General features: G+C 67.7%; 54 protein-coding genes. 34 read left to right on the plus strand and 20 right to left on the minus strand.

Annotation, left to right across the window (positions count from 1 at the left end):
- From ACQKLX_RS13790 to ACQKLX_RS13800, 3 genes are all read left to right on the plus strand, one after another.
- The coding region (locus ACQKLX_RS13790; RefSeq protein WP_427362139.1) for an acyl-CoA dehydrogenase C-terminal domain-containing protein at positions 1-302 on the plus strand (302 nt) is incomplete at its 5' end.
- A gap of 147 nt (positions 303-449) precedes the next feature.
- The gene (locus ACQKLX_RS13795) at positions 450-1,658 is read left to right on the plus strand and encodes an acetyl-CoA C-acetyltransferase (protein WP_427362140.1); all 1,209 of its coding nucleotides are present in this window, start codon (positions 450-452) and stop codon (positions 1,656-1,658) included.
- Positions 1,659-1,669: 11 nt separating this feature from the next.
- Positions 1,670-3,874, plus strand: coding sequence for a 3-hydroxyacyl-CoA dehydrogenase NAD-binding domain-containing protein (locus tag ACQKLX_RS13800; protein WP_427362141.1), 2,205 nt, complete (start codon positions 1,670-1,672; stop codon positions 3,872-3,874).
- Here the strand turns inward: ACQKLX_RS13800 and ACQKLX_RS13805 are convergent, their stop codons facing one another.
- On the minus strand, positions 3,875-4,777 hold the full coding sequence (locus ACQKLX_RS13805; RefSeq protein WP_427362339.1) for a LysR family transcriptional regulator: 903 nt from the start codon (positions 4,775-4,777) through the stop codon (positions 3,875-3,877).
- A 129-nt stretch (positions 4,778-4,906) separates the two neighbouring features.
- Between ACQKLX_RS13805 and ACQKLX_RS13810 the strand changes: the two genes are divergently transcribed.
- The 3 genes from ACQKLX_RS13810 (at position 4,907) to ACQKLX_RS13820 (ending at position 6,688) form a co-directional block, all read left to right on the plus strand.
- Positions 4,907-5,680, plus strand: coding sequence for an SDR family oxidoreductase (locus ACQKLX_RS13810; protein WP_427362142.1), 774 nt, complete (start codon positions 4,907-4,909; stop codon positions 5,678-5,680).
- Between the two features lie 134 nt (positions 5,681-5,814).
- Complete coding sequence (locus ACQKLX_RS13815) at positions 5,815-6,081, plus strand: hypothetical protein (protein ID WP_427362143.1); 267 nt, start codon at positions 5,815-5,817, stop codon at positions 6,079-6,081.
- Between the two features lie 112 nt (positions 6,082-6,193).
- Positions 6,194-6,688, plus strand: coding sequence for a peptide deformylase (locus tag ACQKLX_RS13820; protein ID WP_427362144.1), 495 nt, complete (start codon positions 6,194-6,196; stop codon positions 6,686-6,688).
- A gap of 150 nt (positions 6,689-6,838) precedes the next feature.
- Here ACQKLX_RS13820 and aptA read toward each other — a convergent pair whose 3' ends face one another.
- Positions 6,839-8,179, minus strand: a complete 1,341-nt coding sequence (aptA, locus tag ACQKLX_RS13825; RefSeq protein WP_427362145.1) for an omega-aminotransferase AptA — start codon at positions 8,177-8,179, stop codon at positions 6,839-6,841.
- 181 nt (positions 8,180-8,360) lie between these two features.
- Between aptA and ACQKLX_RS13830 the strand changes: the two genes are divergently transcribed.
- The 3 genes from ACQKLX_RS13830 (at position 8,361) to ACQKLX_RS13840 (ending at position 12,683) form a co-directional block, all read left to right on the plus strand.
- Positions 8,361-10,148 (plus strand): hypothetical protein, encoded by a 1,788-nt coding sequence (locus ACQKLX_RS13830; protein WP_427362146.1) that lies wholly within the window; start codon positions 8,361-8,363, stop codon positions 10,146-10,148.
- Positions 10,149-10,292: 144 nt separating this feature from the next.
- Positions 10,293-11,744, plus strand: a complete 1,452-nt coding sequence (locus ACQKLX_RS13835) for an EAL domain-containing protein (RefSeq protein WP_427362147.1) — start codon at positions 10,293-10,295, stop codon at positions 11,742-11,744.
- Between the two features lie 81 nt (positions 11,745-11,825).
- Entirely contained in the window at positions 11,826-12,683 is an 858-nt protein-coding gene (locus ACQKLX_RS13840; protein WP_427362148.1) for a TIGR01459 family HAD-type hydrolase, read from the plus strand.
- An 8-nt stretch (positions 12,684-12,691) separates the two neighbouring features.
- Here ACQKLX_RS13840 and ACQKLX_RS13845 read toward each other — a convergent pair whose 3' ends face one another.
- Entirely contained in the window at positions 12,692-13,075 is a 384-nt protein-coding gene (locus ACQKLX_RS13845) for a response regulator (protein ID WP_427362149.1), read from the minus strand.
- Positions 13,076-13,357: 282 nt separating this feature from the next.
- Between ACQKLX_RS13845 and ACQKLX_RS13850 the strand changes: the two genes are divergently transcribed.
- The 8 genes from ACQKLX_RS13850 (at position 13,358) to mutL (ending at position 23,993) form a co-directional block, all read left to right on the plus strand.
- On the plus strand, positions 13,358-13,795 hold the full coding sequence (locus ACQKLX_RS13850) for a MaoC family dehydratase (protein ID WP_427362150.1): 438 nt from the start codon (positions 13,358-13,360) through the stop codon (positions 13,793-13,795).
- Positions 13,796-13,878: 83 nt separating this feature from the next.
- Positions 13,879-14,862, plus strand: coding sequence for a bifunctional riboflavin kinase/FAD synthetase (locus ACQKLX_RS13855; protein WP_427362151.1), 984 nt, complete (start codon positions 13,879-13,881; stop codon positions 14,860-14,862).
- A 194-nt stretch (positions 14,863-15,056) separates the two neighbouring features.
- The gene (gene ileS, locus ACQKLX_RS13860) at positions 15,057-18,050 is read left to right on the plus strand and encodes an isoleucine--tRNA ligase (protein ID WP_427362152.1); all 2,994 of its coding nucleotides are present in this window, start codon (positions 15,057-15,059) and stop codon (positions 18,048-18,050) included.
- 8 nt (positions 18,051-18,058) lie between these two features.
- Entirely contained in the window at positions 18,059-18,547 is a 489-nt protein-coding gene (gene lspA, locus ACQKLX_RS13865) for a signal peptidase II (protein ID WP_427362153.1), read from the plus strand.
- Between the two features lie 159 nt (positions 18,548-18,706).
- A complete protein-coding gene (locus ACQKLX_RS13870; protein ID WP_427362154.1) occupies positions 18,707-19,363 on the plus strand; it encodes a hypothetical protein in 657 nt (218 codons plus the stop codon).
- Between the two features lie 142 nt (positions 19,364-19,505).
- Complete coding sequence (locus ACQKLX_RS13875) at positions 19,506-20,801, plus strand: M16 family metallopeptidase (RefSeq protein ID WP_427362155.1); 1,296 nt, start codon at positions 19,506-19,508, stop codon at positions 20,799-20,801.
- Between the two features lie 56 nt (positions 20,802-20,857).
- Positions 20,858-22,150 (plus strand): M16 family metallopeptidase, encoded by a 1,293-nt coding sequence (locus tag ACQKLX_RS13880; RefSeq protein ID WP_427362156.1) that lies wholly within the window; start codon positions 20,858-20,860, stop codon positions 22,148-22,150.
- Between the two features lie 22 nt (positions 22,151-22,172).
- Positions 22,173-23,993 (plus strand): DNA mismatch repair endonuclease MutL, encoded by a 1,821-nt coding sequence (gene mutL, locus ACQKLX_RS13885; protein WP_427362157.1) that lies wholly within the window; start codon positions 22,173-22,175, stop codon positions 23,991-23,993.
- 10 nt (positions 23,994-24,003) lie between these two features.
- On the opposite strand, the gene ACQKLX_RS13890 is transcribed toward mutL, so the two are convergent.
- Positions 24,004-24,666: a DUF2306 domain-containing protein gene (locus tag ACQKLX_RS13890; RefSeq protein WP_427362158.1), complete on the minus strand. Its 663-nt coding sequence runs from the start codon at positions 24,664-24,666 to the stop codon at positions 24,004-24,006.
- On the opposite strand from ACQKLX_RS13890, the gene ACQKLX_RS13895 reads away from it, so the two are divergent.
- Entirely contained in the window at positions 24,650-25,114 is a 465-nt protein-coding gene (locus ACQKLX_RS13895; protein WP_427362159.1) for a hypothetical protein, read from the plus strand. The two genes, ACQKLX_RS13890 and ACQKLX_RS13895, sit on opposite strands and share 17 nt — an antisense overlap.
- Before the next feature lie 38 nt (positions 25,115-25,152).
- Here the strand turns inward: ACQKLX_RS13895 and rsmD are convergent, their stop codons facing one another.
- Together rsmD and ACQKLX_RS13905 are read right to left on the minus strand one after the other, a co-directional pair.
- On the minus strand, positions 25,153-25,713 hold the full coding sequence (gene rsmD / locus ACQKLX_RS13900; protein ID WP_427362160.1) for a 16S rRNA (guanine(966)-N(2))-methyltransferase RsmD: 561 nt from the start codon (positions 25,711-25,713) through the stop codon (positions 25,153-25,155).
- Positions 25,714-25,723: 10 nt separating this feature from the next.
- Positions 25,724-27,898: a pseudouridine synthase gene (locus tag ACQKLX_RS13905; protein WP_427362161.1), complete on the minus strand. Its 2,175-nt coding sequence runs from the start codon at positions 27,896-27,898 to the stop codon at positions 25,724-25,726.
- Between the two features lie 173 nt (positions 27,899-28,071).
- Here ACQKLX_RS13905 and ACQKLX_RS13910 point away from each other — a divergent pair, with 173 nt between their 5' ends.
- The 3 genes from ACQKLX_RS13910 (at position 28,072) to ACQKLX_RS13920 (ending at position 29,777) form a co-directional block, all read left to right on the plus strand.
- Complete coding sequence (locus ACQKLX_RS13910; protein WP_427362340.1) at positions 28,072-28,500, plus strand: nucleoside deaminase; 429 nt, start codon at positions 28,072-28,074, stop codon at positions 28,498-28,500.
- Entirely contained in the window at positions 28,500-29,003 is a 504-nt protein-coding gene (locus ACQKLX_RS13915) for a GNAT family N-acetyltransferase (protein ID WP_427362162.1), read from the plus strand. The genes ACQKLX_RS13910 and ACQKLX_RS13915 overlap by 1 nt, the downstream gene beginning before the upstream one ends.
- A gap of 489 nt (positions 29,004-29,492) precedes the next feature.
- Positions 29,493-29,777, plus strand: coding sequence for a peptidoglycan L,D-endopeptidase MepK (locus ACQKLX_RS13920; RefSeq protein ID WP_427362163.1), 285 nt, complete (start codon positions 29,493-29,495; stop codon positions 29,775-29,777).
- 6 nt (positions 29,778-29,783) lie between these two features.
- Here ACQKLX_RS13920 and ACQKLX_RS13925 read toward each other — a convergent pair whose 3' ends face one another.
- Complete coding sequence (locus tag ACQKLX_RS13925; RefSeq protein WP_427362164.1) at positions 29,784-30,524, minus strand: sulfite exporter TauE/SafE family protein; 741 nt, start codon at positions 30,522-30,524, stop codon at positions 29,784-29,786.
- A 156-nt stretch (positions 30,525-30,680) separates the two neighbouring features.
- Between ACQKLX_RS13925 and ACQKLX_RS13930 the strand changes: the two genes are divergently transcribed.
- Positions 30,681-31,427, plus strand: coding sequence for an ArsR/SmtB family transcription factor (locus tag ACQKLX_RS13930; protein WP_427362165.1), 747 nt, complete (start codon positions 30,681-30,683; stop codon positions 31,425-31,427).
- On the opposite strand, the gene ACQKLX_RS13935 is transcribed toward ACQKLX_RS13930, so the two are convergent.
- Genes ACQKLX_RS13935 through purD form a run of 3 tightly spaced genes read right to left on the minus strand, consistent with a single transcriptional unit; the run spans position 31,387 to position 34,544 of the window.
- The gene (locus ACQKLX_RS13935) at positions 31,387-32,262 is read right to left on the minus strand and encodes a patatin-like phospholipase family protein (protein WP_427362166.1); all 876 of its coding nucleotides are present in this window, start codon (positions 32,260-32,262) and stop codon (positions 31,387-31,389) included. The genes ACQKLX_RS13930 and ACQKLX_RS13935 overlap by 41 nt on opposite strands.
- Before the next feature lie 27 nt (positions 32,263-32,289).
- Positions 32,290-33,204 carry an alpha/beta fold hydrolase gene (locus ACQKLX_RS13940; protein WP_427362167.1) on the minus strand — a complete coding sequence of 305 codons (915 nt, stop codon included), beginning with the start codon at positions 33,202-33,204 and terminating at the stop codon, positions 32,290-32,292.
- Positions 33,205-33,263: 59 nt separating this feature from the next.
- Positions 33,264-34,544 carry a phosphoribosylamine--glycine ligase gene (purD, locus tag ACQKLX_RS13945; protein WP_427362168.1) on the minus strand — a complete coding sequence of 427 codons (1,281 nt, stop codon included), beginning with the start codon at positions 34,542-34,544 and terminating at the stop codon, positions 33,264-33,266.
- Between the two features lie 91 nt (positions 34,545-34,635).
- Here purD and xseA point away from each other — a divergent pair, with 91 nt between their 5' ends.
- Positions 34,636-36,159: an exodeoxyribonuclease VII large subunit gene (gene xseA / locus ACQKLX_RS13950; RefSeq protein WP_427362169.1), complete on the plus strand. Its 1,524-nt coding sequence runs from the start codon at positions 34,636-34,638 to the stop codon at positions 36,157-36,159.
- Positions 36,160-36,315: 156 nt separating this feature from the next.
- The gene (locus tag ACQKLX_RS13955; protein ID WP_427362170.1) at positions 36,316-37,044 is read left to right on the plus strand and encodes an SGNH/GDSL hydrolase family protein; all 729 of its coding nucleotides are present in this window, start codon (positions 36,316-36,318) and stop codon (positions 37,042-37,044) included.
- Between the two features lie 14 nt (positions 37,045-37,058).
- On the opposite strand, the gene ACQKLX_RS13960 is transcribed toward ACQKLX_RS13955, so the two are convergent.
- Entirely contained in the window at positions 37,059-38,033 is a 975-nt protein-coding gene (locus tag ACQKLX_RS13960; protein ID WP_427362171.1) for a dienelactone hydrolase family protein, read from the minus strand.
- A gap of 109 nt (positions 38,034-38,142) precedes the next feature.
- Positions 38,143-38,988 carry a dienelactone hydrolase family protein gene (locus ACQKLX_RS13965; RefSeq protein WP_427362172.1) on the minus strand — a complete coding sequence of 282 codons (846 nt, stop codon included), beginning with the start codon at positions 38,986-38,988 and terminating at the stop codon, positions 38,143-38,145.
- 119 nt (positions 38,989-39,107) lie between these two features.
- On the opposite strand from ACQKLX_RS13965, the gene ACQKLX_RS13970 reads away from it, so the two are divergent.
- Positions 39,108-39,329, plus strand: coding sequence for a DUF2093 domain-containing protein (locus ACQKLX_RS13970; protein ID WP_427362173.1), 222 nt, complete (start codon positions 39,108-39,110; stop codon positions 39,327-39,329).
- Here ACQKLX_RS13970 and lpxK read toward each other — a convergent pair.
- The 5 genes from lpxK to ACQKLX_RS13995 form a co-directional block, all read right to left on the minus strand.
- Positions 39,297-40,331, minus strand: a complete 1,035-nt coding sequence (gene lpxK / locus ACQKLX_RS13975) for a tetraacyldisaccharide 4'-kinase (protein ID WP_427362174.1) — start codon at positions 40,329-40,331, stop codon at positions 39,297-39,299. The genes ACQKLX_RS13970 and lpxK overlap by 33 nt on opposite strands.
- Positions 40,331-41,632 carry a 3-deoxy-D-manno-octulosonic acid transferase gene (locus tag ACQKLX_RS13980; protein ID WP_427362175.1) on the minus strand — a complete coding sequence of 434 codons (1,302 nt, stop codon included), beginning with the start codon at positions 41,630-41,632 and terminating at the stop codon, positions 40,331-40,333. Before ACQKLX_RS13980 ends, lpxK begins: the two co-directional genes overlap by 1 nt.
- Positions 41,629-42,378: a lysophospholipid acyltransferase family protein gene (locus tag ACQKLX_RS13985; protein WP_427362176.1), complete on the minus strand. Its 750-nt coding sequence runs from the start codon at positions 42,376-42,378 to the stop codon at positions 41,629-41,631. The genes ACQKLX_RS13980 and ACQKLX_RS13985 overlap by 4 nt, the downstream gene beginning before the upstream one ends.
- Positions 42,379-42,404: 26 nt before the next feature.
- Positions 42,405-42,647, minus strand: coding sequence for a DUF4170 domain-containing protein (locus ACQKLX_RS13990; protein WP_427362177.1), 243 nt, complete (start codon positions 42,645-42,647; stop codon positions 42,405-42,407).
- A gap of 206 nt (positions 42,648-42,853) precedes the next feature.
- Positions 42,854-43,681 (minus strand): 3'(2'),5'-bisphosphate nucleotidase CysQ, encoded by an 828-nt coding sequence (locus tag ACQKLX_RS13995; protein ID WP_427362178.1) that lies wholly within the window; start codon positions 43,679-43,681, stop codon positions 42,854-42,856.
- A 249-nt stretch (positions 43,682-43,930) separates the two neighbouring features.
- Between ACQKLX_RS13995 and ACQKLX_RS14000 the strand changes: the two genes are divergently transcribed.
- Positions 43,931-44,458, plus strand: coding sequence for a DUF6101 family protein (locus tag ACQKLX_RS14000; RefSeq protein ID WP_427362179.1), 528 nt, complete (start codon positions 43,931-43,933; stop codon positions 44,456-44,458).
- A gap of 12 nt (positions 44,459-44,470) precedes the next feature.
- Here the strand turns inward: ACQKLX_RS14000 and ubiA are convergent, their stop codons facing one another.
- Both ubiA and ACQKLX_RS14010 read right to left on the minus strand, forming a co-directional pair.
- Entirely contained in the window at positions 44,471-45,421 is a 951-nt protein-coding gene (gene ubiA, locus ACQKLX_RS14005) for a 4-hydroxybenzoate octaprenyltransferase (RefSeq protein ID WP_427362180.1), read from the minus strand.
- A 14-nt stretch (positions 45,422-45,435) separates the two neighbouring features.
- Positions 45,436-45,906 carry a hypothetical protein gene (locus tag ACQKLX_RS14010; RefSeq protein WP_427362181.1) on the minus strand — a complete coding sequence of 157 codons (471 nt, stop codon included), beginning with the start codon at positions 45,904-45,906 and terminating at the stop codon, positions 45,436-45,438.
- A 314-nt stretch (positions 45,907-46,220) separates the two neighbouring features.
- Here ACQKLX_RS14010 and ACQKLX_RS14015 point away from each other — a divergent pair, with 314 nt between their 5' ends.
- The 7 genes from ACQKLX_RS14015 to ACQKLX_RS14045 all read left to right on the plus strand — a co-directional run bounded on the left by ACQKLX_RS14015 (position 46,221) and on the right by ACQKLX_RS14045 (position 52,686).
- A complete protein-coding gene (locus tag ACQKLX_RS14015; protein WP_427362182.1) occupies positions 46,221-46,961 on the plus strand; it encodes a 16S rRNA (uracil(1498)-N(3))-methyltransferase in 741 nt (246 codons plus the stop codon).
- A 167-nt stretch (positions 46,962-47,128) separates the two neighbouring features.
- Positions 47,129-48,304, plus strand: coding sequence for a carboxylate-amine ligase (locus tag ACQKLX_RS14020; protein WP_427362183.1), 1,176 nt, complete (start codon positions 47,129-47,131; stop codon positions 48,302-48,304).
- Positions 48,305-48,521: 217 nt separating this feature from the next.
- Entirely contained in the window at positions 48,522-49,907 is a 1,386-nt protein-coding gene (locus ACQKLX_RS14025; RefSeq protein WP_427362184.1) for a glutamate--cysteine ligase, read from the plus strand.
- Positions 49,908-49,997: 90 nt separating this feature from the next.
- On the plus strand, positions 49,998-50,171 hold the full coding sequence (locus ACQKLX_RS14030) for a Flp family type IVb pilin (RefSeq protein WP_427362185.1): 174 nt from the start codon (positions 49,998-50,000) through the stop codon (positions 50,169-50,171).
- A 229-nt stretch (positions 50,172-50,400) separates the two neighbouring features.
- Entirely contained in the window at positions 50,401-51,474 is a 1,074-nt protein-coding gene (locus ACQKLX_RS14035; protein WP_427362186.1) for a TadE/TadG family type IV pilus assembly protein, read from the plus strand.
- 13 nt (positions 51,475-51,487) lie between these two features.
- Entirely contained in the window at positions 51,488-52,039 is a 552-nt protein-coding gene (locus tag ACQKLX_RS14040; protein WP_427362187.1) for a TadE family protein, read from the plus strand.
- The gene (locus ACQKLX_RS14045) at positions 52,036-52,686 is read left to right on the plus strand and encodes a TadE/TadG family type IV pilus assembly protein (RefSeq protein ID WP_427362188.1); all 651 of its coding nucleotides are present in this window, start codon (positions 52,036-52,038) and stop codon (positions 52,684-52,686) included. The genes ACQKLX_RS14040 and ACQKLX_RS14045 overlap by 4 nt, the downstream gene beginning before the upstream one ends.
- Before the next feature lie 19 nt (positions 52,687-52,705).
- Here ACQKLX_RS14045 and ACQKLX_RS14050 read toward each other — a convergent pair whose 3' ends face one another.
- The gene (locus tag ACQKLX_RS14050) at positions 52,706-53,587 is read right to left on the minus strand and encodes a LysR substrate-binding domain-containing protein (RefSeq protein WP_427362341.1); all 882 of its coding nucleotides are present in this window, start codon (positions 53,585-53,587) and stop codon (positions 52,706-52,708) included.
- A gap of 166 nt (positions 53,588-53,753) precedes the next feature.
- Between ACQKLX_RS14050 and ACQKLX_RS14055 the strand changes: the two genes are divergently transcribed.
- Positions 53,754-54,119 (plus strand): DUF1127 domain-containing protein, encoded by a 366-nt coding sequence (locus ACQKLX_RS14055; protein WP_427362189.1) that lies wholly within the window; start codon positions 53,754-53,756, stop codon positions 54,117-54,119.
- The last annotated feature ends 64 nt before the right edge of the window (positions 54,120-54,183 follow it).

The following is a 54,183-nucleotide window of genomic DNA, read 5'->3' on the forward strand; positions in this document are numbered from 1 at the left end:
AGCAGGCGACGATGTGGTTCATGCAGAACGCCCTCGCCAAGCCGGACAACGCCGGCGCCGGCGCACATGACTACATGCACCTGCTCGGTCTGGTCTGCCTCGGCTATATGTGGGCGAAGATGGCCAAGGTCGCGCAGGACAAGCTCAAGGCCGGCGCCAACGGCGCGACCGAGCGCATGAACGCCAAGCTCGTCACTGCCCGCTTCTTCATGGAGCGCTCGCTGCCCGAGACCGCCGCGCATCTGGCGCGGATCACCTCCGGCTCCGACGCCACCATGGCGCTGAGCGCCGAGCAGTTCTGAGGGCGCATAGCACGCACGTCATGCTCGGGCTTGACCCGAGCATCTCTTGATGAGTTCGCTGGATGACGAGATGGTCGGGTCAAGCCCGACCATGACGTCCGGCAGGAAAACGAGCCGCAGCCGCGGCCAGACCGGAGGCCTTCACCCATGGCAGACGCCTTCATCTACGATCACGTCCGGACGCCGCGCGGCAAGGGCAAGGCCGATGGCTCCTTGCACGAGGTCACCGCGATCGAATTGGGCACGCAGACCCTGCGCGCCATCAAGGAGCGCAACAATCTCGATCCCAAGCTGGTAGAGGACGTGGTCTATGGCTGCGTCGACCCGGTCGGCGAGGCCGGCGCCGACATCGCCCGCACGGTTGCGCTCAAGGCCGGCTACGGCAAGGAAGTGCCGGGCGTGCAGATCAACCGCTTCTGCGCCTCGGGTCTCGACGCGGTGAATCTCGCCGCGGCGCAGGTCATGTCCGGCCAGAAGGAGATGACGATCGGCGGCGGCGTCGAGAGCATGTCCCGCATCGGCATGGGCGCCTCGGGCTTCGGCATCGCGGTCGATCCGTCCGTCGCGATCGACACCTATTTCATGCCGCAGGGCGTTTCGGCCGACCTGATTGCGACGAAGTACGGCTTCTCGCGCGACGATGTCGACGCCTATGCCGTGCGCTCGCACAAGCGCGCCGCCAAGGCCTGGGAGGAAGGCCGCTTCAGGAACTCGGTGATCCCGGTCACCGACGTCAACGGCCTGATCATCCTCGACCGCGACGAGACCATCCGCCCGGCGACCGACATGCAGGCGCTGGCCGCGCTCAAGGCCTCCTTCGTCCAGATGGGCGAGATGGGTGGCTTCGATGCGGTCGCGACCGCGGCGCATCCGGACGTCGAGTTCGTCAACCACGTCCACCATGCCGGCAATTCCTCCGGCATCGTCGACGGCGCGGCCGCCGTGCTCGTCGGCTCGAAGAAGGCCGGCAAGGCCGCGGGCCTGAAGCCCCGCGCCCGCATCAAGGCCTTCGCCACCACCGGCTCCGACCTCGCGCTGATGCTGACCGGCCCGGTCGACGTCACCGAGCTCGTGCTTAAGAAGGCCGGCATGACCGCGAAAGACATCGACCTGTTCGAGCTGAACGAGGCCTTCTCCTCGGTCGTGCTGCGCTACCAGCAGGCCTTCGACATCGATGACGCCGTGCTCAACGTCAATGGCGGCGCCATCGCCATGGGCCACCCGCTCGGCGCCACCGGCGCGATGATCCTCGGCACCGTGCTCGACGAGTTGGAGCGGACGAACAAGCAGACCGCTCTGGTCACGCTCTGCGTCGCCGTCGGCATGGGCGTCGCCACCATCATCGAACGGGTTTGAGGAGAGAGTCGATGAACCTCGTCAATTTCCGCTTCGAGACCGACGCCGACGGCATCGCCACCCTGACCTGGGACATGCCCGAGCGCTCGATGAACGTCATCACCCCGCAGGTGATGGAAGAGCTGAATCAGGTCGTCGACAAGGTCGCCTCGGATGAGACGATCAAGGGCTGCGTCATCGTCTCCGGCAAGGACTCGTTCTCCGGCGGCGCCGACCTCACCATGCTGCAGGGCCTGCGCGACCTCTATGTCAAGCTCGCCAAGGAGCAGGGCGAGCAGGTCGCGATGCAGCGCTTCTTCGACGAGAGCCGCAAGCTCAGCCAACTCTACCGCAAGCTCGAAACCTGCGGGAAGCCGTTCGCGGCGGCGATCCATGGCGTCTGCCTCGGCGGCGCCTTCGAGCTCGCGCTGTCCTGCCAGCTGCGTGTCGTCTCGGACGATGCCTCGACCCGCGTCGGCCTGCCCGAGATCAAGGTCGGCCTGTTCCCCGGCGCCGGCGGCACACAGCGCGTCTCGCGCCTGATGCAGACCGGCGACGCGCTGCAGATGATGTTCAAGGGCGACCAGATCAAGGCGCTGCCGGCCCGCAATTCCGGCCTCGTCCACGCCGTCCTGCCGCGTGACCAGATCGTCGCCGCCGCCAAGGAGTGGCTGAAAGCCAACCCGCAGGCCAAGCAGCCCTGGGAGGACCCCAAGTTTAAGCTGCCCTCGAACAAGGTCCATTCGCCGGCCGGCATGCAGATCTGGCCGCCGGCTAACGCGATCTATCGCCGCGAGACAAACGACAACTACCCGGCGGCCCGTGCCATCCTGAGCGCGGTCTATGAGGGCCTGCAGCTGCCGATGGACCTCGCCCTCAAGGTCGAGAGCCGCTACTTCGCCAAGATCCTGCGGACGAAGGAGGCGGCTTCGATGATCCGCTCGCTCTTCGTCTCGATGCAGGAACTCAACAAGGGCGCTCGCCGCCCGGCTGACGTCCCGGCCTCGAAGCTGAAGAAGGTCGGCGTCATCGGCGCCGGCTTCATGGGCGCCGGCATCGCCTATGTCACTGCCAATGCCGGCATCGAGGTCGTGCTCGTCGACCGCGACATCGAGGCGGCCGAGAAGGGCAAGGCCTATTCGCACAAGCTGGTCACCGACCAGATCACCAAAGGCCGCGCTAAGACCGCCGATCGCGACGCGCTGCTCGGCCGCATCAAGGCTTCGGCCGACTATGCCGACCTCAAGGGCTGCGACCTGATCGTCGAGGCGGTATTCGAGGATCCCAAGGTCAAGGCCGAGGTCATCGCCAAGGTCGAGGCCGTGGTCGGCCCCAAGACCATCTTCGGCTCCAACACCTCGACGCTGCCGATCACCGGCCTCGCCGAGCACAGCGAGCGCCCGAAGAATTTCATCGGCATCCATTTCTTCTCGCCGGTCGAGAAGATGCTGCTGGTCGAGATCATCATGGCCAAGAAAACCGGCAAGAAGGCGCTCGCCATGGCGCTCGACTTCGTCCGCGCCATCAAGAAAACGCCGATCGTCGTCAACGACGTCAGAGGCTTCTACGCCAATCGCTGCGTCGGCAACTACATCCGCGAGGGTCACCTCATGCTGATGGAAGGCGTGCCGCCGGCGATGATCGAGGCCGCCGGCAAGCAAGCCGGCATGCCGGTCGGCCCGCTCTCGCTCAATGACGAGGTCGCGGTCGATCTCGCCTACAAGGTGCTGAAGGCGACCAAGGCCCAGCTCGGCGAAGCCTCCGTCGACCCGGCGCAGGAAAAGCTGCTCAACGAGATGGTCGAGAAGCATGGCCGCCTCGGCCGCAAGAACCGGAAGGGCTTCTACGACTATCCGGAAGCCGGTCCCAAACGGCTCTGGCCCGGCCTCGCCGAGCTTACGAGGAACAAGCTCGAGCCCGAGCTGATCGACATGGAGGAGCTGAAGCACCGCCTGCTCGTCACGCAGGCGCTCGAAGCGGCCAAGACCTATGAGGAAGGCGTCGTCACCGATCCGCGCGAGGCCGATGTCGGCTCGATCATCGGCTTCGGCTTCGCGCCCTATTCGGGGGGCACGCTGAGCTATATCGACAATATGGGCGCGGCCGCCTTCGTGAAGCTCTGCGAGGGGCTGGCGAAGAAGCATGGCGAGCGCTTCAAGCCGAACCGCTTGCTGAAGCGCATGGCCAAGACCGGCGACACCTTCTATGGCGCTGCCGAGAAGAAGGCCGCGGCCTGATCAGGCGAAGAGCCGCTCCCTCAGGAGCGGCTCCAGCCAGTCGGCGAAGACCTTGAGGCGGCGCGACAAGTGCTGCCGGTGCGGATAGAGCAGGGCGACCGGCATCGGCTCGGCCCTGTGCTCCGGCATCACCTCGATGAGCTCGCCAGCCCTGATATGCGCGGCAACGTCATAGGCTGGGATCTGGATCAGCCCGAGCCCGGCGAGGCAGCAGGCGATATAGGCCTCGGCGCTGTTGACGGTGACGCGGCCCGCCATGGCCCAGCTGTGCAGCCGCTCACCCTCCAGCCATTGCCAGTCCTCGACCGCGCCGGTCGACGGCGAGGCGTAATGCACCGCTTCATGCGCTGAGAGATCGTCTGGGCTTTCCGGAACCCCGTGCCGCGTGAGATAGGCCGGGCTCGCAACATTGATCAGCCTGAGCTCGCCGAGATTGCGGGCGATCAGGCTGGAATCGCTGAGCGGGCCGACCCGCAGAACGCAGTCGACGCTGTCCTCGACCAGATTGATGGCCCTGTCGGTGACGCCGAGCGTGACGGAGATATCCGGATAGCGCGCCAGGAAGTCGGGCAGGGCTGGCGCGATGATCAACCGGCCGATCCGGCCGGGCACATCGATCCTGAGCTTGCCGGCCGGCCCGTCGCTGGCGCTGCGGAACAGCGTCTCGGCTTCCTCGACCTCGGCGATCAGCCTGAGGCAACGCTCATAGAAGGCGAGCCCGTCCTGTGTCGGTGCGACATGGCGGGTCGTGCGATGCAGCAGCCGTGTCCCGAGCCGGTCCTCCAGCAGCCGGATCGCGGCCGAGACCGAGGAGCGCGGCTGGCCGAGCGTCGCCGCGGCCCGGGTGAAGCTGGCGCATTCGACGACGCGGGCGAAGGTGGCGAAGAGTTCGATCCGGTCCATGGCCGGGACGATGCGATTGTTCGCTGTTGCTGACAAGTCATGTCAGCTTATCCAGCTTTATCGGGACAATCGGTCGACTACCCTGCTGGCAGGGCGAAACGAGTTCGCAATGCAGCAGGAGACAGGGCCATGGCCGACCACAGCATCAAGGGCAAGACCGTCATCATCGCCGGCGGCGCCAAGAACCTCGGCGGGCTGCTGGCCCGCGATCTCGCGGCCCACGGCGCCAAGGCCGTGGCCATCCATTATAACAGCGCCGCGACCAGGGCTGAGGCCGATGCGACCGTCGCAGCCGTCAAGGCTGCTGGTGCCCAGGCCGGCGCCTTCCAGGCTGACCTGACCACCGCTGGCGCCAACGCAAAGCTCTTCGCCGACGTCGTGGCCGCCGTCGGCAAGCCGGATATCGCGATCAACACCGTCGGCAAGGTGCTGAAGAAGCCGATGGCCGAGATCAGCGAGGCTGAATACGACGAGATGGCTGCGGTGAATTCCAAGTCGGCTTTCTTCTTCCTGAAGGAAGCCGGCAAGGCGCTGAACGACAACGGCAAGATCACCACGGTGGTGACCTCGCTGCTCGGCGCCTTCACGCCGTTCTATGCGGCTTATGCCGGCATGAAGGCTCCGGTCGAGCACTTCACCCGCGCCGCCTCCAAGGAATTCGGCGAGCGCGGCATCTCGGTCACCGCGATCGGGCCGGGCCCGATGGACACGCCCTTCTTCTATCCGGCTGAGGGGGCGGATGCGGTCGCCTATCACAAGACCGCGGCTGCCTTGTCGAAGTTCTCGAAGACCGGCCTCACCGATATCGAGGACATCGTCCCCTTCATCCGCTTCCTCGTCTCGGACGGCTGGTGGATGACCGGGCAGACCATCCTGGTCAATGGCGGCTACACCACGAAGTGATCTACCGGCCGGCCGTTCTTCCCGAAGCGGCCGGCGGCTTTCCTTGCTGGGAGCTGACGCGTTCATTCAGCTCCCGTCTATCCTGGCAAGGGTAACAAGACCGTACGGAACGGGTTTCCGAGTGGGGGCGGCCCATGCATATGGCAATGGTGATCGGCGGCGGCGTGGTGCTGCTCGGCCTGTTCCTGCTGTTCGGCAAGCTCTGGGGCGGGGCCGAGCCGGCCTTCGCAATGGCGGCGAAGCTGTTCGTGCCGGCCTGGCTCGCGATCGCGTTGGTCAATATGTGGGTCGGCGTCACCAGGGCCGGCTATTCGGTGCGCGAGGAACTGCCGATCCTGGCCGTGGTCTTCGCCGTGCCGGCGGCTCTCGCCCTGCTCGTCGCCTGGCGTGTCGCACGCTGACGTGCTGGCGTCATGGTGACTCAATCAGACAACTCAGGTCTTTCCCCGATGGTCGCTCCGAGCGGCGCGTGGCTAGACTCAGCTGGCTTTGGACCGGGGAAGACTTGAATTCATGCCTGCGCGGCCGATTTTGAATTTTCCCGACCCGCGTTTGCGTCTGCCTGCCGTACCGGTCACGCGCTTCGATGCGGATCTGCGTGCACTGGCCGAAGACCTGGTCGACACGGTGCGGGCAGCGCCCGGCATCGGCATCACCGCACCACATATCGGCGTATTGTTGCGGCTCGTCGTGCTGGAGCTGACGCCGGGAGAGGTTCGCGTCTACGTCAATCCGGTGCTGGACCAGGTTTCGCGCGAAACCATCCGCCATACCGAGGGCAGCATCTCGATGCCGGGTGTCACGGACGAGTTGGAGCGCCATGCCCATGTCCGGGTGCGCTATCGCGATCTCGACGGGAAGGAGCAGAGCGAGGACGCGGACGGCCTGCTCGCCATCTGCCATCAGCACGAGATCGACCAGCTCGACGGCGTCTTCTGGATCGACCGCCTGTCGCGGCTCAAACGCGACAGGCTGATCGCCCGCTACAACAAGCTACGGCGGGGGTAGAGTCCGCTTTTCTCGATCAGGGAACACACGTCATGCTCGCCCTTGCGGCGAGCATCCACGTCTTGAACACTGCACTCGACCAGCGAGGCGAAGACGTGGATGGTCGGGACAGGCCCGACCATGACGAGACAGGCTGCGTCCGAGCTTCCGTCAGTGCGCCACAGCCCTGATCACGCGCCTCAGCTTGCCGATCAGCTCCTCGACCTGGGATTCGCTGATGATCAGCGGCGGCGAGAAGGCGATCGTGTCGGCGGCGGTGCGGATCATCAGCCCTTCGTCGTGGAAGGCGCGCTCGATCACCTCGTAGCCGCGCTTGCCGGCGCCTTCCGCCCGCGGCGCGAGATCGACGGCGCCGACCAGCCCGAGCGTGCGGATGTCGACCACGTTCGGCTCGCCCTTCAGGCTCATCACCGCATCGGCCCAGCTATTCTCCATCGCCCGGGCGCGCTCGAACAGGCCCTCCTCGCGATAGATGTCGAGCGCCGCCAGCGAGGCCGCCGCCGCCAGCGGGTGGCCGGAATAGGTGTAGCCGTGGAACAGCTCGATGACGTTGTCGGGGCCGTTCATGAAGGCATCGTAGATGTGCTTGCGCACGATCACGCCGCCCATCGGCACCGTGCCGGAGGTGACGCCCTTGGCGAAGGTGATCATGTCGGGAATGACGCCGTAGCGCTCGGCCGCGAAGGCGAAGCCCAGGCGGCCGAAGCCGGTGATGACCTCGTCGAAGATCAGCAGGATGCCGTGCTTGTCGCAGAGCTCGCGCAGCCGCTTGAGGTAGCCCTTCGGCGGCGGCAGCGCCCCGGTCGAGCCCGCCATCGGCTCGACGATCACGGCGGCGATGGTCGAGGCGTCGTGCAGCGCGACGACGCGCTCGAGATCATCGGCGAAATGCGCGCCGTACTCAGGCTCGCCCTTGCTGAAGGCCTGCTTCTCGCGATCGTAAGTATGGGCGATATGATCGGTGCCGGTCAGGAGCCCGCCGAAGAACTTGCGGTTGTTGACCATGCCGCCGACCGAGATGCCGCCGAAGCCGACGCCGTGATAGCCGCGCTCGCGGCCGATCAGACGGGTCTTCGAACCCTTGCCCGAGACGTTCCAGTAGGCGAGGGCTATCTTCAGCGCTGAATCCGCCGCTTCCGAGCCCGAGCCGGCGAAGAAGACATGGTCGAGATCGCCCGGCGCCAGGGCCGCGATGCGGGCAGCCGCGGCGAAGACCTTGGGATGGCCGTACTGGAAGGAGGGGGCGTAGTCGAGCTCACGGGCCTGCGCCTGGATCGCCTGGATGATCGGCTCGCGGGCATGGCCGGCATTGCAGCACCAGAGGCCGGCGGTGCCGTCCATCACCGGCTTGCCCTCCGGGGTGTAGTAGAACATGCCCTCGGCGCGGGCCACCATGCGCGGATTCTGCTTGAACGACCGGTTCGCCGTGAACGGCATCCAGTAGGCTTCGAGATCGTTCGGCGAGCTGATCGCGCGCGGCGCAGAGGTCATGGTCCGGTCCCATTTAGTTTTTTAAAGCTTCCTCAACCTAGCAGCGCGGTCGGGGCTGTAAATCCGTGTTGGCTCGGGGCATGCCTGCGTCCGGCGCGTCGCAGCGTGCCGTCCGGGGCAGGTGACGTAACGTCGTTTCTGGCGTAGTCTGAACAAGGGGGTAACACTGGACTACGCCCCAATGACTGAAGGCGTCGCCGGTCGGGACGGGAGCGAGTCGATCGCGCCGGAGGACATCCGTGCGCAGCTCGATCGCGTCCTCGCTTCCGACATCTTCCGCAGCGCGCCGCAGCTGACCTCCTTCCTGAGCTATGTCGTCGAGCAGGCCCTGGCCGGCCGCGCGGGCGAGCTGAAGGGCTATACCATCGCTGTCGAGGCGTTCGGACGCCCGGCCGATTTCGATCCGCAATCGGACCCGATCGTTCGCGTCGAGGCCGGCCGCCTGCGCAAGGCTCTCAATCTCTATTTCGCCGCCGATGGCGTTCGCGATCCTGTACGGATCGCAATTCCCGTCGGCGCCTATGTCCCGAGCTTCACGCGGCTCGGCTTCCCGGAGTCCGAGGCGGCAGCCGCGGCCGCTGCTGTCGAGCCGGCGCAGCCTGCTCCAGTCGCTGCAAAGCCATGGCGCATCTGGGCTTATGCAGCCGCCGCGTTGATACTGACCGCCGCGATAGCGCTCGTCGCGCGGCATCAGATCGGGACCGGGCCGGAACCGGGGGGCACCATGTCGAGCGGGGACGCGCAGGCGCCGCGGCCCGCAACGACCGTCGCGCCCGATCAATCCGCTTCGCCGCAAGCGGCCGAGCCGGTCGCCGCGCCTGCGAGCCTGCCCGTCATCGCCGTCGTGATCGCCGGGGACATCGTGGATCCCGCAGTCGAGGACGCCGCCCGGCTGTTCATGCGCCATCTCGTCGACACCATGGCTCGGTTCGACGATCTGCTCGTGGTCAAGACGCCGGGTACCGCGCTGCGGCCGGAGGAGGGGGCCGATTATGTCCTGAGCCTCAACACCTCGCGGGCGGGCGACAAGGTCGAGGGCTTCGTGCGGCTGAGCGCTGCGAGGGACGGGCGCGTCGTCTGGACCACCTCCGGCGAACGGACGCTCGAGGCGATGAGCGACGGCATGGAGTTGCGCGAGCTGGCGCAACGGCTGGCGATCCGGCTGGCCCAACCCTTCGGCATCCTGCACGCCGATCTCCGGCTTGCGACGCTTCCGCCCGGGATCGGCTGCATCTACCAGGCACTCAATTTCCGCCGGCATATGAAGGCGGACGACCATCTCGCCGCGCGCAATTGCCTCGATGCGCTGGTCGCGCGCGATCCGGACTTCCATCCGGCCTGGTCGCATCTGGCGCTGCTGACCGCCGATGAATACGCCTCCGGCCTGAACGCGCGGTCCGGCTCGCCGCTCGACCGGGCTCTCGCAGCTGCGATCACGGCGGTCAGGCTGGCGCCGGCGAGCGCGCGGGCGCATCAGGCATTGATGGAGGCGCAGTTCCTGCGCGGCATGACCGAGGAAGCGCTCAAATCCGGCCGGGAAGCTCTGACGCGCAACCCCTTCGACCCTGACATCATGGCCGATCTGGGCGCGCGCTACGTCCAGCTCGACCGGGCGGCGGAAGGGCTGCCTCTGCTCGAACGTGCCGCTGCCCTCAGCGGTGGCCGGCCGTCATGGTACGATACCTTCCTGTATTTCGCGGCCTATCTGACTGGTACGACCAAGCTCGCCGAGAACCAGGCCGCCCTGCTCAAGGCGGAGGAGACTCCGCTCGCCCTGGTCGCGCGCGCCGTCGCGAGCGCTGCTGCCGGTGATCGTGTCGAGCTGGAGGAAACCTGGCGGATGCTCGGTCAGGCCGAGCCGCTCTTCGCCCTCGATCCGCGGCTTTACCTGGCGCGCAAGGGTTTCTCCTCGGCTGCCAGCGAGCGCATCCTGGCTGCGATCGGGCAGGCTGGGCTGCCGCCGCGATAGCGCGATCCTGTGAGCCCGCGCCTTGCTCGATGGCGAGAATTGCCGATAGGCCTCGCGGCCGCTGAGTCAGGCGGCTATTCTGCATTCGTCGCAGCTGATTCGTAGCGTCGCGTTCCCTTTCAACCTCTTGCGCGATTTCAGCCCTTGGCTCGCATCCGCCTCAGCGCTCTCTCTCCGGCCGCCAGCGGCGTCGCCGGCTTTTCGCTGGGCGCTGCCGCCATCCTGCTTCTGCCGGTGCCGGGCAATCTCGCCAACGCATTGGGGCTTCTGAGCGCCGGGCTCGGCCTTGCCGGGGCGGCGGCTCTGGCGCACCGCAATGCGACCCGCGAGCGCGAGCAGTTGCTGGCGGCGATCGGCGAGGTCAAGGTCCGCCTCGCTACCAATGCCATCCGCGTCGACGCCATGGCCAAGCGCCTCGACCAGTCGCCGATGGGCGAGGCCGAGGCCGCTCCGGCCAAGGCGATGCTCAACGAGCTGACCGCCGAGGTCGGCCTGCTCGGCGACCTGCTGCAGCAGGTCGCGACGACGCTGGGCGAGCATGACGACCAGCTCAGCCGGATCGAAGGGCGGCTCGCCAATCCGCCGCCGCAGCCGGCGCGCATCGCGGCGCTGGTCCCCGAGCGCATCGAGCCCCGGGCCCCGGAGCCTCTGGTCGCGACCCGGCACGATCCGGCCGAGGCCGCGCAGCGCCGCGCCGCCGAGGAACGCGCCGCGCTGATCAGCGAGGCGCTGGCGAAAGGGCAGGTCGAGGTCCATCTCCAGCCGATCGTCAGCCTGCCGCAGCGCCGCACGCGCGGCTATGAAGCGCTCGTCAGGCTGAGGCTCGACGAGAAGACTCTGCTGCTCCCATCCGAATTCCTGACCACGGTCGAGGAGCGCGGCTTCGGCCCGACGCTCGATGCGCTCGTCCTGACGCGGGCGCTGGCCATCGCCCGCCATCTCGGCAGCAAGCCGGGCGAGCTCTTCGTATCCTGCAATTTCAGTGCAGCGACCTGGGGCTCGTCGCGCGCCCTGGCAGCGCTGTCGCGCATCCTGGAAAAATACCACGACCACATCGGCAATCTCGTCATCGAGGTGCCGCAGCGCGTCTTCCGGGCGCTGGAGCCGGCGAGCCTCGGCCTGCTCGGCGCCATGTCGGCCAATGGCGTACGCTTCGCGCTCGATCACGTCTCCGATCTGCGCTTCGATCCGATCTCGCTGCACGATCGCGGCGTGCGCTTCGTCAAGGTCTCGGCGGCGCTGCTGCTGGCCGAGGCACGCGGCAGCACGCTTGCCGACATTGCGGCGGGCGACATTGCGGTCCAGCTCGCGCGCGGCTCGATCCAGCTCGTCGCCGAGGAAGTCGAGGACGACCCTATGGTCGCCGACATGCTCGATCTCGGCATCGGCCTCGGCCAGGGCATCATCTTCTCGCCGCCGCGGCCGGTGCGCCCCGAAGTCTTCGCCGAGCCGCAGCCGGGAACCGTTTCGGCTACGGTGCCCGCCGCCAGCGTACCGCCCGCCTCGGCAGAGGTGGTCGAGCACCCCGCCATGGCGCCGCCGCCGGCCGTGAAGCGCGTGCCTTTCCGCGACATCCTGCGCCGCGCCACCGCCTGAAAACCTCGATGGAACGGAAGCGCTGGCCTGCGCCGGCGAAGGCGCGTAGACAGGCCGCGCCTGTTCGCTGGAGTTAAGCTCGTGCCGTTCTCGACCCGTCTTCTGTCCGGCGTTTCCGCCGTCATCGACCAGTACGAGCTCTGCCTCTGCGACATCTGGGGTGTGGTCCACAATGGCGTTGCGCCCTTCGCGGCGGCCTGCGATGCACTGGCCCGGATGCGTGCAGGGGGCGTCACCGTCGTGCTGGTCTCGAATGCGCCGCGCCCGCGCTCGGAGATCGCGGTCCAGCTCGGCAAGCTCGGCGTGCCTGGCGATGCCTTCGACGCGATCGTCACCTCCGGCGACGTCGCGCGCGACCTGATCGCCCACCGCGCCGGCCAGCCGCTCTATCATCTCGGCCCGCCGCGTGACTTGCCGCTCATGGCCGGGCTCGATGCACCGCGTGTCGGAGCGGCGCAGGCGCATTACGTTCTCTGCACCGGCCTATTCGACGACGAGACCGAAACGGCCGAGAGCTATGCCGAGCCGCTGGCCGATTTCGCTCGCCGAGGCCTGACCTTGATCTGCGCCAATCCGGATCTGGTCGTCGACCGCGGCGGACGCATCGTGCCTTGCGCCGGCTCGCTCGCGGTGGCCTATGAGAAGCTCGGCGGCGAGGCGATCTATGCCGGCAAGCCGCATGCGCCGATCTATGATCTTGCCATTCGCCTGGGCCAGGAGCTGCGCGGCGAGACGATTGCGAAGCAACGCATCCTGGCGATCGGCGACGCGATCCGCACCGATATCGCCGGCGCGGCGCAATATGGCCTGGCCTCGCTGATGTGCGTCGCCGGCATCCATGCCGAGGAGATGGCGGGATTGTCAGAGGAGGCGCTGCAGGGCTGGTTCGGCCGGCAGAGCCATCGGCCGAATTATGCCATGCCGCATCTGTCCTGGTGAGCGAGGGATCAGGCGGCGCAGGCCGCCTCGATCTTCGACTTCAGCGTCTGCGCGCTGAACGGCTTGACGATATAGTTGTTCACGCCGGCCTTCTTGGCGGCGATGACGTTCTCGGTCTTCGATTCCGCCGTCACCATGATGAACGGCGTCTCGGCGATCTCGGTCTCGTTGCGGACTTGGCGCAGCAGCTCGTAGCCGGTCATCGGCTCCATGTTCCAGTCGGAGATCACGAGTCCGTATTTCTTGTCGCGCATCTTGGCGATGGCGGCATTCCCGTCGGAGGCGTCGTCGACATTCTCGAAGCCGAGTTGCTTCAAGAGGTTGCGGATGATCCGGACCATCGTCTGATAGTCGTCCACCACCAGGATCGGCATTGACGGGTCGACAGCCATGACGGCGCTCCAAGCAAGTAGTCAGCAGGGCCCAACGGCGCCGGCGCGGGGCCGCTCTCGCAGAGCAGCGACCTTGGGTCAATTGTGATAGGCGCTCGGCGTTTCAAAGCCGTTAATCCGGTCCTGAAGTGACCTAGCGGCATACGACCTTTGGCTGAAGGGGGAACCGGGCAACAGGCACCAAAGTTCAATGGTGCGATGCAGCGAACTATGGGACGCTCACGTTCGTTTCCGGATGCGGGCGGTCTTCCACCGCGCTGCAGTTGCGAGAGCTGACCGATGATGGCGAGCACGCTCTATCAAGTCCATGCCTTCGAGGACCTGGTCGTCGGTCAGCGCGAGAGCCTGATGCGCACGGTGATGGAGCGCGACATCTCCCTCTTCGCGGATCTCTCGGGCGACGCCAACCCGATCCATCTCTGCGACCGCTATGCGGCCAATACCAAGTTTGGCCAGCGCATCGCCCATGGCATGCTGACAGCGAGCCTGGTCTCGGCCCTGCTCGGCACGCGCCTGCCGGGGCCGGGTGCGGTCTATCTCTCGCAGACCCTCAATTTTCTCGCGCCGGTGAAGATCGGCGATGTCGTCACCGCCCGCGTCGAGGTGGTCGAGCTCGTGGCGGAGCGCCGCCGAGCCCGGCTGTTCTGCGAATGTCTGGTCGACGGCAAGGCCGTGCTGGAAGGCGAGGCCTGGGTGGCACTGCCGCGCGCAGCGGCATAGGCCCGGGGTGGCCTTGACGCTCCCTGCCGCTTGGGGCCAAACACGGCGGTAGCCGGGGCTTCCCGGCGCCAACCCTGCGTTCCATGACCTCATCCCCCGAGGCGGCGCGTTTCCGTGCGCCGCCCGCCTTCGTCCTCGAACCCGGCCAACCGGTGCCGGCCGATCTGCGCGGCCGGGTGCTGGCGCTCGGCAATTTCGACGGCGTCCATCGCGGCCATGCCGAGCTGGCCCGGGTCGCCGGCGAGATGGCTGCTGCCCGGGGGACGCAGGCTGCGGCACTGACCTTCGAGCCGCATCCCCGAACCGTCTTCAGGCCGGAGCAGCCGGTCTTCCGGCTGACGCCCGAGCCGATCAAGGTGGCGCTCCTCGCGGGCCTCGGGCTCGCGCCGAGCTTCGTCATATCCTTCGACCGCGCCGTCGCCGGCATCCCGGCCGAGGCGTTCGTCGACGAACTCCTGCTCGGCCAGCTCGGCGCTGCCGGTCTGGTCTGCGGCTATGATTTCCATTTCGGCAAGGGCCGTACCGGCTCGCCGGAAATGCTGCAGGCCCGCGCCGGCCATGCCGGCATCCCCGTCGCCGTCGTGCCGCCCTTCACTTTCCAGGGTGAGCCGGTCTCCTCGACGCTGGTGCGCACGGCGCTCGAATCCGGCGATGTCGGCCACGCAGAGGCTCTGCTCGGCCGGCCCTGGTTCGTGCGTGGGCAGGTCGCCCATGGCGACAAGCGCGGCCGCGATCTCGGCTATCCCACGGCGAACATGCATCTTGCCCGCGACTGCCGCCTGCGCTTCGGCATCTATGCGGTTCGCATGAAGATCGACGGTGCCTGGCACGACGGCGTCGCCAGCTTCGGCAGCCGCCCGACCTTCGACGATGGCGCGCCAAAGCTTGAGACCTTCGTCTTCGATTTCTCCGGCGACCTCTATGGCAAGACGGTCGACGTCGCCTTCGTCGCCTTTCTGCGCGGCGAGGCGAAGTTCGATATGCTCGACGCGCTGATCGCCCAGATGGATGCCGACAGCGCAAGGGCGCGCGGCATCCTGGCGGCGACGCCGGCCTTCCTTCCGTGACGACGCTTTGCTAGAAGCCGCTCATGTCCGCTCCGCACCCCGTTCCGCTTCGGCGAATTACCGGCCCGGCTGCCGCCCTGCGCTGATTGCGCGGGCGCTTGCGCAGGCCGGGACGACGATCGCTTCCCCGTGACATCTCAAGGATGGGCGCCGCACCGATTGCTGAGCCGCCATCCGCACCGCCGAGCCGGATCATGACCGACAAGACCGCCGAAAAGCCCGAGACCACCGACTATTCGCAGACCCTGTTTCTGCCGCAGACGGAATTCCCGATGCGTGCCGGTCTGCCGCAGCGCGAGCCCGAATTGCTCGCCCGCTGGGCCAGGATGGACCTCTACCGCAAGCTGCGCGAGGCCGGGCAGGGTCGCGACCGCTTCGTCCTGCATGACGGCCCGCCCTATGCCAACGGCAACATCCATATCGGCCATGCGCTCAACAAGGTGCTGAAGGACCTGGTGACGCGCTCGCAGCAGATGCTCGGCTACGACTCCAACTATGTGCCGGGCTGGGACTGCCACGGCCTGCCGATCGAATGGAAGATCGAGGAGCAGTACCGCGCCAAGGGCCTGAACAAGGACGACGTCGATGTCGTCGAGTTCCGCAAGGAATGTCGCGTCTTCGCCGAGAAGTGGGTCGATATCCAGCGTAACGAGTTCAAGCGCCTCGGCGTCGAGGGCGACTGGGACGATCCCTACCTGACCATGGCCTTCGGCGCCGAGGCGCAGATCGCCCGCGAGATCATGAAGTTCGCTGAGAACGGCCAGCTCTATCGCGGCTCCAAGCCGGTGATGTGGTCGGTGGTCGAGAAGACCGCCCTGGCCGAGGCCGAGGTCGAATACGAGGAGCATACCAGCGATTGGATCTTCGCCGCGTTCCCGGCGCTCGGCTCCGGTCCGCTCGCCGGCGCGTCGGTGCTGATCTGGACGACGACGCCCTGGACGATCCCCGGCAACCGCGCGATCTCGTTTCACAACAAGATCGCCTATGGCCTCTATCGGGTGACGGCGGCTCCGGAAGGCAACTGGGCCAAGGTCGGCGCACGCTATGTGCTGGCCAAGAACCTCGCTGAAGCGCTGTTCAAGACCGCCAAGGTCGAAGCCTACGAGCTGGAGCGCGACGTCACGGCTGCCGACCTGGCCGCCCTCTCGACGGCCCATCCGCTGCGCGGCCAGGGCTACGATTTCGACGTGCCGCTGCTCGACGGCGACCACGTCACCGACGATGCCGGTACCGGCTTCGTCCACACCGCGCCGGGCCATGGCCGCGAGGACTTCGACGTCTGGATGGCCAATGGCCGCATGCTGGCCGAGCGCGGTATCGAGACACGTATCCCCTACACCGTCGATGCCGATGGCCGCTTCACCAGGGAGGCCCCGGGCTTCGAGGGCGCGCAGGTCATCACCGACAAGGGCGAGAAGGGCAACGCCAACGAGGTCGTGATCAAGGCGCTCGCCGCGACCGGCAACCTCGTCGCGCGCGGCCGCCTCAAGCACCAGTACCCGCATTCGTGGCGCTCGAAGAAGCCGGTGATCTTCCGCAACACGCCGCAATGGTTCATCGCCATGGACAAGCCCTATGGCGATGCCGGCGCGCCCGATCCGGCGGCCCCCGCGCCGACCGCCGGCGGCAATGCCGACACGCTGCGCAACCGCGCGCTCAAGGCGATCAAGGAAACCGAATGGGTTCCCGCCGCCGGCGAGAACCGCATCAACGGCATGATCGCCAACCGGCCGGACTGGGTGGTCTCGCGCCAGCGCGCCTGGGGCGTGCCGATCACCGTCTTCGTCGACAAGGAGAGCAAGGAGATCCTGGTCGACGCGAAGGTCAACGCCGCGATCGCCGAGGCCTTCGAGCAGGAGGGCGCCGACGCCTGGTTCACTGACCACGACGGCGCTCGCTTCCTGAAGCCCTATGGCTACGATCCGGCCAAGTACGAGCGCGTCATCGACGTGCTCGACGTCTGGTTCGATTCAGGCTCGACCCATGCCTTCACTTTGGAGAAGCGCGCCGACCTCAAGACCCATCGCGTCGTCGACGGCGGCCGCGACAAGGTGATGTATCTCGAAGGCTCGGACCAGCATCGCGGCTGGTTCCATTCGAGCCTGCTCGAAAGCTGCGGCACGCGCGGCCGCGCACCCTTCGACGTGGTGCTGACCCACGGCTTCTGTCTCGACGAGAAGGGCGAGAAGATGTCGAAGTCGAAGGGCAACGTCACTGCCCCGCAGGACGTGATCAAGGATTCCGGCGCCGACATCCTGCGCCTCTGGGTCGCGGCGGCCGATTATTCCGACGACCTGCGCATCGGCAAGGAGATCCTCAAGACCTTCGTCGAGACCTATCGCAAGCTGCGCAACACCATGCGCTGGATGCTCGGTACGCTCGCCCATTTCGACGAGGCGATCCGCGTCTCCGATCCGGCTTCGATGCCGGAGCTGGAGCGGCTGATGCTGCACCGCCTTGCCGAGCTCGGGCCGCAGGTCGAGGAAGCCTACCGCACCTACGACTACAAGAAGGTCGTGACCCTGCTCTCGCAGTTCATGAACACCGAGCTCTCGGCTTTCTATTTCGACGTCCGCAAGGACGCGCTCTATTGCGACCCGCGCTCCAGCCATGTCCGCAAGAGCGCGCTCACCGTCGTCGACCATCTCTTCCGCTGCCTGACGACCTGGCTCGCACCGATCCTGGTCTTCACCGCCGAGGAGGCCTGGCTCGATCGCTATCCGCAGGTGAAGGCCAGCGACGGCTCGGTCCATCTCGAACTCTTCGCCAAGGCCGATGATACCTGGCTCGATCCGGAGCTGGCCGAGCGCTGGGCCAAGGTCCGGCGCGTGCGCCGCGTCGTTACCGGCGCGCTCGAACTGGAGCGCGCCGCCAAGCGCATCGGCTCCTCGCTGGAAGCCGCCCCGGTCGTCCACATCGCCGATCCCGATCTGCGCGCTGCGCTGAGCGGGCTCGACCTCGCCGAAATCTGCATCACCTCCGGTGCTAAGATCGCGGACGGGGAGGGGCCGGCCGATGCCTTCCGCCTGCCGGACGTGCCCGGCGTCGCGGTGGTGCCGGCGCGCGCCTCCGGCATCAAATGCGCTCGCTCCTGGAAGTATTTCGATCCGGCGACGGCCGAGCCCGGCTTCCCCGAGGTGACGCCGCGTGACGCCAAGGCGTTGCGCGAGCTCGGGCGCGCCGCGTGACGGCCGAGATGACGTCGATGCGCCGCCTCGGCGTCTGGATCGTCGCGCTCGTCTTCGTGCTCGACCAGGCGCTGAAGCTCTGGCTGCTCTTCGGACTGAGGCTGGCCGAGGAGGGGCCGTTCCAGCTCGCCTCCTTCCTGGAGATCGTGCTCGCCTGGAATCGCGGCATCTCCTACGGCCTGTTCCAGCAGTCGACAGATATCGGCCGCTGGGCTTTGGTCGTGCTTTCGATCGTCGCGGCTGTCTGGCTCTGGCGCTGGATGTGGCGCAGCGACGACAAGCTGACCGTCGTGAGCCTAGCGCTGATCATCGGAGGCGCGCTCGGCAACGGGCTCGACCGCATCGTCTACGGCGCCGTCGTCGACTTCGTGCATGTCCATGTCGGCACGTTCAGCTGGTACATCTTCAACATCGCCGATGCGGCGATCGTCTTCGGCGTGCTCGGGCTGCTCTGGGAGTCGCTGCGGCCGGGCGCGGACCGTTCCAAGGCGATCTGAAGTCCGTTGGAGCCGTCCGCAAGTCGGCCGGCCACAGCTCATTTACGGCAATCCGGCAAAAGGGCTCCCGATTTCGCCGGATATGGGTTAAAAGGCCCGCCATGCTTTTGCCGCGTCGATAGCTCATGACGCTGGCGAGTGTCCGTATGGAGAGGTGAGATGGCTTATCGGATCCGCGCTTCGCACATGCTGCTTGCTGGCGGTATGTTGCTGGCGACGACCCCTGCTTTCGCCCAGGAGGGCATGCTCTTCAAGAATTTGGTCGAGGGCATGGGTCTGTTCGGCCGCGACAAGGCTGATATCGAGTACAAGCAGCGCGCCCCGCTGGTCGTGCCGCCGTCCTCAGCTCTGCCCAAGCCGCAGGAGGCCGGTGCAAACCGCAGCGCTGCTTGGCCCGACGATCCGGATGTCGCCCGCCGCAAGGCCGAGAGCGAGAGTTCCAACATCCTGTTCTCGACGACCGAGGCCTATCGCGCCAACACCAGGCCGCTGTTGTCGCAGGAGGAGTTGCGCCGCGGCCGTGTGACTGGGCGTACCAACGGGCCGGATGGCATCGTCCCCGATCACAACAACTACAACAACCAGATTGCACCGATCCGCGTCGGCCGCGAGATGGCCGCCCGTCAGGCCCAGGTGGATACGTCCAATCTCCAATACGGCACCGAGCCGCGCCGGCAATATTTGCATGAGCCGCCGACCGGCTACCGTCGTCCGGCTGGGACAGCGGCTCTTGGTCCGGGTGCAGCCGGCCCGCGCGAGGACAAGCAGGCTGTGGGTCAGCGCGAGTTCCTCACGGGCCAGAAGGTCTACGAATAGGCGTCAGCGATCGTATCTTGCTGCGTTGGTTTTCCGGCGCAGCCAGCCTATCTAAGAACGAGCCCTTTCCCCGGCTCGGGTCCATGCGGGCCCGGGCCGGTTCGTTTCTGGACCTCGCGATCTGCAGGAGCTTTTCAAGATCATGACGGTGCACACCGCTCCGGCCGAAGCAGCCAGCCAGCTCGAATCCTACAAGCTTGCCAATGGGCTTCAGATCGTGGTCGCGCCCGATCATCGCGCGCCTGTCGTCACCCATATGGTCTGGTACCGTAATGGCTCCGGCGACGATCCGGCGGGCAAGTCGGGCATTGCCCATTTCCTCGAGCACCTGATGTTCAAGGGCACGGCGAAATGGCCGGCCGGCGAGTTCTCCAAGATCGTCGCCAGCTATGGCGGCCAGGAGAACGCGTTCACCTCCTATGACTACACCGCCTATTTCCAGCGCGTGCCCAAGGAGCACCTGCGCGCGATGATGGATTACGAGGCAGACCGGATGACTGGCCTCGCCTTCGACGAGAGCGTGGTCGCGCCCGAGCGCGACGTCGTGCTGGAGGAGCGGCGCATGCGCGTCGATGCCGATCCCGCCGCCCAGCTCGGCGAGGAGTTCTCCAGCGCGCTCTACGCCCATCATCCCTATGGCACGCCGATCATCGGCTGGGAGCACGAGATCGAGGAACTCTCGCGCGACGACGCCTTCGCCTACTACCAGCGCTTCTACACCCCGGAGAACGCCATCCTGGTCGTTGCCGGTGATGTCGAGCCGGCCGATGTGCTGCGCTTGGCGCAGGAGACCTATGGCGTGATCCCGGCCCGCGGCGAGGCGCCGCATCGCAAGCGCCCGGCCGAGCCCGAGCCGCGTGCCGCCCGCCGCGTCGCGCTCTCCGATCCGCGCGTGCAGCAGCCTTCGCTGCGCCGGGCCTGGCTGGCGCCGACCTATGTCTCGCCGCAGCGTGACGAAGCCTTCGCGCTCGAGCTCGCCGCTGAGATCCTCGGCGGTGGCACGACCTCGCGGCTCTACCGCAAGCTCTGCGTCGAGCAGGAGCTCGCCGCCGGCGCCGGCGCCTATTTCATGGGCTCGATGGTCGACCGCTCCGCTTTCCAGCTCTCGGTCAGCCCGCGCCCGGGCGTCGAGATGGCGGCGCTCGAAGCCGGGCTCGATGCCGCGCTCGCCGCCTTCATCGCCGAGGGGCCGACCGAGCTGGAGCTCGCTCGCGCCCGCACCCGCCTCGTCGCCGAGACCGTCTTCGCCCGCGACAGCCAGTCCTCGCTCGCCCGCATCTTCGGCTCGGCGCTTGCCGTCGGCGAGAGCGTCGAGGACGTGCTGCTCTGGCCGCAGCGCATCGAGGCGGTGACGCGCGAGCAAGTCACGGAGGCGGTCCGGCGCTATCTCAAGCCCGATCGCTCGGTCACCGGCCTGCTCCTGCCGGCCGCCGCCTGAATTCCGCGCTGAAAGCCATTACGGGCGGGCCCCGGTCCCGCCGTCGAGGATTGCCGATGAACCCGTCCCTTGCTCCCGCCGCCGCTTCTCCCGGTCCTTCGCTGGCCGTCCAGCGCGTCACTGCCAAATGCGGGGTCGAAGCCTGGCTGGTCGAGGAGCACAGCCTGCCGCTGCTCGCGCTCGACTTCGCCTTCGACGGCGGCGCCAACCGCGACCCGGCGAACGCCGCGGGCAGCGCCAACCTGGTCTCCGGGCTGCTCGACGAGGGCGCCGGCGACCTCGACGCCGAAGCCTTTCAGGGCCGCCTTGCCGACTACGCCATCAACCTCTCCTTCGACGCCCGCCGCGACGATTTCCACGGCCAGCTCCAGACCTTGTCGCAGCATCGCGAGGTCGCCTTCGATCTGCTCGGTCTCGCGCTCAATGCGCCGCGCTTCGACGCCGACGCGGTGGCGCGGGTCAAGGCGCAGGTGATCGCCGGCCTGCAGCGACAGGCGCAGAACCCGGATGTGATCTGTCGCAACGCGCTCTTCGCCGCGGCCTTCCCGGGCCACCCTTACGGCCGTCCCGAGCGTGGCGATGTTGCCAGCGTCGGCGGGATCGAGCCTGCAGCATTGAAGGCGCTGACGCAGGGGCTCTTCACCCGCGGCGGTCTCAAGGTCGTCGCGGTCGGAGACATCACCGCAGCCGAGCTGGCCTCACGGCTCGATGCCCTGTTCGGCGCCTTGCCGGCCGGTGCACCGCGCGTCGAGCCGGCGGCGGCGCTGCCGATCGCCGATCTCGGCCAGACCCATGTCGTCGATCTCGACGTGCCGCAGACCGTGCTGCGCTTCATCGGCCCCGGCCTGATGTGGGACGATCCCGACTTCATTGCCGCGACCGTGCTGAACCACATCCTCGGCGGCTCGGCCTTCACCTCGCGCCTGTTCATGGAAGTCCGCGAGAAGCGCGGCCTCGCCTATGGCGTCTCCTCCAGCCTGGTGCCGCTGCGCCAGAGCGGCTTCCTCGTCGGCGGCACCTCGACCCGCAACGACCGCGTCGCCGAGTCCATGTCCGTGATCCGCGAGGAGATCGCCAAGCTCGTCACGGAAGGGCCGAGCGAGCACGAGGTCGAGGAGGCCAAGCGCTATCTGATCGGCTCCTATTCGCTGCGCTTCGACACCTCGCCGAAGATCGCCGGCGAACTGCTCGGCCTCGCCATCCGCGGCGAACAGCCGGATTTCGTCGAGACGCGCAACCAGCGCTTCGCGGCGGTGACGCTGGCCGATGTCCGGCGCGTCGCACAGCGCCTGTTCGGCGAGGGCAAGCTGCTGGTCCAGGCCGTCGGCCGTCCGGTCGGGCTGGTCTGACGCTCCCGGCCGAGGAGCTCTGATGGTCATCCGCCGTCTCGATCCCGTCCTGGTCGATCGCATCGCTGCCGGCGAGGTGATCGAGCGGCCGGCCGCGGCGGTGAAGGAACTGGTCGAGAACGCGATCGATGCCGGCGCCACCAGCATAGCCGTCACGATCAGGGCCGGCGGGCGCGAGCTGATCCGCGTCGTCGACGACGGCATCGGCATGAGCCCCGACGACCTCGCGCTCTGCGTCGAGCGCCACGCCACCTCCAAGCTCCCCGATGGCGACCTCTTCGCCATCCGCTCGCTCGGCTTCCGCGGCGAGGCCTTGCCCTCGATCGGCTCGGTGGCGCGGCTTTCGATCACCACCCGCCAGCGCGATGCGGCGCAAGGCTCGGCGCTCGTGGTCGAGGCCGGCGCCAAGGGGGCGGTGCGGCCGGCGGCGGCCGCGCCCGGCACCCGCATCGAGGTCAGCGACCTCTTCATCTTCACCCCGGCCCGCCTGAAATTCCTGAAGAGCGACCGGGCGGAGGCGCAGGCCGTCTCCGACATGCTGCGGCGGCTCGCCATCGCCCATCCGGAAGTCCGCTTCTCGCTCGAGGGCGAGCATGCCGGCGCCTTCGACTGGCCGGCCGAGCCGATCGGCAATGACGGCCATCTGCGTCGCCTCGGCCGCGCGCTCGGGCGCGATTTCCCCGAGAACGCCCTGCCGGTCGAGACCGAGCGCGAGGGCGTTAGGCTCTCCGGCTTTGCCGGTCTGCCGACCTTCCATCGCGGCACCTCGGCCGGCGTCCATATGGCGGTCAATGGCCGGCCGGTGCGCGACAAGCTGCTGCTCTCGGCGGTGCGCGGCGCCTATGCCGACGTCGTGCCGTCCGACCGGCATCCGGTGCTCTATCTCGACGTGCTCTGCGACCCCGCCGTCGTCGACGTCAACGTCCACCCGGCCAAGAGCGAGGTCCGCTTCCGCGATCCGGCGCTGGTGCGCGGCCTCGTTGTCTCCAGCCTCAAGGCCGCTTTGGCAGGCGCCGGCCACCGCGCCACCACCACCGGCGGCGCCCGCACGCTCGACGCCTTCCGCGCGGTCTTCTCGGGCGGCGGCTTCGGTGGCGGCGGGCCAGCCACGATCCAGCGCCCGAATTTCGGCAGCGTTGCCGACTGGCGCATGCCGGAGCCGGGCAATCCTGCGCAGCCGATGCAGGCCGGCTTCGCCGATCTCGCCATGCCCTCGGCCGATGCGCGCGCGCATCTCGCCGAGCCGCCGCAGGATGCGCTCGACCGGCCGCTCGGCGCCGCCCGCGCTCAGCTCCACGGCACCTATATCGTCGCCCAGACCCGCGACGGCATGGTCATCGTCGACCAGCACGCCGCGCATGAGCGGCTGGTCTATGAGCGCCTCAAGGCCGAGCGGGCCAAGAGCGGCATCGCCCGCCAGCCCATGCTGCTGCCCGAGGTGGTCGAGCTCGATCCCGTCGATGCCGATCGACTCAACGCCGCGGCCGCCGACCTTGCCTCGCTCGGCCTCATCATCGAGAGCTTCGGCCCTGGCGCGGTGCTGGTGCGCGAAGCGCCGGCCGCAGTCGCCGGCGGCGACCTCCAGGGCATCGTCCGCGATGTCGCCGACGCGCTCGCCGAGCATTGCGATGCCGGTTCGCTGGAGCGAAGGCTCGACCATGTCCTGGCGACGATGGCCTGCCACAACTCGGTCCGCGCCGGCCGCCGCCTGCGGCCGGAGGAGATGGACGCGCTCTTGCGCGAGATGGAAGCGACGCCGAATTCCGGCCAGTGCAATCACGGCCGCCCGACCTATGTCGAGCTGAAGCTCAGCGACATCGAGAAGCTGTTCGGGAGACGGTAGGGACCCTCGCTCAGGCGCGCAGCAGCAGTGCCTGCGCCTTGTGATATTCGGACCTATGGTCACCCGCCCCGGACCTGCCGAGGAGCAGGACAAGGCCCAGCGGCAGACACCAGGCGGCCCAGGCGGCGAGCGCGTAGCTCGCCTCGAACGGGAGCTGCAGCGCCAGCGCCAGCCACAGGGCCAGTCGCAGCCAGATTGCGCCGCACGCGACCGCCGCCATCGCTATCATCAGCCGCGCATGCTGCCGTGCATCGCCGCGCCGGATCGCGATCACCGCCGCAATCAGCAGCGCCAGCCAGACGACGCCTTGTCCGAAGAACCCGGCCTGCGCGACGGAGCCGGCCTCGCTCGCCAGCGCCACGGGCAGGGCGGTCAATCCACCGAGCAGCACACAGAGGGCCGCGAGGCGTCCCATGGCCCGATGAAAGCCACGCCGATGCCTCGCGGCCGCCGTGATCGCTATGAAGATCAAGGCGAGACCCGACGCGATCATATGGAGCGGGAACGCCAATGGCAGCTTCTGGCGGACCAGCAGCAGGACGTCGGGCAGGGGCAGCAGGTTGCTTCCAAGCGCAATCGCGGTCGCGGCTGTCGGAGCAACGAGGATGGCGATGATCAATCCGGCGAGAATGGCACGCGGGCGCATCCGTCCGGCCATGCTGAGATCGCGCATCCATGCCTTCTCCCGTCGAGCCGGAACGCTGGCGGCGATTTTTGTCGCGAGCGTGGCGTTGGGCGAGGCACAGGCCGCGGGTGCTTCCGACCTGACCGGCCGCTGGTCTGCGTCACGTCCGAAGCTGACCCTCGATATCGTCCGTTGCGGAGAGGGCTGGTGCGGCATCGAAGTGACCGAGGGTGCAAGGTGCGGGCGTACGGTGCTGCGTCTCGACATTGCCCGCGCTGTCTCAGGGCCGATGGTCGGCTTTGCCGGCCGGCTCGAGGTGATCGCCGAGGCAGAGCCCTATGCTGTCGGCGCAACGCTTCAGAGCCAAGGCAACGCTGCTGTCCTGTGGATGCTTGGGCACACCGGCGCGACGCTCCTGCCACGGCGCATGTATCCGCTGAATGCGTACTTCACTCGGCTCGGGGACCCCATCTGCGTCGAACCGAAGCTGTCCTAAGGCGCGTAGCAGCTTCTGCTGCGTGAACTGTCTTCGCTTCAGCCTGCGCGCAGGAAACGCACCTGCGTCTCGCCATAATCCCGGCGTTCAAGTTCCTCGAACCCGTCCGGCAGCGTGATCTCCACGTCGGCGGCTTCCTCCAGCAGCACCAGCGCATCCTTTGCCAGCCAGCCGCCCTCGCGGGCCGAGGCGAGGGCCTTTTCGCCCAGCCCCTTGCGATAGGGCGGGTCGCAGAAGACGAGGTCGAACGGCGCCATGCCGGTGATCGGGCCGAGCCTGGTCGCGTCGCGGCGGAAGATACGGCTATGGCCGGCGAGCCCGAGCGCCATCTGGTTCTCGCGGATCAGCCCGCGTGCCTCGGCCCCGTCATCGACCAAAAGCGCGAAGGCGGCGCCGCGCGAGAGCGCCTCGAATGCCATCGCGCCGGTGCCGGCGAAGAGGTCGAGCACGCGCGCGCCGTCGGTCGCGTCGCCATGGCCATGCGCCAGCACGTTGAACAGCGATTCCCGCAGGCGATCCGAAGTCGGCCGGATCGCGCCGATGCCTGGCTTCGGGCTTGCGAGGGACCGGCCGCCGAAGCGCCCTCCGACGATGCGCATGGACTAAGCCTTACCCGCGACGACCACCGCCGCCCGAACGCGGCGGGCCGGAGCGCGGCGGACCAGAACGTGGCGGGCGCTTGTCGCCACCTGGGCGCGGGCCTCGTCCGCCGGGACGATCGCCAGCCGGCCGGTCGCCGGTCGGCTTGCCACGGAGGGGGCGGGCAGGGCGCTCGCCCTCGTCACCCTCGCGCCGCGGCGGGCGCTTGCCGCGTGGCGGCTTGTCGGCCCAGTCGCCGCTGCCGCGCCAGGGTGCCTCGCCGCCACGGTCGCGGCCGAAGCTCTCTTCGCGTGGTGCCCTTGCTGGGCGCTCGCTACGCGGAGCGCGTGCCGGCCTGTCCTCGCGCGGCTCATCCTTCGGCTTCGCAGCGATACGCTCGACCTTGACGCGCCGGCCCTTGGGATCGGCGATCGCCTTGTCGCGCACGCGCGTGACGGCGCCGGTCGCCTCGCGCGCCTGCCGCTCTTCCTTCGGATCGGCACCGCGGCGCGGCGGCGCCTTGCGCTCGCGCTGCGGCTCGGCCTCGACATCGCGCCAGACGCCGCGGGTCCATGGCTTGTCGCCGCGCAGCGGGCGGGCCTCCTCGGCCTGCTCTTCGCGCGCACGGCGGCGCGGACGATCGTCGCCGGCGGGCGCGGGCCTGCCACGTGCGGGCCTTTCGTCCGATCGGCTTTCGTCGCGCCGTGGCGACTCGAAATCGACGCCGGCCTTGGCCATCAGCTCGGTGCCGAGCTGGTCCTTCAGCACCTTGGAGCGGACCTCCTCGGCCTCGCCCTCCGGCAGGTCGCCGAGCTGGAACGGGCCGAAGGAGACCCGGATCAGCCGGTTCACCTGCAGGCCGAGATGCTCCAGCACCGTCTTGACCTCGCGGTTCTTGCCTTCGCGCAGATCGACGGTGAGCCAGGTGTTCGAACCCTGCTCGCGCTCGAACTGGGCGACGACCGGGCCGTACTGAACGCCGTCGATGGTGACGCCGCCCCGGAGCGTATCGAGCTGGGCCTGGTTGACCTGGCCGAAGGCGCGCACGCGATAGCGCCTGAGCCAGCCGGTCTCCGGCAACTCCAGCATGCGCGCCAGCCCGCCGTCATTGGTGAGCAGCAGCAGGCCTTCGGTGTTGATGTCGAGCCGGCCGACCGAGAGCACGCGCGGCAGGTCCTCCGGCAGCGCATCAAACACGGTCGGGCGCCCTTCCGGATCATGGTTGGTCGTCACCAGGCCACGCGGCTTGTGGTAGAACCAGAGCCTGGTTCGCTCGCGCGCCGGCAACGGCTCGCCATCGACCAGTACGACGTCCTTGGGGCCGACATCGAGCGCCGGGCTCTCGATCACCTTGCCGTTCACGCTGACGCGGCCTTCCGCGATCAGCGCCTCGCTGTCGCGGCGCGAGGCGACGCCGGCGCGCGCCATCACTTTGGCGATGCGCTCCGGCTCCTGCGGCGCGGCCGGAGCCGAGACGGCCTCGGCGATCTCGGCGGCGTTGCGATGCGCCCGGTCGGGCCGGCTGCGCGTCGGATTGCTGCCGCGCGGTGCGTCGAAGCGCTTGCCGCCGCCGAAGCTGCGGCCTTCACCGCGGTCGTCACGGCGCGGCGGCCGGGCAGGGCGCTCGCCGCCGCTGCGCTCGCGGAAGGGGCGCTCGCTGCGGCCAGGTTGATCGCCGCGCTCCCGCGGCGGCCGGCGCTCCTCGCCGTCGCGCGAACGGAAGGGCCGCTCGCCGCTTTCGCGCGCGGGGCGCGCCGCACGACGCTCGTCGTCACCACGTCCGCGGAACGGGCGGTCCCCATCGCGCGGCGGGCGCGACGATGCGCCGTCCCGAGTAGGACGCCCGAAGCCGCCGGGCCTGTCGCCGCCAGTCCTGTCGCGGCCTGACCTGTCGCCATCGCGCGGCGGACGGCTGGTCCGGCGTTCGTCACCGCCACGGTCACGGAATGGCCGTTCACCGCCCTCGCGAGGCGGCCGATCGCCGGCGGGGCGCTCGCTGCGTCCCTCGAAGCGCTTGCCACCGAAGCTCCTGCCAGCCGGCCGCTCCTCGCCATCGCGCGAGCGGAAGGGCGGCTTGCCGCCGCGTCCGGGCGGGCGGCCGCCGGGACCACCGCGGCCCGGGCCGCCATCGCGCCCGCCGCCACGGCCGCCGGTTCCGCCGCCCTTGCGCGGGCCTCGGCTTTTCTGATTGTTGTCGTCGCTCATGGTGGCTCCTGAAGCCGGATCATCGCGGACCGGGTTGCGAAGCGATCCGGGACGGCAGCGGCTCTTGAATCTGGTATTAGCCGGCGCTTGTAGCAGGCGTTTTCGTGCGCTGCGACGGCAAAGATGAAGGTTCGATGGGATCGATCGACGCAAAGCAGGTCGAGGTGGCGCCGATGGCGCTGGCGCTGACCGAAGCGCGGGCCGCGGCGGAGCGTGGCGAGGTGCCGGTCGGGGCGGTGATCGTCCGGGGCGGTGAGGTGCTGGCCAGCGCCGGCAACCGTACGCTCGAGCTGAAGGACCCGACGGCACACGCCGAGACATTGGCGATCCGGATCGCCTGCGAAGCGATCCAGTCGGAGCGGCTGGTCGACTGCGATCTCTATGTCACGCTCGAGCCCTGCCCGATGTGCGCCGCGGCGATCTCCTTCGCCCGGATCAGACGGCTCTATTTCGCCGCCTCCGATCCGAAGGGCGGAGCGGTCGAGAACGGCGTCAGGCTCTATCGCAGCCCGAGCTGCCATCATGCGCCGGAGGTCTATGGCGGCCTGAGCGAGCGCGAGGCGGCGGACTTGCTGCGCGGCTTCTTCCGGGAGCGGCGCTGATGGCGGAGACGATCCGCGCGGCGAGTCCGGCTGATGTGCAGGCCATCGCTGCGCTCAACCGCGCTGCGTTCGGCGGCGAGGACGAGGTCGGTATCGTCGAGCGTCTGCGCCTTGACGGCCTGGTTGCCGTCGAGCTTGTGGCGGAGGAGGACGGCGCGATCAGCGGCCATATCCTGCTGAGCTGGCTGCCGACCATGATGGACGGGCGAGCAGTGAAGGCGTTGGCGCTGGCGCCGATGGCGGTCCAACCCGGGCGACAGAAGCAGGGGATCGGCGGCTGGCTGATCGCGGCGGCGCTTGACAAGGCGAGGGCTGTGGGAGCGCAGGCCGTCGTCGTGCTCGGCCATCCCGATTATTATCCGCGCTTCGGCTTCTCGGCGGCGCTGGCGCGGCCCCTGGCCTCACCCTTCTCCGGTGAGGCCTTCATGGCGCTGGAGCTCGTGCCGGGGGCCCTGGCGGGCGCGCAGGGCTCGGTCAGCTACCCCTCCGCGTTCGGACTCTAGCCGGCCAAACGGCTTCAGGACCCTGCGGTCGCGGCGGACTCCCGGCCGATTGGACGAATGCTTGGGTGGTTCCCGTCAAAACTTCAATTCGATGTAATGGATCGGGTTTTGATTGTATATCTCAATCTATAATATGAATATCAGGTCAAGTATTTAGCCGATTGGCTAGTTCGATAGGATTAGTCCTGGCGATGTAAGGAAAATGCCGAGCTGATCAGTTTTCGAATGCCTGTCATGATCTGCCTTGTTTTTGCCTTGTAGCGCCCGTAGATCGCCGCTGCACTGCTCAGCCAGACCAAGGAATGGTGGCTTGAGCCTCCCATTCCCCAAAGTCGGTAAATCTCCATTATGCGTAAAGTTGCGTTGGCTGCGCTGTCCGCGGCCTGTTGGTCTGCGTCCCCCTCCTTCGCCGCCGATACCCATCTCGCGAAAATCTCGTTCCAGCCGCAGGTGAAGGGGCTGAACTGCCTGAAGCCGGAAACCCTCGGTATGATCAAGGAACTTACCGCGAAGATCGGCCCGATCCAGATCACCTCGACCTGCGGCGGCCGCCACGCCCGCAACTCCCAGCACTATCGCGGCAACGCCATCGATTTCCGCCCGCTCGCCACCTCGTCCCGGAATGCTGCGGCTGCCGCAAAGGCGATCGAGAGTGTCGGCGGCGTCGGCACCTACTCGAACGGCCTCGTCCATGTCGATGTCGGCGATCGCGAAATCGCCTGGTACGGCAAGAAGCGCAGCCGCCGCCTCGCCTATGCCGCGCGCGGGCGCTGAGGTCGCTCAGAGCAAGGCCCGGGCGACGAGGTAGCCGCCCAGCCCCAGCAGCCCGGCGAAGAAGCAGAGCTTGAAGGTCGCTGCCGAGATACGCTGGCGGATCGCCTGGCCGAACCACATCCCGGCCAGCGCCGGCAACAGCGCCAGCAGCGAAGCGCCGGCGACCTTGAGATCGAGCGCGCCGGCGCCGACCAGCCCGAAGGACAGGGCGATGGTCGAGACGATGAAGGAGAGGCCGAGTGCCTGCACCAGCTCGTCCTTGTCGAAGCCGAGCGCCTGCAGATAGGGCACCGCCGGCAGCACGAAGACACCGGTCGCAGCAGTGGCGGCGCCGGTTACCACGCCGACCAGCGGGCCGAGCCAGATCTCGGCGCTCGCAGGCACGCGCAGCTTGGCGGCCTTCAGTCCGACCAGCGCATAGAGCACCAGCGCGATGCCGAGCCAGAGTGTCGCCGAGCCGTCCTTGGCCTTTTCCAGCAGGCCTGCGCCAGCCCAGGTGCCGACGCAGGTCCCGGCCAGCATCGGCCAGAGGCGGATCGCGATCGCCTTGAGCTTCGGGCCCGTCAGTTGCCAGCTATTGGTGACGAGGTTGGGGATGACCAATAGCGCCGCGGCCTGCGCCGGCGCCATCACCACGCCGAGCACGCCGACCGCGATCGTCGGTAGGCCGAGCCCGATCACGCCCTTGACGAAGCCGGCGAGCACGAAGGTCGCGGCGATGAAGGTGAGGAGCGTCGTCTGGTCCATGATCCTGCCGGCCCTGTCGATCGATTGCGTTGGATCGCTTGTCGCAGTCCTGCCCGGTCCTGTCGCGGGCGGATACTACGGTCTCGGCCGTAGCGTCCTTGCTTGCCTCGGCGGGCACGGGCGTCATCATGGCAGGCACAATGGAGGCGTCGGGCCATGGCCATGTACGGACCCTATCTCGCCGAGATCGCCCATCTGATGGGAGATCCCGCCCGCGCCAACATGCTGCATGCGCTGATGGATGGCCGCGCGCTGACGGCGAAGGAGCTCGCCTTCCTTGCCGGCGTCGCACCGCAGACGGCGAGCGGCCATCTCGCCAAGCTGATGCAGGGCGGTTTGCTCGGCGTCGCCATGCAGGGCCGCCATCGCTATTACCGTCTGGCCGGGCCGGAGGTCGCCGCCGCGCTCGAAGGGCTGATGGTGCTCTCCGGCGGTCAGGCGAATGGGAGGCGCCTGCCTTCACGCGTCGGCGCCGACCTCGCCCGCGCCCGCACCTGCTACGACCATTTCGCCGGCCGTCTCGGCATCGCGATCCATGATGCGCTCGTCGCCGGCGGGCATCTCAGCGTGGCCGATGGCGGCTATGGGTTGACCCGTTCCGGTGTCGCGCTCTTCGCCGGCCTGGGTATCGACCCCGCCACGGCAAGTAAGGGCAAGCGGGCAGCGCTGCGTCCCTGCCTCGACTGGAGCGAGCGCCGGCCGCATCTCGCCGGTTCGCTCGCAGCGGCCTTGGCCTGCCGCTGTTTCGAGGCCGGCTGGGTGACGCGGATCAAGGATAGCCGCGCCGTCGTCTTGACGGATGGGGGGCGAGCGGCGCTGGAGGCCGGCCTGCCGGGCTTCCGTTGCGACGAGCCGGAGACCGTCACGCCGCCCGTTCGAGCGCCTCTGACAGCCTCCGCTTGACCTCCTCCTTCGCCGGCCCCGCGGCCTCGAGGATAGCCTGCCAGCGGAAGAAATCGAGCCCGCCGAAGCCCTCGCCGCCTGCGCGGATCAGGATGTCCGGCGGCTGGCGCTCGATCATGCGCTGGACCAGCGCTCGCGTTAGGATCTGCGAGACGCCGACCATCGCTTCCAATGGTTCGGGCACACGGCTGTCGCTGACGGTCGCCGGGGCGCTGGTGTCGACCGCAAGCACGAGGCGGCCGGGCCCGAGCAGGCGATCATAGGGCAGGGGATTGATCGCGCCGCCATCGATCAGCACGCGCCCACCGATCGTCACCGGCTTGACCAGGCCGGGGATCGCCAGCGAGGCGGCGACGGCCGGCGTCAACGGGCCGCTGCCGAGGACGACCTCGTCATGCAGGTGGTAGTCGGTCGCGACCGAGAGGAACGGGATGCCAAGCTCCTCGAAGCGATCAGGCACCGCCTGCGGCCAGAACAGGTCGAGCAGGCGCTCGCCATCGATCAGCACGGGGTTGCCGAGGCCGCCGCGCCAGAGATCGGCGATCTTGCCGATGCGCGCCTCGAGCAGCCTGGCGATCACCCGGGCGCGGTCACGGAAGCTCGCCTCGACATGGGCACGCAGATCGCGGCCGGAAAGACCGGCGGCATAGGCGGCGCCGATGATCGCACCCATCGACGAGCCGGCGATCAGCGCCGGCTTGAGGCCGAGTTCGTCGAGCGCCTCCAGCACCGGGATATGGCTGAGCCCGCGCGCCCCTCCCGAGCCGAGCACGAGGACGAGCTCGGGTCCGGACGGTTGCGGCAAGCGGGCGAGGGGGCTGGAGACGCTTGTCATAGCCTGATGTTGCGGTGCGGGAGCGGCTCAGGCAACCTCCCTCGCGAGGAAAGGTTTCACCGCCGTGAGCGTGTCCTGCGGATTCTCCTCCGGCAGGAAATGGCCGCTGACGATCGCCTGTCCCTCCGCCTGCGGCGCGAAGGTTTCGCGCCAGATTGCGAGCGGGCTTGCGCCCTTGGCCGGGATGCCGGCCTCGCCCCAGAGCACCAGCACCGGGCAGAGGATCTTTTTGCCCGCGCCGAGATCGGCCTTGTCGTGCTCGATATCGGTGGTGGCGCCGGCGCGATAATCCTCGCAGGCGGCGTGGATGCGCGCGGGGTCGTTGAAGGACTCCGCGTAGGCGGCCAGCGCCAGCGGGTGGAAGGCCTCGATCTTCTTCGCCCGCGTCCAGCTCGCGATCGTGTGGTCGAGCCAGCCGGCGGGATCGGCCTGGATCAGCTTTTCCGGCACGGGTTCGGGCTGGGCCAGGAAGGTCCAGTGATAGACCTGCATGGCGCGCGCCGCGTTCATGCCCTCCCACATCGAGACGGTCGGCAGGATGTCGAGCAGGACGAGCCGCTCGACCCGGCCGGGATGGTCGAGCACCAGGCGATAGGCGACGCGGGCGCCGCGGTCATGGCCGATCACGGCGAAGCGATTGAAGCCGAGCGCGCTCATCGCGGCGACGATGTCCTCGCCCATGCCGCGCTTGCTGTAAAGCGCCTTGCCGCCGTCGCCATGCGGCGCCGCCGACCAGCCATAGCCGCGCAGATCCGGGCAGACGACGGTGTGCGTCTTGGCGAGCTCCCCCGCCATCTCGTGCCATTCGGCGTGAGTCTGGGGGAAGCCGTGGATCAATACTACCGGCGGTCCGTCGCCGCCGACGCGGGCGAAGATCTTGCCGACCGGCCCGTCGATCCAGCGCGCTTCGAAACCGGGGAAGAGGCTGTCGATATTGCTCATGATGTGGCTCTCCGCTGCTCGCGTCGCGCCACATTATCTAGGCAGGCTGCCAGGTCCTGTCAGCCTTCGCGCTCGCGCTTCACCGCCTGCCAGCCGATGTCGCGGCGGCAGAAGCCGCCCGGCCAGTCGATCAGGTCGACGGCCGCATAGGCCTTGGCCTGCGCCTCGCTGACGCTCTTGCCGAGCGCCACCACATTGAGCACGCGCCCGCCATTGGCGACGATCTCGCCATCCTTCGCCTGCGTACCGGCATGGAAGACCAGCACATCCTTCTCGGCCGCTGCCTTGTCGATGCCCTTGATGACGCTGCCCTTCTCCGGCGTGCCGGGATAGCCCTTCGCCGCCATCACCACCGTCAGCGCGACATCGTCGGACCAGCGCAGGTCGACCGCGTTGAGCACGCCGTCGCGCGCTGCGAGCAGGGCCGGGACGAGGTCGCTCTTCAGCCGCGGCATCAGCACCTCGCATTCGGGATCGCCGAAGCGGGTGTTGTATTCGATCAGCTTGGGGCCATCGGCGGTGATCATCAGCCCGGCGAAGAGCACGCCCTTGAACGGCGTGCCGCGCTGGCTCATGCCCGCCAGCGTCGGCCGGACGATCTCGGCCATGACCCGTTCTTCCATGGCCTTGGTCATGACGGGAGCCGGTGAATAGGCGCCCATGCCGCCGGTGTTCGGGCCGGTGTCGCCATCGCCGACGCGCTTATGGTCCTGGGCCGAGGCGAGGGGCAGCGCATGGCTGCCGTCGCAGAGCGCGAAGAAGCTGGCTTCCTCGCCGATCATCCATTCCTCGATCACGACCTCGGCGCCGGCCGCACCGAGCCCGCCCGAGAACATCATCGCCAGGGCATCATTCGCCTGCTCGACCGTCTCTGCCATGACCACGCCCTTGCCGGCCGCGAGCCCGTCGGCCTTGATCACAAGTGGCGCTCCCGTTTTCGCGACATAGGCCCTGGCTGCGGCTTCGTCGGTGAAGCGGGCGAAGGCCGCGGTCGGGATATCGAACTCGGCGCAGAGTTCCTTGGTGAAGGCCTTCGAGCCTTCGAGCTGCGCCGCGGCCTTGGATGGGCCGAAGCTCTTGATCCCTGCGGCTTCGAGATCGTCGATGATGCCGTCGACCAGCGGACCTTCCGGCCCGACAATGACGAGGCCGACGCCCATCAGCTTGCAGAAGTCGGCGACGGCGCCGTGGTCGGCGATATCCAGCACGACATTGTCGCCGCATTGGGCGGTGCCGGGGTTGCCGGGGGCGATGAAAAGCTTGTCGCAGAGCGGCGAGGCCGAGATTGCCCAAGCCAGGGCATGCTCGCGCCCGCCGGACCCGATCAGAAGAATGTTCATCGCATCTCTCCGCTTGCTCAGGGCGCAATAGCTGCCGCGGGCTGACGGAGCAACGCTTCTGCTTGCGTCCTCCTGCCGCTAAGTTCGCGCCATGGACAACGAATCGCCTCAAGCCGCCGGCAATGCCCCCGAATGGTCGGTCTCCGATCTCTCCGGCGCGCTCAAGCGCACGCTGGAGGATGCTTTCGGTTTCGTGCGCGTGCGCGGCGAAATCTCCGGCTACCGCGGCCCGGTCGGCTCCGGCCATGTCTATTTCTCGCTGAAGGACGCCAACGCCAAGATCGACGCGGTGATCTGGAAGGGCGTCTTCGGCCGGCTGAAGACCAAGCCCCAGGAGGGGCTGGAGGTGATCGCCACCGGCAAGATCACCACCTTCGCCGGCAAGTCGAGCTACCAGATCATCATCGATTCGCTGGAGCCGGCCGGCATCGGCGCGCTGATGGCTCTGCTGGAGGAGCGCCGGAAGAAACTCGCCGCCGAGGGCCTGTTCGATCCCGGCCGCAAGCAGCTCATTCCCTTCCTGCCTGGTGTCGTCGGCGTCGTCACCTCGCCGACCGGCGCCGTCATCCGCGACATCCTGCACCGGCTGGAGGAGCGTTTCCCGCGTCGCGTCCTGGTCTGGCCGGTGCGCGTCCAGGGCGAGAGCAGCGCGGCCGAGGTCGCCAATGCGATCGCAGGCTTCAACGCGCTGCCCGAGGGCGGCCGGATTCCGCGTCCTGACGTGATCATCGTCGCGCGCGGCGGTGGCTCGCTCGAAGACCTGATGGGCTTCAACGAGGAGGCGGTGGTGCGCGCCGCTGCCGCCTCGCGGATCCCGCTGGTCTCGGCGGTCGGCCACGAGACCGACGTCACGCTGATTGACCATGCCGCTGACCTGCGAGCGCCGACGCCGACCGGCGCGGCCGAAAAGGTCGTGCCGGTGCGGGCCGAGCTGCTCGGACAAGTCACCGACCTGTCGCGTCGCCTGTCCGGCGCGACCCTGCGCCTGTCCGAGCGCCGCCGCAGCGATCTGCGCGCGCTCGCCCGCGCCTTGCCGACGCCCGAGACCCTGCTGGCCGCGCCGCGCCAGCGGCTCGATCTCGCGGCAGCCAAACTAGGCCCGGCCCTGGCCCGCAACGCCCGCGCTTATGAGCAGCGCCTCCTCCAGCTCGACCGGCGCCTGCATGCGCAATCGCCGGCGGCGCGGCTCGCGACCCATGCCGCCCGGCTCGACGGACTCGGCAAGCGCCTCGCAGCGGCACGCGGCGCGCTGCTGCGGGCCGAGCGCGACCGGATCGCCCGCGCCAACGACCGGCTCGATGCCGTCGCCGCACGTGCGGTCGCAGCCTTCACGCGCCAGATCCAGCGTCGCCGCGACCGCCTCGACAGCGTCTGGACGCTTGCCGCGTCGCTCGGGCCGCAGGCGGTGCTCGCGCGCGGCTACGCGCTGGTGCGGGACGAGGACGGCAATCTGCTGCGCAGCGCTGCGGCGGCACGGCCTGGACTCGCGCTGCAGGTCACGCTTGCCGATGGCAGCTTCGGCGCCGTCGTACCCGGCGGCGCCTCTTCGCCGCCGGCCCCGCGCTCGTCCGGGCGCAAGCCGGCTGCGGGCGGTGGACAGGGCGATCTGTTCTGACATTCCGAAAACCGGTCATTCACCACCAATTTGGATGAGCCAGCCCCCGTTCAGATAGCGTTCAGCTAGCTCTGGATAATCGCTGGCTGATAGCGGTTGGGGGATTCATCCTTGATGCTCGCCGGTTTCCGGACAGGCCTTGCTTGCGCCTTTGCCATGCTTGCGTTCGTGGGCCTGCAGTCGCAGCAGGCGAGCGCCTCCGAGTTCATCTGCAAGCCGTCGACGCTGACGCGCGATGCCGCCGATCTCGCTTCGGCCTGGAGCAATGGCAGCACTCCCTTGCGCATCCTCGCCATTGGCTCGTCCTCGACTGAAGGCGTCGGCGCCAGCGGCAAGGACAAGACCTATCCGGCCCGGCTCGGGACTCTACTGCGCGAAGGCCTTGCAGGCCGCTCCATCGAGATGGTCAATGCCGGCATTGGCGGCGAGACCGCGCCGCAGACGCTGTCGCGTCTCAAAGGTGCGCTGGCGGAAGGCCGCTACGATCTGGTGATCTGGCAGGTCGGCACCAATGACGCCGTGACCGGCGGCGACCTCGGCACCTTCCGCAACCTCATCGCCGATGGCATCGCCGCTGCCAAGCAGTCCCGCACCCGGCTCGTGATCCTCGATCCGCAATTCTATCCCGGCATCAAGGAGACGGCGCGCTATCGCACCTATGTCGAAGCCATCGCCGAAGTCGCGAAGGCCCAGGCCGTCCCGGTGCTGTCGCGCTATCAGGCGATGCTGGGCTGGTATCAGCGCGATGCGGACGGCTTCATGGCCGCGCTCGCCGGCGACCGCTTCCATATGAGCGATGCCGGCTATGGTTGCCTGGCGCAGGATATCGCCCGCTCGCTGCTGGGCGACAAGCCCGCGGTGACGCTTGCCGCCTCGGTGCGTTGAGCGTCCGCAGCGCGTTACCTTGAACCGATTGTGGACGTCACGAAGTCGACGACCGTGGTGGTCACCGCCTGTGTCGCCTCCGGATCGGCTCCGACCGTGGGGCCCGTGCGCACGCACGCGTCGCCATAAGTGAACTGGGTTTTCGTAGCCTCGTTGATCAGCACGGCGCTGTCGTCCTCCCGGATACGGCATTCGCGGACGGTCTGATCGGTTCGCGCGGCGACCGGCGGATTCGCCCCGAGCGGATTGTCGAATCCATGCGGCGCGTTCGGATATTCAGTCAGCTGGACATCTGCACCCTGAGCCTTCAGGCGTTCGACGAAGGCTTTGCAGGACGAAACCGGATTGTAGTCGTCGGGCGTGCCGTGGAAGATACGGATCGGGCGTTTGGCGACATTGGCGTCGTCGCGATAAGTCGTCGCGCAGTCCGGGTAGAAGACCACATAGGCCGCGAAGTCGGCGCCGCTCTTGTTCCAGAGCTTTTGGAAGCGGCTGACGCTCGAATAGAGGGCCGCCTGCCCTCCACGCGAGAAGCCCATCATCACGATCTTGCTGGGGTCGACGCGTGGGTGCTTCGCCAGGATGTCGAGCGAACGATAGATGTCGAGAATGAAGTTGAGGCGTCCCAGTGCCGCCTGATTGTCGCCGACGCGCATCAATCCGCGGCCGGTCAGACCGTCGATGACGAAGGTCGAGACGCCGATCGCATGAAGCTGGCGCTTCCAGTGCTCGATATTGCCGCCTATGCCGCCCGAGCCGTGCATCAGCACCGCGACCGGAAGTCGGCCCGAGCCCTGGGCGATGCTGAGGGCGCCAGTCAGGGTGACGTCCTTGCCTTTGTCGTCGCCCGCCAGGAACTGGCTGTCGCTGATGGTGAGTGACTGGAAGGCATGGAGTTCGACGCGCGGTGGCATGTCCTTGGTGGATTGTGCGCTGGCTGTGGCGGCAAGAGCGCACATGGCCGCCGCTACGCAGATCATGCGGATCATCAAGCTTCCCCCTTTTGGCATGTTCTTTCGGACGGCAGCGTATCCGCTGAGCGCCACCGACAAGCCTAGGAAGCGTCTGGGGCGATGTCCATACGGAGGGAGGCGGGCCTTACTTGCCCATCAGGAACGCCTTGACCCGCTTGATTGCGTCCTCGCGCGCGGCGGGGTCGGTACCGATGGTGACCTTGCCCGTCCCGGAAGCGGAATAGGCGACGCCTTCCTTCTCGCGCCGGTCGAGGCGCGGATGATCGAAATCATGCACCGCGCCGGGATAGAGCACGAGTTCGACCGGCTCGCCGCGGGCACGGGCAGCCTTGGCAAGGAAGTCGCACGGGGCGGGCGGGGTCCAGTCGTCGGCGTCGCCCATCAGGATCAAGGTCGGCAGGCGGGCTTCGAAGCTGCCCGATTCCGATTGGGTGCGGCAGCCCGGATAAAAGGCGACGGCGCGGGCGAAGTCGGGCTGGCGGTCGGCCGGCCGGCGATCCTTGCGGATCGCGGCGAGGATGGTGGAGCCGCCACCGGACCAGCCGAGCAACGCGATCGCGTCGCGGCGGACATCGGGGCGGTCCTGCAGCCAGCGCCGGGCCGCCATCGCGTCGCCGACACGCTCGCGGCTGGCGCGGATGGTGACGTCCTTGACGCCGCATTGCGAGCCGAGCCCGCGCGAACCGTAGCTGTCGGGCATCAGCACGATGAGCCCGGTGGCGGCGAGACGCTCGCCCCAGTCGCTATGCCGTGTCGAGAGCTTGTCCGGCTCGCGCCACAGCCCGCCACAGCCATGCAGCGCGACGACGGCCGGGAAGGGGCCGGGGCCCGTCGGGCGGAACATCACCGCATCGAGCTGATAATCATCATGCGGAATACGGACGCGTTCATAGCCGCCTGCGATCGCGGGTACTGCGAGCAGGGATACAAGACCAATCGCCAGGCTCATGGCGCGGGTCAGGCTGGACATCATCGCAACTGACGCTATCACAGAAAGACCATGTTGGAACAATGCGTTGATTCAGAGATGGTTGCGCCCTACTGCAACCTGTACGCTAGCTTTCCGCCGCTCGATCGTCCGGCCCAGTGATGAACATCAACGAACGTCTGCCTCCCTCCGGAACCGAAGCGCTGGTCGATTACGGTCATGGCGAGTTCCGGGTCGTGCGCCCTGGTGCTTTCGTCCGCTGTGCCGTCACCGGCGCCCCGATCCGGCTCGAAGACCTGCGCTACTGGTCGGTGGACTGGCAGGAGGCCTACGCCTCGCCAGAGGCCGTGCTATTGCGCGTGCGCCGCGCCGGCCGCAGCTGAACGAGCCTTCGTGAGGCAGCCGCGTAGCAGCGCATCGAGCGCCTCCTCATCGTCGAAGGCGAGCGTGACCGGCACGCTGAGCAGCAGCGAGCGCTCGGCCGCCGGCCAGAGCGGCGCGAGCTTGACCATGTCCTTCTCGGTGACGGCGATGTGGCAGGCTTTCGCCTTCGCCTCGGCGATCAGCGCCGCGACGTCGGCGGCCGTATAGGCGTGGTGGTCGCCGAAGGCGCGCTCGCCGGCAAGCCGCGCCCCGGCGGTGCGCAATGTCGCCGCGAATTTCTCCGGCCGGCCGATCCCGGAAACTGCGAGCACCGATAGCCCGGCGAGCTCGGCCTGGATGTCGACCGGGGGCATGAGCGTTGCCCGCAGCACGCGCTTGCCTGTACTGAGCGCCTGAGCGGCGACATGGTCGCCTGCCGCTCCCGCGCCGATGATGACGAGGGCGTCGACATGCCCGAGCTGGCCGGGGAGCGGCGCGCGCAGAGGCCCCGCAGGCAGGCACAGGCCGTTGCCGACGCCGACAGCGCCGTCGACGACGGCGAGGCGCAGATGCTTGTGCAGCGAGGGGTTCTGCAGTCCGTCATCCATCAGGACGACGCTGGCGCCGGCCTCGCGCGCCAGCGTCGCGCCGGCTGGTCGCTCGCGCGCAACGATCGTCGGCAGGCGCGCAGCAAGCAGCAATGGCTCGTCGCCGACATCGACTGCACTGTGTCGGCTCGGGTCGATCCGGAGCGGGCCGGGCAGCCTGCCGCCATAGCCGCGCGTCAGGGCGAAGGGCGTTTCATCCATTGCGACGAGCCTGGACGCGAGCGCCAGCGAGGTCGGCGTCTTGCCGGCGCCGCCGGCGACGAAATTGCCGACGCAAATCACCGGGATGCCGCTTTGCTCTCCCGGTCGGCGCATCCGCTTCAGCGTGATCGCGCCGTAGAGCGCGCCGAGCGGTTGCAGCAGCCGGGCAAGGGCGGATGGCGACGAGCGCCACCAGAAGCCCGGGGCCCGCATCAGCCCATCGCCTCGCGCTGGCCGATGGCGGCGCGCAGCAGCAGCGGTTCGATCGCCTGCACCGTGCGGTCGAGCGCGCCGCTGAGTTCGGTGCTGGTGCGGGCCGCGGCCCTTGCGGCCTGACGTGCTGCCGCCGGGTCGCTCAGCCAGCGATGCACGCCCTGGGCGAGCTCCTGCCGGTCGGCGACCTGGATGGCGCCGCCGCCAGCATCGAAGGCGGCGAAGAGATCGGCGGATTTGTGCACCAGCGGGCCATGCAGCAGGGCGCAACCGAGCTTGGCCGGCTCGATCGGGTTGTGGCCGCCGATCGGTGCGAGCGAGCCGCCGATAAAGGCGACCGGCGCCAAACGGTAGAACAGGCCGAGATCGCCGAGCGTGTCGGCGATATAGAAGTCGATGTCGCGCTCCGGCAGGTGCCCGAGCGAGCGGCGGGCGCTGGCGACGCCATTGGCCTGGGCCAGCGCCTCGACCTCGCCGCCGCGATCGGGGTGGCGCGGCACGACGATGGTGAGCAGCTTGGGCAGATGCGTCCTGACGCCGAGATGGGCGGCGAGCACATCCTCCTCCTCGCCCGGATGGGTCGAGGCGGCGACCCAGACTGGCCGGCCGGCGACGAGGCCATCGAGCAAAGCGAGTGTATTCGGGTCGGCCGGGAGCGCGGGGACGTCGAATTTCAGGTTACCGGCGATGCTGACCCGCGGCGCGCCGAGCTGGGCGAGGCGTTGCCCGTCCTCCTGCGATTGCGCCAGGCAGCGGTCGAAGCCGGAGAGCAGATAGCGCGAGGTCTTCGGGAACTTGTACCAGCGCTGGAAGGAGCGCTCGGACATGCGCGCATTGACCAGGACGAGCGGGATGTCGCGCTTGCCGGCCTCGATCATCAGGTTCGGCCAGATCTCGGATTCGCAGATCAGGCCGAGATCGGGCTGCCAATGGTCGAGGAAGCGGCGCATATAGCGGGGCACGTCGAGCGGCAGGAACTGATGGATCGCCCCGGCCGGCAGGCGTTGGGCCAGCAGGCGTGCCGAAGTCACGGTGCCCGAGGTCACCAGCACGGCGAGCCCGCGCCGCTGCAGGCGCTCGATCAGGGGCAGCAGCGTCACCGTCTCGCCGACGCTGGCGCCGTGCAGCCAGACCAGGGTCTTCGCCGGCCGTTCGACGCTCGCATGGCCGCGTCGTTCGGAGAGCCGGGCCGGATCCTCCTTGCCGCGCCGCCGCCGCCAGAGCAGCAGCCCGGCGGCCGCCGGCTCGAACAGGGCCGTGAGCACACGATAGGTCCGGATGAGGAAGCTGCGGCCGATCATGCGGCGCTGGCCTTCGCTGCGATCTTGGCCGCCTGGGCCTCGCGCAGGCCGGCGCCGGGATCGCGCGCGCCGATCAACGCATAGGCGCGCTCATGCACGGCATCGAGCCCGGCCTGGACGGCGAGCCGTGCCGCCTCGCAGGTCGCCTCGTCCGCATCGCGCGCGACCCGCACGGGATCGCCGACGACGATGGCGCCGCGGCCGAAGGGCAGGCCGATCGAGGCGCGGTCCCAGCTGTTGAAGTCGATCCGCCGGCTGGTCACCACCGCGATCGGGTGGATCGGCCGGCCCGAGGCGCGCGCCAGCTGGACGATGCCGGGCCCGCAAACCCGGGCACGCTTGGGGATGTCGGCGGTCAGCACCATGGTGTCGCCGGCCGCAAGCCGGCGGACCATGGCGAGGAAGGCCGGTGCGCCGCCCTTCTCGCGGACCTTCTTGCCGGAGGCGCCCGAGCCGCGGATCGCGCCGATGCCGAGCTCGCGCAGCGCCACGGCGTTGAAGCCGCCATCGCCATGGCGCGAGACCAGCGAGCAGGACGGCATCCATTCCGGCCGGGCGAACGGGATCATGATGTGCTGACCGTGCCACATCGCGATGATCAGCGGCAGCTCGCCGCGCACGCGCTCATAGACGTCGGCCGGCTCGACGACGAAGCGGTTCGTGCGCCTGACCAGGCGCAGGTAATAGGCGAGGCTGCGCCCGAGCGCCTCCTGCGCGAATTTCGTCTTGAGCAGCGAAAATCCCATCGAACCGGACTGGAGTGTCGCTGCGATCAGCCCTGCACCGTCGAGGGATCGAGCAGGCGATGCAGATGGACGACGAAATAGCGGGTCTGGGCCTGGTCGACGGTCTGCTGCGCCTTCGCCTTCCAGGCGGCATGGGCCGCGGCGTAGTTGGGATAGACGCCGACGATATCGAGCTTGGAGAGATCCTTGAACTCGACACCGTCGAGCGAGCTCAGCTCGCCGCCGATCACGAGGTGCAGCAGCTGCTTGGTGTCCTGGCTCGTGCTCATCGTCCGTCTCCGACCGGTGTCCTGAAATCTCTGTCGAAAGCAGGCCGAGGCGCTGCCGGATCCGCTCCGGTTCGCCCTGCCTGCTTTTTCGCCGTGCGATCAGATAAGCCATCCGCCGCTCGCGCGCGAGGGCCGATCGCCAACAAATTGCGGTTATTTCCGGCAGTTTTCGCCCTGACGCACCGGCAGTAGCGTGGCGCCGCGCTTCAGCTCCGCTGCGGCTGGGTTTCGCGCAACCGGCGCAGCGCCTCTGCGAGCGGGGCGGCGAGGCTATTCCCGGACGCCATCAGCATCCCGTGGACCGGAACCTCGCGATTGTAGCTGAGAGGCTCGCCTTCGGCAGTCACCACCTGTCCTCCGGCTTCCGCGAGCACGAGGTCGGCGGCGGCGAGGTCCCAGTCGCGCGCATCGGGCGAGACCAGCCCGGCATCGATCGTGCCGTCGGCAATCCGGGTGAGCCGCAGCGCCAGCGACGGAATCTTGTCGGCGGCGATGAAGTTCTCGTGGCGCGCCAGCGCGTCGAGCATGGGCTTGGGGCCGGCCACGCGCGCGCCGGTGAGCGAGGTGAGCCCGGTCGTCTGGATCGGCTTGCCATTGCTCGTCGCCCCGCCGCCGCTGATCGCCGTATAGGTCGTAGCTCCCGCGGGCGCATGCACGACGCCGAGAACAGGGCGTCCTTCGTCGAGCAGCGCGACACAGACCGCCCAATCGGGCGAGCCGGCCATGAAGGCACGGGTGCCGTCGATCGGATCGACCACCCAGACGAAGCGCCGCGACAGGCGGATCGTGTCGTCGGCTGTTTCCTCCGAAAGCCAGGCTGCGTCCGGCAATAGGGCCGACAGGCGCACATTGAGGAAGGTGTCGACGCCGATATCGGCTTCCGTCACCGGCGAGCCGCCAGCCTTGGACCAGGTCTTCGCCGCGGTCTTGGCGCCAGGGCGGAACAGGTCGAGCGCGATCTGCCCGGCCTCGCGGCAAGCGGCTTCGATGGCGGGCAGCAGATCCCGGACGATTGGCAATGGCGTCGATGTCATCGGGCTTCGTTACGGCTTTGCGAGGCGGCCGGACAAGGAAAAAGCCACCATCACCGGAAAGATTCCGTCAAGCATCAACCGGGAAAGCAACCGGAGCGAGGCAGAAAACCGCTTCATCACCTTTGTTTAACCCAAGCTCTTAAGCGCTCGGACAATCCTTCCAGCCAATCTCCTCCCTGCAAAGCACGAGAGCCCCGCATCGACAGAGGGTTCCGGGCAGCAGGGATTAGAAGAGAGGCGTTAAAACCGATGGCCAGCGTCACGCCGGCTGCCGGGGAGGCTGGCTATGTGCCCGTTTTCCCCGGCAGCGCACATAACCAGAGCGGACAGCCCTCGCAGCCGGCACATGCGCCGCAGCAGTCCGTCAGCCCCCGCATCGAACGCGTCGGGCCGGTGCGCATCCTGCGCGGCGGTGCCGGCTGGCGCGGTATCGCCTTGCGCCTTGCTGGCGGGGCGATCACCGACGATGATCGCTTTCAGTTGGCCCTGACTGCCGGTGACGGCCGCTCTGTCGTCGTCGCCGTACTCGATCAGGATGATGCCATCGCAATCTGGCGCGATGCCGGGCGCACCAGCGGCCTGCCGCTCCTGCTGGAAACCGGCGATGGCGCGATCACCGAACCCTATCCGCAGGTCGGCCGGGTCGCGCTCGGCGCCATCCGCATCCGCCGCCGGCATGCCCTGCTCGCCGGCCGCCGGCCGCGCTTCCTGACGCGGCGCAAGACCGGCCGTTTGCCGGAGCGCCCGGTGGTGATCCGGGGTGAGGTCCTGTCCTAGCGAGATCCTGTCCTAGAACGCGAAACTCACTAGCGCTTCGAGTGCGAAGCCGGCGGCGAGCAGCAGTCCGGCATGCCAGTTGGAGCGGAACAGCTTCAACGCCGTGGGCCCGTCGGCTCCGGCTATGCTGTAGACCTGCCAGCCCAGATGCAGCGCGAACAGCGCGAGCCCGATGAAGGCGACCAGGCCGGCGCCTGCGAGCCAGGCGGCGGCGGCGGCCAGTGCGATGGTCGCGCCATAGCACAGCCCCACGGCCTGCTGGGTGAAGGCGCCGAAATAGCGCGCGCTCGACTTGATCCCGGCGATCACATCGTCCTCGATGTCCTGCATCGCGTAGATCGTGTCGTAGCCGATCGTCCAGAACACCGCGGCGGCATAGATCAGATAGGCCGGCGCATCGAAGCGCCCGAACACCGCGCTCCAGCCGACGAGCCCGCCCCAGGAGAAGGCGAGGCCGAGCACGAATTGCGGCATGTTGGTGATCCGCTTCATGAACGGATAGATCGCGACGATCGCCAGCGAGGCGATGCCGGCGATCACCGTGAAGCGGTTGAACTGCAGCAGCACGACAAGGCCGACCAGAGACAGGCCGACCATGAAGGCCGCCGCCTCCTTCGGGCTCACCTGGCCGGAGGGCAGGGGGCGGCCGCGCGTGCGCGCCACCTGCGCGTCGAGCTTGCGGTCGACGATGTCGTTGAAGGTCGAGCCGGCGCCGCGCATCACGATCGCGCCGATCAGGAAGAGCAGGCAGTGCCAGAGATTGGGGAAAGCTTGCCCGGCGGTGATCGCCGCCAGGCCGGCCGCCCACCAGCACGGCAGCAGCAGGAGCTGCCAGCCGATCGGGCGTTCGATCCGGGCGAGCTTGAGATAGGGCCGCAGGCGCTTGGGCGCACGCGTATCGACCCAATGGCCCTTGAGCGCGTCGGGAAGCGGCGTGTCGGCGGCGTTGGGAGACGACGCCATCGCGGCGCCGTGTTTCAGAGCGCGCCCTGCGGCACGCGCATCGGGCCGCCGGTGACGGAATCGGCGCCGCCGAACGGGTTGGCGCCCTGCTGCTGCTGTGCCTGCTGCTGGGCGCGGCGCTGCATCGCCGCCTGCTGCTTCACCGCATTGCATGCCTGGCCGCGGATGGTGCTGGCCTTTTCGTTGTCGGCTTTCATGCCGTCGACGAAGGTCGCCGGAATCTGGCACCAGTCCTGATTGGCGGTAGCGAACTTGATCAGCGAATTGCCGTTGCCGACCAGCCGACCCAGGACGCTGCAGGCCGCCTGCGGCGTCATCTTGCGCTTGGCCTTGGCGTTCGCGTTGAGCTGCCCGACGATCGACTGGCGCTCCTGCATGAGCTTCTGCAGGTTCTCGCAGCCCGAAGGCACCTGCGCCAATGCCGGCGTGGCCAAGCCCAGGCCAGCCAGCGCAATAGCCAGCTTCAGGGTCGCGTATCGCCGCATCATCCGCTCCGCTCTTGTCCCGTCACCCACGCCCGTCCCGGCGTCGCGGGCCTTTCCATAACAGCCAGAGCCATGCGCCAACAAGCGCCGGCTTGTATTTTGCCAGGATCGACTTGCCGATAGCGTGGGATTGTGGCGACTTTCGCGCCATTCTGACGGCTATCGGATTAGAGGCTGTTATTGACCATGGATAGGATTTGGGTGAGGTCAAACCGTCCGAAAGCCAGGAGCATTGCGCAGGCGATACCGCTGGTATCGGCAAACGGTGCGACGCCCAAACCCTATCCATGGTCAATAACAGCCTCCAGGTTCGCATGCGGGATTTCACCAAGCACCGGCTGTTCAACGAGGCGCCGCTTGCAGCGGGCGCTGTGCTGGAACTCGCGCGTGACCAGGCCAACTACCTGCTCAACGTGCTCCGGCTGCGCAGCGGCGACACGATCCTCGCCTTCAACGGCCGCGACGGCGAATGGCTCTGCGCGCTCAGGGCCGAAGGGCGCAAGCAGGCGAGCCTCGAGGCGCTGGAGCAGACCCGTCCGCAGCCGCCGGCGCCCGACCTTCTCTATCTCTTCGCGCCTTTGAAGCATGCCCGGCTCGACTATATGGCGCAGAAGGCGGTCGAGATGGGAGCGGGCGTGCTCCAGCCGGTGCTGACGCGCTTCACCCAGGTCTCGCGGCTCAATCTCGATCGGCTCGCCGCCAATGCCGTCGAGGCAGCGGAGCAATGCGGCATCCTCGCTCTGCCGCAGATCCGAGCGGAGCAGCCGCTCGCTGCGGCGCTTGCCGCGCTCGAGCCGGAGCGGCTGCTGATCTTCTGCGACGAGGCGCAGGACGCCGGAAGTCCCATTGCTGCCCTGCAGGAAGTACCGCGTGGACCGCTCGCCGTGCTGATCGGCCCCGAGGGCGGCTTCGACGAATCGGAACGTAGCCTGATTCTCCAGCGCGGGCGGACGCTTCGCCTGTCGCTCGGTCCACGCATCCTGCGGGCCGACACCGCGGCGGTCGCGGCGCTCGCCGTCGTCCAGGCGACGCTGGGCGACTGGGCTGCCAATTAGTTCCGTGGCTTAAGTCGCACCGGCTTCTTCCTTGCCGGTTGGAACGCGATGGCGGCTTCTGCGTTTAGGCGTGGAAACTGCGCTACCGGTCGCAGTTCCGACTCATTGACTGGCAGTCTGGCGCCGCTGCTTCGCTTCGGAGCGGCCCGCCACGGGGGAGAGACATCATGGTGAGCAGCGCCTACCGCTTCGGCGTCGAGGAGGAGTACTTCCTGTCCGATGCCGAAAGCCGCGGCGCCGTGCGCAAGATCGCACCGCGTTTCATCGAAGCGGCGCAGGCCGCCTTTCCGGAGGAATTGCAGCGCGAGATGCTGCAATCGCAGATCGAGGTGGCGACGCCGGTCTGCGAGAGCATGACCCAGGCACGCCATTCGCTGCGGCGGCTGCGCTCGGGGCTCGCCACCATCGCGCGCGAGCACGGCATGCTGCTGCTCGCCTGCGGCACGCATCCGAGCGCTGTCTGGGCCCGCCAGCGCGCCACCGAGGCCAAGCGCTATGACGGCATCATGCGCGACCTGCAGATGCTCGGCAGCCGCAACCAGCTCTGCGGCCTGCACGTCCATGTCGAAGTGCCCGACGAAGAACAGCGCGTCTCGATCATGGTCCGGATGCTGCCCTACCTGCCGTTGCTGCTGGCGCTCTCGACCTCCTCGCCCTTCTGGCAGGGACGGCGCACCGGGCTGATGGGTTACCGGCTCTGTGCCTACGCCGAGTTGCCGCGCACCGGCTTGCCCGAGCTCTTCGAGGATGCCGCCGACTACCGCACCTATGTCGACACCATGGTTGCTGCGGGGGCCATGCGCGATTCCAGCTTCATCTGGTGGGCGATCCGGCCCTCGCATCAGCACCCGACGCTGGAACTGCGCGTCGCCGACAGCTGCACGCGGCTCGACGACACGCTCGCCATCACCGCGCTGTATCGCTGCCTTGTGCGCCATCTCGCTCGCAAGCCCGGGCTCAACGCCGACCTGACGGCCGCCTCGCGCGCGCTGGCCGGCGAGAACATCTGGCGCGCCCAGCGCTACGGCCTGCATGGCGGTTTCGTCTGCGAGAAGCGCCGCGCCATGCAGCCGGTCGGGCAGGTGCTGGACGAGGTGCTGGATCTCCTCGACGAGGATGCGGCTGCGCTCGGCTGCGGCCTCGATCTCGCCCATTGCCGCACGATCGTCGCCGGCGGCACCAGCGCCGACATGCAGCTTGCGATCTTCGAAGAGGCCCGCGCCGGTGCCGGCGGCCAGAGCGCCGGGCTCGTCGCCGTCACCGACTGGATCGCTGCGCAGACGCGAGTGGATGATGACGGGCTCGTGCCGAAGGGTGCAAATCTGCTGCGCGGCGCTGCCTGACAGCTTCGTGATCATGCATTGATGCAAGGTCTGCGCGTGCTGGCACGCGTTTGCAGTCGTTGTCGGATGAACGTCGCTCGCCTATTGCTGGCGCTCCTCAGCGCATGGCGCGGCGGGCGTCCGCACCCGCTTGTCGTGTCGCACCGTTCGATCCGGCGCATTCCCCGCCTGCCCAAATCGGCAGGCGGGGCGCCGGTGCATGCATTCCGGAGCGCCCATGGCCCGCGACGTATCCGATTCGACTCCGATCAGCTCGAAGGCCGAACTCGTCGGCTGGATCGCGCAGGGTGAAAAGCCGGCTTCCGAATTCAGGCTCGGCACCGAGCACGAGAAGTTCCCGTTCTATCGCGACGATCTCAGCCCGGTTCCCTATGAGGGCGCTGCGGCTGGTCGCAGCGGCGGCATCCGGCAACTGCTCGAAGGCATGCAGGCGCGTCTCGGCTGGGAGCCGATCCTCGATGCCGGCCATGTCATCGGTCTCGCCGGCCCCGATGGCGGCGGCGCGATCTCGCTGGAGCCGGGGGGGCAGTTCGAACTCTCCGGCGCACCGCTTGCAAATGTGCACGAGACCGCCCGTGAGCTCGACCAGCACCTCGCCGATCTGAAGGCGGTCGCCGAGCCGCACGGCATCGGTTTCCTCGGACTCGGGCATTCGCCGCTCTGGACCCGCGACCAGACGCCGATGATGCCGAAGCGGCGCTATCAGATCATGAAGAATTACATGCCCAAGGTCGGCACGCGCGGCCTCGACATGATGTTCCGTACCTGTACCGTCCAGGTGAACCTCGACTTTGCCAGCGAGGCCGACATGGTGCGCAAGCTGCGGGTCTCGCTCGCCCTGCAGCCGCTGGCGGCGGCGCTCTTCGCCGCCTCGCCGTTCAGCGAAGGGCGGCTCAACGGCTTCCAGTCGATGCGCTCCGAGATCTGGCGCGACACCGACAACGCCCGTTCCGGCATGCTGCCCTTCGCCTTCGATGAGGGCATGTCCTATGAAGCCTATGTCGACTGGGCGCTCGACGTGCCGCTCTATTTCGTCAAGCGCGGCGATACCTATCACGACGTCGCCGGTGCTTCCTTCCGCGATCTGCTCGCCGGCAAACTGGCGCGGCTTCCCGGCGAGCGTGCGACCATGTCGGACTGGGTCAATCACCTCGGAACGCTGTTCCCTGAGGCGCGGCTGAAGCGCTATATCGAGATGCGTGGCGCCGATGCCGGCCCGGTCGAGATGCTGAACGCGCTGCCGGCCTTCTGGGTGGGCTTGCTCTATGACGATGCCGCGCTCGCGGCCGCCTGGGATCTGGTCAAGGGCTGGAGCGCTGAGGACCGGCAGGAACTGCGTGACACGGTCCCGAAGGCGGGGCTCAACAGCCGGATCGGGAGCCGTCCGCTGCGCGAACTCGCCCGCGAGGTGATCGAATTGTCGCGCGCCGGCCTCGCCCGGCGAGCTCAGCTGGATGAGCAGGGGCGTGACGAGACGATCTATCTCGAGCCGATCGTCGCGATCGCCCAGAGCGGGCGGACGCTCGCCGAACGCCTGGCCGTGCGTGAGCAGGGCGCCTGGGGCGGCAAGGTCGAGCCGGTTTTCCCGGAACTCGCGTGCTGATCGGCGGCTCAGGCCGGATATTCGTCCGTAACGGCGCGTTTCACGCTTCGGATTAACCAATCGTCCGGAGTTTGGCGCTAATCTGGGCGCATGGAACGCTTCTCCGCCTTGGCCCTCGACTTCCTGCGCGATCGCCGCGGCGCGACCGCACTCGAGTACGGCTTCATCGCGTTCTTCGTCTCTATCGCGGCGATCGCGACGATCCGGCAGATCGGTCCGTTGGTGGAGGCCAAGTACGCTGGCATCCTGCCGGGGCTCCAATAGCGCGAGTTCGTGCTCACACGCCGCAGCACGGTTCGCTGCGCCCGCGTTTCGACTCTCCAGTCAGTTTTAACTGCATTTTACCATACCGCCCGAAGATCGTGCGATCGGGCGAGTTTCCCAGCGATACCAGAGACATTCACAGGTCCCTGAAAGGTTTTCTCAATCGCGTCGCGCCTAGCGTTCGGGCAATCGTCCCGTCGCTCGCCTGTACCGTTTGCGAGGCTCTCCAATGTCCGGCCTGATCGGATCTTTCCTGAAGGATGTGCGCGGAGTGACCGCCATGACCTTCGGCTTGACCCTGCCGGCGATTGCTCTGGCAGTCGGCGGAGGCATCGACCTTAGCCGCGCTGCAGCGCGGCATCAGCGCATGGCGAGTGCGATAGAACTCGCTTGCCAGCAGGCGGTACAGGAAATCCGGTATCAGTCGATGCAGTCCGGCGCCGATCCGAAGAAGGATTACAGCCCTGTTGTCAAAGATCTCGCGGTCAAAAAGATCGCGAGCGATAATCTGACCGAGACAACCACAGGCGCGGCCATCGCAGGCGAGATCGTCACGATCACTGCTGCTGGCTATAGTCAGAATATCTTCGCGGGGATCGTCGGCTACAGCCAGGTCTCGCTGAATGTCACTCGAGATTGCACTAAACTTGCCGTTCTCGTGCCAGAAAATAAGGTTCTGTTTACAGAATCGTTCGAGAGTTACCATAATGTAGCTTCGAATAGCTGGAGCGTATTGAACAATTGGAACGGTTGGACGACGCAAAGCGGTAAGGGTGGCATCGAGATCAACGGCATTCGAGAGCTCGCGGCCAATACGATCCGCTTCGGAAATTTCTTCGCAGAGCTAGATTCGCACTGCTACACGTCAGGATGCAAGACAAATTCTAATATGTGGCGCGAGTTCAAGGATCTCGCGCCGGGCAATTACGAGTTGAATTACTGGTATATCGCGCGAGAGCGCAACTCCGCCTATGCGGGCCAGACTCTGTGCGCCTACAAGACAGATACAAAGGCGGTATGGGACAAGCTCAAGGCGGCAACCTGGCAAGAGCAGACGAATCGTATCGAGGTCTTCATCCAGCGCAAGAAGTCGAGCGGGTATGATGCCGTCACAGTCGACAAGAACGACCATGCCGACCTGGTCGATGTCTGCGTGCATACCGACAAGTGGACCGAGCGCAAGATCTCGCTGACGGTCGCGACGAAGGGTACCTATCGCATCTACTTCCAGGCAGCTGGTCGCGAAGATACCTATGGCGGCCTGCTTGACTATATCCGCTTCTGCAGCGGCAAGTGCCCGTGACCGGGAGTCCGAGATGAAGCTGCTCCCTCCCTGGCGAAGCGCGGTTCGGCATGGCGATCGGCCTGCTGCTGTCGGCACGAATGGCTTGGTGTCAGTCTCGGGTCACTTCCGGCGGATGCTGCGTCGGAGAGCCCGTGCATTCAGGAATGACAATGCCGGCGCGACCGCTGTCGAGTTCGGGCTCATCGGCCTGCTGTTCCTGACGGTGCTGATGGCGATCCTCCAGTTTGCGCTGTTGTTCCTGTCGCAGCTGAATCTGGAAAATGCCCTCGCAGATGCTGCAACCGGCAATACGGCCGCGACCTACGCCAACAACCGAACTGTGGTCTCGGAGCGAATTTGCGATCGACTGCTGCTGATGGACAGCTGCGCGACCAAGCTTCTGCTCGAGATGCAGCCGTTGAAAAACTATGCGCCGGGCCAGGCGGTTGCCGGGACGGTCTTTACTGCCGGCGGCGCAGGAGAGATGACGCTGATCCGTGCGCGTGCGCCGGTCATCACGATTGTTCCCGGATTGCCGCAATTGTGGGTCCGGGGCCAAGCGCTATTCATGAGGCCGGCATGAGCGACAATCGCTGCAGGGGCGCTGAAGTCGGTACAGGCGACGAGCCGGATTTCGATCTGCCAAGCCGGGAAGCACGCCGGTCGCGCGGTTGGCGCGGTGTCTGGTCGCGGTGCTTTTCGATCAGCGGCCGCGAAATGGGGTCGCGTGGTCTGGTTCGGGATCAGCGTGGCGTTGCGGCTGTCGAGTTCGGCCTGATCGTCGTCATCATGTTCGTGATGATGGCCGGAGCCGTCGATCTTTCGCTGCGGATCATTTTCCAGCGCGATCTCAAGCGCTTCACCACTTCGGCAGCGCTGGCCCTGGCCAACTGCAAGGACGGAGGAGGCGGTTGTGCCGGCACCGCAATCCAGGAGATCAGCGGTCGTATGGCACTCCTGCTCCCCGGGATCGCGACGACGGAGTTGCGCTTGGGGACCTTCTCTCTCGTGAATGGCAAAATCGTTTGGGGGCCGGGTTTGACGAACGTTTTTCAGGGAACGGAGGAGGCTCAAGCCAAGGCGATGCTGTCGAATGAAGGTGACAGTGGTGTCCTTGTTTCAGTCAAGGCAACTCACGACCCGATTTTCCCCAGTTTTGCTGCAAAGTGGGGCTTGGTCAGTCAGCAATTCTATGAATACACGATGCAGCTGAGCTACCGTAAGGTTTGATCGACTCCTGCGCCCCAACCTATTCCGCCGCGACCTTGAAGCTCTGCAGGTTGTCCAGGCTCTGGATGATGTGCTCGGCGAGCGCGTTCGAGAGGATCGACGGGTCGTGGCGGGTCCGTAGCAGGCCGATCTTGCAGGAGGGCAGGGTCGAGAAGCCCTCCGCCGGCCCCAGGATGCGCATGCCGGGCCGGACCGCGCTTTCCGGCAGCACCGAGACGGCGAGCCCTGCCACCACCGCCGCGCCGACCGCGGTCGAGTTCCAGCTCGCATAGAGCACGCGGAAACGCCGGCCCTTGCTCTCCAGCGCCTCGACGGCCGCCTGGCGCCAGTTGCAGGTCGGCCGTCCCAGCGCCAGCGGCAACGGGTCCTCCTCATGCACGCAATGCCGGGCCGAGGTCACCCAGAGCAGCGGCTCGATCCGGATGATCTCGCCCTGGCCGCGACCCTCGACATGGGTGATGATCGCAAGGTCGATGTCGCCCGAGCCGATCCGGTCCGCCAGCATCGGCGTCGGCTCGCAGACCACGGTGACCTCGGTGCGCGGATTGGAGCGGGCAAAGCGCGCCAGGATTTCCGGCAGATAGCGGTCGGCATAATCGTCGGGCACGCCGAGCCGGATCCGGCCCTTGAGATCGGCCTCGGTGAAGCTGGCGACGCATTCGAGGTTCAGCCGTACGATCCGACGGGCATAATCGAGCAGGCGCTCGCCATCCTCGGTCAGCTTGGCATGGCGTCCGTCGCGGCCGAAGAGGGGCCGGCCGACGCGCTCTTCCAGCCGCTTCATCTGCATCGAAACCGCCGATTGCGTCTTGAAGACGATCTCGGCGGCGCGGGTGAAGGAGCCAGTGTCGGCGATGGCGACGAAGGTCTTGAGCTGATCGGCGTCGAGCACATGGGCCATGCCGGCCTCCTCCCAGAGGTTCATCAAGATCGGTTGTGTCAAGCATCATAATCATTCGTTTGGCTGATGACCAGCGCAGAGTTATCGTTTGGTCACTGTCCCGCTCCTGCCGGCCGATGTCGCGATCCGGGTGGAGCATGAACCGTCCAACCCCGAGGAGGCTGTCATGCTGGTCATGACCTTCGTCACGAAGACCTTGTCTGCCGTTTCCGGCGGCGCGGCGCGTGCTGCCGCCCAGTCGGTCACGGGCACGAAAAATCTGGTGCGCGCCATCGTGCACCGCCGCGAAGTGATGCGTCTCAGCGAACTCGACGAGCGCGGGCTGAAGGATATCGGCCTCGTCCGCTCCGACATCGACGGCGCGCTTGCGGTCTCCTGGCTGAGCGACCCGTCGAGTGTTCTGCAGGCCCGCTCGGATCAACAGCAGGCCGTGGCCGCGAGCCGGCGAGAGGTCGGGCTTCGACGGCCTGTGGTGATCCAGGCCGCGGCGCGGCCGGGCGCGAAGGACATCAAGATCGCGTGCAACGCCTGACCCCTTGGCGTGACGCGTCCCTGCGGGCGGCGGCTTCGGCTGCCGCCCTTTTTTGTGCTCGGCA

The organism is Allobosea sp. NPDC003192 (assembly GCF_050275675.1).
Classification (GTDB): domain Bacteria; phylum Pseudomonadota; class Alphaproteobacteria; order Rhizobiales; family Beijerinckiaceae; genus Allobosea.

What these genes read in the sequence shown, in the direction of transcription:
- ACQKLX_RS13845 (WP_427362149.1), bottom strand. Translation starts at nt 13,075, where the DNA reads ATGGCTGTCGACCCGTCAATGCCGATCCTGGTGGTGGACGACTATCAG.
- ACQKLX_RS13980 (WP_427362175.1), bottom strand. Translation starts at nt 41,632, where the DNA reads ATGATCGGCCGCAGCTTCCTCATCCGGACCTATCGTGTGCTCACGGCC.
- ACQKLX_RS13970 (WP_427362173.1), top strand. Translation starts at nt 39,108, where the DNA reads ATGAACATCAACGAACGTCTGCCTCCCTCCGGAACCGAAGCGCTGGTC.
- ACQKLX_RS13855 (WP_427362151.1), top strand. Translation starts at nt 13,879, where the DNA reads ATGACCTCATCCCCCGAGGCGGCGCGTTTCCGTGCGCCGCCCGCCTTC.
- ACQKLX_RS13995 (WP_427362178.1), bottom strand. Translation starts at nt 43,681, where the DNA reads ATGACATCGACGCCATTGCCAATCGTCCGGGATCTGCTGCCCGCCATC.
- ACQKLX_RS13905 (WP_427362161.1), bottom strand. Translation starts at nt 27,898, where the DNA reads ATGAGCGACGACAACAATCAGAAAAGCCGAGGCCCGCGCAAGGGCGGC.
- rsmD (WP_427362160.1), bottom strand. Translation starts at nt 25,713, where the DNA reads ATGCGCATCGTCGGAGGGCGCTTCGGCGGCCGGTCCCTCGCAAGCCCG.
- ACQKLX_RS13880 (WP_427362156.1), top strand. Translation starts at nt 20,858, where the DNA reads ATGAACCCGTCCCTTGCTCCCGCCGCCGCTTCTCCCGGTCCTTCGCTG.
- ACQKLX_RS14010 (WP_427362181.1), bottom strand. Translation starts at nt 45,906, where the DNA reads ATGCGGCGATACGCGACCCTGAAGCTGGCTATTGCGCTGGCTGGCCTG.
- ACQKLX_RS13940 (WP_427362167.1), bottom strand. Translation starts at nt 33,204, where the DNA reads ATGAGCAATATCGACAGCCTCTTCCCCGGTTTCGAAGCGCGCTGGATC.
- ACQKLX_RS13990 (WP_427362177.1), bottom strand. Translation starts at nt 42,647, where the DNA reads ATGAGCACGAGCCAGGACACCAAGCAGCTGCTGCACCTCGTGATCGGC.
- ACQKLX_RS13795 (WP_427362140.1), top strand. Translation starts at nt 450, where the DNA reads ATGGCAGACGCCTTCATCTACGATCACGTCCGGACGCCGCGCGGCAAG.
- mutL (WP_427362157.1), top strand. Translation starts at nt 22,173, where the DNA reads ATGGTCATCCGCCGTCTCGATCCCGTCCTGGTCGATCGCATCGCTGCC.
- ACQKLX_RS13890 (WP_427362158.1), bottom strand. Translation starts at nt 24,666, where the DNA reads ATGCGCGATCTCAGCATGGCCGGACGGATGCGCCCGCGTGCCATTCTC.
- ACQKLX_RS13850 (WP_427362150.1), top strand. Translation starts at nt 13,358, where the DNA reads ATGGCGAGCACGCTCTATCAAGTCCATGCCTTCGAGGACCTGGTCGTC.
- ACQKLX_RS13870 (WP_427362154.1), top strand. Translation starts at nt 18,707, where the DNA reads ATGGCTTATCGGATCCGCGCTTCGCACATGCTGCTTGCTGGCGGTATG.
- ACQKLX_RS14045 (WP_427362188.1), top strand. Translation starts at nt 52,036, where the DNA reads ATGAGCGACAATCGCTGCAGGGGCGCTGAAGTCGGTACAGGCGACGAG.
- lpxK (WP_427362174.1), bottom strand. Translation starts at nt 40,331, where the DNA reads ATGCGGGCCCCGGGCTTCTGGTGGCGCTCGTCGCCATCCGCCCTTGCC.
- ACQKLX_RS13965 (WP_427362172.1), bottom strand. Translation starts at nt 38,988, where the DNA reads ATGTCCAGCCTGACCCGCGCCATGAGCCTGGCGATTGGTCTTGTATCC.
- ACQKLX_RS13830 (WP_427362146.1), top strand. Translation starts at nt 8,361, where the DNA reads ATGACTGAAGGCGTCGCCGGTCGGGACGGGAGCGAGTCGATCGCGCCG.
- aptA (WP_427362145.1), bottom strand. Translation starts at nt 8,179, where the DNA reads ATGACCTCTGCGCCGCGCGCGATCAGCTCGCCGAACGATCTCGAAGCC.
- ileS (WP_427362152.1), top strand. Translation starts at nt 15,057, where the DNA reads ATGACCGACAAGACCGCCGAAAAGCCCGAGACCACCGACTATTCGCAG.
- ACQKLX_RS14020 (WP_427362183.1), top strand. Translation starts at nt 47,129, where the DNA reads ATGGTGAGCAGCGCCTACCGCTTCGGCGTCGAGGAGGAGTACTTCCTG.
- ACQKLX_RS13815 (WP_427362143.1), top strand. Translation starts at nt 5,815, where the DNA reads ATGCATATGGCAATGGTGATCGGCGGCGGCGTGGTGCTGCTCGGCCTG.
- ACQKLX_RS13810 (WP_427362142.1), top strand. Translation starts at nt 4,907, where the DNA reads ATGGCCGACCACAGCATCAAGGGCAAGACCGTCATCATCGCCGGCGGC.
- ACQKLX_RS13935 (WP_427362166.1), bottom strand. Translation starts at nt 32,262, where the DNA reads ATGACAAGCGTCTCCAGCCCCCTCGCCCGCTTGCCGCAACCGTCCGGA.
- xseA (WP_427362169.1), top strand. Translation starts at nt 34,636, where the DNA reads ATGGACAACGAATCGCCTCAAGCCGCCGGCAATGCCCCCGAATGGTCG.
- ACQKLX_RS14055 (WP_427362189.1), top strand. Translation starts at nt 53,754, where the DNA reads ATGCTGGTCATGACCTTCGTCACGAAGACCTTGTCTGCCGTTTCCGGC.
- ACQKLX_RS13910 (WP_427362340.1), top strand. Translation starts at nt 28,072, where the DNA reads ATGGCGCTGGCGCTGACCGAAGCGCGGGCCGCGGCGGAGCGTGGCGAG.
- ACQKLX_RS14035 (WP_427362186.1), top strand. Translation starts at nt 50,401, where the DNA reads ATGTCCGGCCTGATCGGATCTTTCCTGAAGGATGTGCGCGGAGTGACC.
- ACQKLX_RS13805 (WP_427362339.1), bottom strand. Translation starts at nt 4,777, where the DNA reads ATGGACCGGATCGAACTCTTCGCCACCTTCGCCCGCGTCGTCGAATGC.
- ACQKLX_RS14025 (WP_427362184.1), top strand. Translation starts at nt 48,522, where the DNA reads ATGGCCCGCGACGTATCCGATTCGACTCCGATCAGCTCGAAGGCCGAA.
- ACQKLX_RS13930 (WP_427362165.1), top strand. Translation starts at nt 30,681, where the DNA reads ATGGCCATGTACGGACCCTATCTCGCCGAGATCGCCCATCTGATGGGA.
- ACQKLX_RS14030 (WP_427362185.1), top strand. Translation starts at nt 49,998, where the DNA reads ATGGAACGCTTCTCCGCCTTGGCCCTCGACTTCCTGCGCGATCGCCGC.
- ACQKLX_RS14015 (WP_427362182.1), top strand. Translation starts at nt 46,221, where the DNA reads ATGCGGGATTTCACCAAGCACCGGCTGTTCAACGAGGCGCCGCTTGCA.
- ACQKLX_RS13920 (WP_427362163.1), top strand. Translation starts at nt 29,493, where the DNA reads ATGATCAAGGAACTTACCGCGAAGATCGGCCCGATCCAGATCACCTCG.
- ACQKLX_RS14000 (WP_427362179.1), top strand. Translation starts at nt 43,931, where the DNA reads ATGGCCAGCGTCACGCCGGCTGCCGGGGAGGCTGGCTATGTGCCCGTT.
- ACQKLX_RS13800 (WP_427362141.1), top strand. Translation starts at nt 1,670, where the DNA reads ATGAACCTCGTCAATTTCCGCTTCGAGACCGACGCCGACGGCATCGCC.
- ACQKLX_RS13895 (WP_427362159.1), top strand. Translation starts at nt 24,650, where the DNA reads ATGCTGAGATCGCGCATCCATGCCTTCTCCCGTCGAGCCGGAACGCTG.
- ACQKLX_RS13875 (WP_427362155.1), top strand. Translation starts at nt 19,506, where the DNA reads ATGACGGTGCACACCGCTCCGGCCGAAGCAGCCAGCCAGCTCGAATCC.
- ACQKLX_RS13915 (WP_427362162.1), top strand. Translation starts at nt 28,500, where the DNA reads ATGGCGGAGACGATCCGCGCGGCGAGTCCGGCTGATGTGCAGGCCATC.
- ACQKLX_RS14040 (WP_427362187.1), top strand. Translation starts at nt 51,488, where the DNA reads ATGAAGCTGCTCCCTCCCTGGCGAAGCGCGGTTCGGCATGGCGATCGG.
- ACQKLX_RS13955 (WP_427362170.1), top strand. Translation starts at nt 36,316, where the DNA reads ATGCTTGCGTTCGTGGGCCTGCAGTCGCAGCAGGCGAGCGCCTCCGAG.
- purD (WP_427362168.1), bottom strand. Translation starts at nt 34,544, where the DNA reads ATGAACATTCTTCTGATCGGGTCCGGCGGGCGCGAGCATGCCCTGGCT.
- ACQKLX_RS13820 (WP_427362144.1), top strand. Translation starts at nt 6,194, where the DNA reads ATGCCTGCGCGGCCGATTTTGAATTTTCCCGACCCGCGTTTGCGTCTG.
- ACQKLX_RS13985 (WP_427362176.1), bottom strand. Translation starts at nt 42,378, where the DNA reads ATGGGATTTTCGCTGCTCAAGACGAAATTCGCGCAGGAGGCGCTCGGG.
- ubiA (WP_427362180.1), bottom strand. Translation starts at nt 45,421, where the DNA reads ATGGCGTCGTCTCCCAACGCCGCCGACACGCCGCTTCCCGACGCGCTC.
- ACQKLX_RS14050 (WP_427362341.1), bottom strand. Translation starts at nt 53,587, where the DNA reads ATGGCCCATGTGCTCGACGCCGATCAGCTCAAGACCTTCGTCGCCATC.
- ACQKLX_RS13960 (WP_427362171.1), bottom strand. Translation starts at nt 38,033, where the DNA reads ATGATCCGCATGATCTGCGTAGCGGCGGCCATGTGCGCTCTTGCCGCC.
- ACQKLX_RS13925 (WP_427362164.1), bottom strand. Translation starts at nt 30,524, where the DNA reads ATGGACCAGACGACGCTCCTCACCTTCATCGCCGCGACCTTCGTGCTC.
- lspA (WP_427362153.1), top strand. Translation starts at nt 18,059, where the DNA reads ATGACGTCGATGCGCCGCCTCGGCGTCTGGATCGTCGCGCTCGTCTTC.